The sequence below is a fragment of the Nonomuraea longicatena genome (assembly GCF_039525605.1).
GTDB classification, from domain to species: domain Bacteria; phylum Actinomycetota; class Actinomycetes; order Streptosporangiales; family Streptosporangiaceae; genus Nonomuraea; species Nonomuraea longicatena.
On the sequence record NZ_BAAAHQ010000009.1, the window covers coordinates 1 to 56,649 of the forward strand.

51 protein-coding genes (1 of these 51 only partly in view) are annotated in these 56,649 nt (G+C 71.1%); 20 read left to right on the plus strand and 31 right to left on the minus strand.

What is annotated here, in order from left to right; all coding sequences use genetic code 11:
• Window positions 1-602, plus strand: a 602-nt coding sequence (locus ABD120_RS11040) for a hypothetical protein (protein ID WP_343949684.1), incomplete at its 5' end; no start/stop codon positions are given.
• 166 nt (window positions 603-768) lie between these two features.
• Window positions 769-1,242, plus strand: coding sequence for a GtrA family protein (locus ABD120_RS11045; protein WP_343949685.1), 474 nt, complete (start codon window positions 769-771; stop codon window positions 1,240-1,242).
• Window positions 1,243-1,401: 159 nt separating this feature from the next.
• On the opposite strand, the gene ABD120_RS11050 is transcribed toward ABD120_RS11045, so the two are convergent.
• The 9 genes from ABD120_RS11050 to ABD120_RS11090 form a co-directional block, all read right to left on the minus strand.
• The gene (locus ABD120_RS11050; protein WP_343949686.1) at window positions 1,402-2,679 is read right to left on the minus strand and encodes an ATP-binding protein; all 1,278 of its coding nucleotides are present in this window, start codon (window positions 2,677-2,679) and stop codon (window positions 1,402-1,404) included.
• A 3-nt stretch (window positions 2,680-2,682) separates the two neighbouring features.
• Window positions 2,683-3,351: a response regulator transcription factor gene (locus ABD120_RS11055; protein ID WP_012888073.1), complete on the minus strand. Its 669-nt coding sequence runs from the start codon at window positions 3,349-3,351 to the stop codon at window positions 2,683-2,685.
• Between the two features lie 352 nt (window positions 3,352-3,703).
• Window positions 3,704-5,200 carry a chymotrypsin family serine protease gene (locus tag ABD120_RS11060; protein ID WP_343949687.1) on the minus strand — a complete coding sequence of 499 codons (1,497 nt, stop codon included), beginning with the start codon at window positions 5,198-5,200 and terminating at the stop codon, window positions 3,704-3,706.
• Between the two features lie 205 nt (window positions 5,201-5,405).
• Window positions 5,406-5,885 carry a bacterioferritin gene (gene bfr / locus ABD120_RS11065; RefSeq protein ID WP_343949688.1) on the minus strand — a complete coding sequence of 160 codons (480 nt, stop codon included), beginning with the start codon at window positions 5,883-5,885 and terminating at the stop codon, window positions 5,406-5,408.
• A gap of 16 nt (window positions 5,886-5,901) precedes the next feature.
• Entirely contained in the window at window positions 5,902-6,078 is a 177-nt protein-coding gene (locus tag ABD120_RS11070) for a (2Fe-2S)-binding protein (RefSeq protein WP_343949689.1), read from the minus strand.
• An 88-nt stretch (window positions 6,079-6,166) separates the two neighbouring features.
• Complete coding sequence (locus tag ABD120_RS11075) at window positions 6,167-6,775, minus strand: MBL fold metallo-hydrolase (protein ID WP_343949690.1); 609 nt, start codon at window positions 6,773-6,775, stop codon at window positions 6,167-6,169.
• Window positions 6,772-7,857 (minus strand): S-(hydroxymethyl)mycothiol dehydrogenase, encoded by a 1,086-nt coding sequence (locus ABD120_RS11080; RefSeq protein ID WP_343949691.1) that lies wholly within the window; start codon window positions 7,855-7,857, stop codon window positions 6,772-6,774. Before ABD120_RS11080 ends, ABD120_RS11075 begins: the two co-directional genes overlap by 4 nt.
• 170 nt (window positions 7,858-8,027) lie before the next feature.
• Window positions 8,028-8,540 (minus strand): PH domain-containing protein, encoded by a 513-nt coding sequence (locus tag ABD120_RS11085; protein ID WP_343949692.1) that lies wholly within the window; start codon window positions 8,538-8,540, stop codon window positions 8,028-8,030.
• A 17-nt stretch (window positions 8,541-8,557) separates the two neighbouring features.
• Window positions 8,558-9,367 (minus strand): biotin--[acetyl-CoA-carboxylase] ligase, encoded by an 810-nt coding sequence (locus ABD120_RS11090; RefSeq protein WP_343949693.1) that lies wholly within the window; start codon window positions 9,365-9,367, stop codon window positions 8,558-8,560.
• Between the two features lie 66 nt (window positions 9,368-9,433).
• Here ABD120_RS11090 and ABD120_RS11095 point away from each other — a divergent pair, with 66 nt between their 5' ends.
• From ABD120_RS11095 to ABD120_RS11105, 3 genes are all read left to right on the plus strand, one after another.
• Window positions 9,434-11,641, plus strand: coding sequence for an FdhF/YdeP family oxidoreductase (locus ABD120_RS11095; protein ID WP_343949694.1), 2,208 nt, complete (start codon window positions 9,434-9,436; stop codon window positions 11,639-11,641).
• On the plus strand, window positions 11,638-12,474 hold the full coding sequence (gene fdhD / locus ABD120_RS11100) for a formate dehydrogenase accessory sulfurtransferase FdhD (RefSeq protein ID WP_343949695.1): 837 nt from the start codon (window positions 11,638-11,640) through the stop codon (window positions 12,472-12,474). Before ABD120_RS11095 ends, fdhD begins: the two co-directional genes overlap by 4 nt.
• A 127-nt stretch (window positions 12,475-12,601) precedes the next feature.
• Complete coding sequence (locus ABD120_RS11105; RefSeq protein ID WP_343949696.1) at window positions 12,602-13,756, plus strand: DUF418 domain-containing protein; 1,155 nt, start codon at window positions 12,602-12,604, stop codon at window positions 13,754-13,756.
• On the opposite strand, the gene ABD120_RS11110 is transcribed toward ABD120_RS11105, so the two are convergent.
• The 3 genes from ABD120_RS11110 to ABD120_RS11120 all read right to left on the minus strand — a co-directional run bounded on the left by ABD120_RS11110 (window position 13,719) and on the right by ABD120_RS11120 (window position 18,774).
• A complete protein-coding gene (locus tag ABD120_RS11110; RefSeq protein WP_343949697.1) occupies window positions 13,719-16,340 on the minus strand; it encodes a phosphoenolpyruvate carboxylase in 2,622 nt (873 codons plus the stop codon). The two genes, ABD120_RS11105 and ABD120_RS11110, sit on opposite strands and share 38 nt — an antisense overlap.
• Before the next feature lie 68 nt (window positions 16,341-16,408).
• Window positions 16,409-18,007 carry a hypothetical protein gene (locus tag ABD120_RS11115; RefSeq protein ID WP_343949698.1) on the minus strand — a complete coding sequence of 533 codons (1,599 nt, stop codon included), beginning with the start codon at window positions 18,005-18,007 and terminating at the stop codon, window positions 16,409-16,411.
• Complete coding sequence (locus tag ABD120_RS11120) at window positions 18,004-18,774, minus strand: ABC transporter ATP-binding protein (protein WP_425563960.1); 771 nt, start codon at window positions 18,772-18,774, stop codon at window positions 18,004-18,006. Before ABD120_RS11120 ends, ABD120_RS11115 begins: the two co-directional genes overlap by 4 nt.
• A gap of 48 nt (window positions 18,775-18,822) precedes the next feature.
• On the opposite strand from ABD120_RS11120, the gene ABD120_RS11125 reads away from it, so the two are divergent.
• The 3 genes from ABD120_RS11125 to ABD120_RS11135 all read left to right on the plus strand — a co-directional run bounded on the left by ABD120_RS11125 (window position 18,823) and on the right by ABD120_RS11135 (window position 21,654).
• Entirely contained in the window at window positions 18,823-20,412 is a 1,590-nt protein-coding gene (locus ABD120_RS11125) for an acyl-CoA carboxylase subunit beta (protein WP_343949700.1), read from the plus strand.
• Window positions 20,409-20,600, plus strand: coding sequence for an acyl-CoA carboxylase subunit epsilon (locus tag ABD120_RS11130; RefSeq protein ID WP_343949701.1), 192 nt, complete (start codon window positions 20,409-20,411; stop codon window positions 20,598-20,600). The genes ABD120_RS11125 and ABD120_RS11130 overlap by 4 nt, the downstream gene beginning before the upstream one ends.
• 106 nt (window positions 20,601-20,706) lie before the next feature.
• A complete protein-coding gene (locus ABD120_RS11135) occupies window positions 20,707-21,654 on the plus strand; it encodes an NYN domain-containing protein (RefSeq protein ID WP_343949702.1) in 948 nt (315 codons plus the stop codon).
• On the opposite strand, the gene ABD120_RS11140 is transcribed toward ABD120_RS11135, so the two are convergent.
• Complete coding sequence (locus tag ABD120_RS11140; RefSeq protein WP_343949703.1) at window positions 21,612-22,619, minus strand: ArsR/SmtB family transcription factor; 1,008 nt, start codon at window positions 22,617-22,619, stop codon at window positions 21,612-21,614. The two genes, ABD120_RS11135 and ABD120_RS11140, sit on opposite strands and share 43 nt — an antisense overlap.
• Window positions 22,620-22,678: 59 nt before the next feature.
• Between ABD120_RS11140 and ABD120_RS11145 the strand changes: the two genes are divergently transcribed.
• Window positions 22,679-23,878: an MFS transporter gene (locus tag ABD120_RS11145; protein WP_343949704.1), complete on the plus strand. Its 1,200-nt coding sequence runs from the start codon at window positions 22,679-22,681 to the stop codon at window positions 23,876-23,878.
• 1 nt (window position 23,879) lies between these two features.
• Here ABD120_RS11145 and ABD120_RS11150 read toward each other — a convergent pair whose 3' ends face one another.
• Window positions 23,880-24,776: a cation diffusion facilitator family transporter gene (locus ABD120_RS11150; RefSeq protein WP_343949705.1), complete on the minus strand. Its 897-nt coding sequence runs from the start codon at window positions 24,774-24,776 to the stop codon at window positions 23,880-23,882.
• Window positions 24,776-25,183 (minus strand): ArsR/SmtB family transcription factor, encoded by a 408-nt coding sequence (locus ABD120_RS11155; protein WP_343949706.1) that lies wholly within the window; start codon window positions 25,181-25,183, stop codon window positions 24,776-24,778. The genes ABD120_RS11150 and ABD120_RS11155 overlap by 1 nt, the downstream gene beginning before the upstream one ends.
• 94 nt (window positions 25,184-25,277) lie before the next feature.
• On the opposite strand from ABD120_RS11155, the gene ABD120_RS11160 reads away from it, so the two are divergent.
• Both ABD120_RS11160 and ABD120_RS11165 read left to right on the plus strand, forming a co-directional pair.
• Window positions 25,278-26,654: an AlkA N-terminal domain-containing protein gene (locus ABD120_RS11160; RefSeq protein ID WP_343949707.1), complete on the plus strand. Its 1,377-nt coding sequence runs from the start codon at window positions 25,278-25,280 to the stop codon at window positions 26,652-26,654.
• A complete protein-coding gene (locus tag ABD120_RS11165) occupies window positions 26,651-27,157 on the plus strand; it encodes a methylated-DNA--[protein]-cysteine S-methyltransferase (protein ID WP_343949708.1) in 507 nt (168 codons plus the stop codon). The genes ABD120_RS11160 and ABD120_RS11165 overlap by 4 nt, the downstream gene beginning before the upstream one ends.
• A gap of 3 nt (window positions 27,158-27,160) precedes the next feature.
• On the opposite strand, the gene ABD120_RS11170 is transcribed toward ABD120_RS11165, so the two are convergent.
• The 12 genes from ABD120_RS11170 to ABD120_RS11225 all read right to left on the minus strand — a co-directional run bounded on the left by ABD120_RS11170 (window position 27,161) and on the right by ABD120_RS11225 (window position 37,536).
• Complete coding sequence (locus tag ABD120_RS11170; RefSeq protein ID WP_343949709.1) at window positions 27,161-28,075, minus strand: hypothetical protein; 915 nt, start codon at window positions 28,073-28,075, stop codon at window positions 27,161-27,163.
• Window positions 28,072-28,647 (minus strand): YajG family lipoprotein, encoded by a 576-nt coding sequence (locus tag ABD120_RS11175; protein ID WP_343949710.1) that lies wholly within the window; start codon window positions 28,645-28,647, stop codon window positions 28,072-28,074. Before ABD120_RS11175 ends, ABD120_RS11170 begins: the two co-directional genes overlap by 4 nt.
• Entirely contained in the window at window positions 28,644-31,535 is a 2,892-nt protein-coding gene (locus ABD120_RS11180) for a hypothetical protein (protein ID WP_343949711.1), read from the minus strand. The genes ABD120_RS11175 and ABD120_RS11180 overlap by 4 nt, the downstream gene beginning before the upstream one ends.
• Window positions 31,536-31,561: 26 nt before the next feature.
• Window positions 31,562-31,969, minus strand: coding sequence for an Rv3654c family TadE-like protein (locus ABD120_RS11185; protein ID WP_343949712.1), 408 nt, complete (start codon window positions 31,967-31,969; stop codon window positions 31,562-31,564).
• A complete protein-coding gene (locus tag ABD120_RS11190; RefSeq protein WP_343949713.1) occupies window positions 31,966-32,355 on the minus strand; it encodes a TadE family protein in 390 nt (129 codons plus the stop codon). The genes ABD120_RS11185 and ABD120_RS11190 overlap by 4 nt, the downstream gene beginning before the upstream one ends.
• Window positions 32,345-32,740, minus strand: a complete 396-nt coding sequence (locus ABD120_RS11195) for a TadE/TadG family type IV pilus assembly protein (protein WP_343949714.1) — start codon at window positions 32,738-32,740, stop codon at window positions 32,345-32,347. Before ABD120_RS11195 ends, ABD120_RS11190 begins: the two co-directional genes overlap by 11 nt.
• A gap of 13 nt (window positions 32,741-32,753) precedes the next feature.
• Complete coding sequence (locus ABD120_RS11200) at window positions 32,754-32,981, minus strand: hypothetical protein (RefSeq protein ID WP_343949715.1); 228 nt, start codon at window positions 32,979-32,981, stop codon at window positions 32,754-32,756.
• Window positions 32,981-33,901, minus strand: a complete 921-nt coding sequence (locus tag ABD120_RS11205) for a type II secretion system F family protein (protein ID WP_343949716.1) — start codon at window positions 33,899-33,901, stop codon at window positions 32,981-32,983. Before ABD120_RS11205 ends, ABD120_RS11200 begins: the two co-directional genes overlap by 1 nt.
• On the minus strand, window positions 33,894-34,751 hold the full coding sequence (locus tag ABD120_RS11210; protein ID WP_343949717.1) for a type II secretion system F family protein: 858 nt from the start codon (window positions 34,749-34,751) through the stop codon (window positions 33,894-33,896). The genes ABD120_RS11205 and ABD120_RS11210 overlap by 8 nt, the downstream gene beginning before the upstream one ends.
• A complete protein-coding gene (locus tag ABD120_RS11215) occupies window positions 34,748-36,016 on the minus strand; it encodes a TadA family conjugal transfer-associated ATPase (protein WP_343949718.1) in 1,269 nt (422 codons plus the stop codon). The genes ABD120_RS11210 and ABD120_RS11215 overlap by 4 nt, the downstream gene beginning before the upstream one ends.
• Before the next feature lie 160 nt (window positions 36,017-36,176).
• Complete coding sequence (locus ABD120_RS11220; protein ID WP_343949719.1) at window positions 36,177-36,884, minus strand: hypothetical protein; 708 nt, start codon at window positions 36,882-36,884, stop codon at window positions 36,177-36,179.
• A gap of 1 nt (window position 36,885) precedes the next feature.
• Window positions 36,886-37,536 carry a hypothetical protein gene (locus ABD120_RS11225; RefSeq protein ID WP_343949720.1) on the minus strand — a complete coding sequence of 217 codons (651 nt, stop codon included), beginning with the start codon at window positions 37,534-37,536 and terminating at the stop codon, window positions 36,886-36,888.
• Window positions 37,537-37,950: 414 nt separating this feature from the next.
• On the opposite strand from ABD120_RS11225, the gene ABD120_RS11230 reads away from it, so the two are divergent.
• Entirely contained in the window at window positions 37,951-38,205 is a 255-nt protein-coding gene (locus ABD120_RS11230; protein ID WP_343949721.1) for a hypothetical protein, read from the plus strand.
• Between the two features lie 358 nt (window positions 38,206-38,563).
• Window positions 38,564-44,287 (plus strand): FtsK/SpoIIIE domain-containing protein, encoded by a 5,724-nt coding sequence (locus tag ABD120_RS11235; protein WP_343949722.1) that lies wholly within the window; start codon window positions 38,564-38,566, stop codon window positions 44,285-44,287.
• A gap of 82 nt (window positions 44,288-44,369) precedes the next feature.
• Here ABD120_RS11235 and ABD120_RS11240 read toward each other — a convergent pair whose 3' ends face one another.
• Both ABD120_RS11240 and ABD120_RS11245 read right to left on the minus strand, forming a co-directional pair.
• Window positions 44,370-45,701, minus strand: a complete 1,332-nt coding sequence (locus ABD120_RS11240; protein WP_343949723.1) for a WXG100 family type VII secretion target — start codon at window positions 45,699-45,701, stop codon at window positions 44,370-44,372.
• Window positions 45,698-46,114 carry a hypothetical protein gene (locus ABD120_RS11245; protein ID WP_343949724.1) on the minus strand — a complete coding sequence of 139 codons (417 nt, stop codon included), beginning with the start codon at window positions 46,112-46,114 and terminating at the stop codon, window positions 45,698-45,700. The genes ABD120_RS11240 and ABD120_RS11245 overlap by 4 nt, the downstream gene beginning before the upstream one ends.
• A 106-nt stretch (window positions 46,115-46,220) precedes the next feature.
• Here ABD120_RS11245 and eccB point away from each other — a divergent pair, with 106 nt between their 5' ends.
• Window positions 46,221-47,609 (plus strand): type VII secretion protein EccB, encoded by a 1,389-nt coding sequence (gene eccB, locus ABD120_RS11250; RefSeq protein ID WP_343949725.1) that lies wholly within the window; start codon window positions 46,221-46,223, stop codon window positions 47,607-47,609.
• A 128-nt stretch (window positions 47,610-47,737) separates the two neighbouring features.
• Here the strand turns inward: eccB and eccCa are convergent, their stop codons facing one another.
• The gene (gene eccCa, locus ABD120_RS11255; RefSeq protein ID WP_343949726.1) at window positions 47,738-51,730 is read right to left on the minus strand and encodes a type VII secretion protein EccCa; all 3,993 of its coding nucleotides are present in this window, start codon (window positions 51,728-51,730) and stop codon (window positions 47,738-47,740) included.
• A 100-nt stretch (window positions 51,731-51,830) separates the two neighbouring features.
• Between eccCa and eccD the strand changes: the two genes are divergently transcribed.
• The 6 genes from eccD (at window position 51,831) to ABD120_RS11285 (ending at window position 56,323) form a co-directional block, all read left to right on the plus strand.
• Window positions 51,831-53,393, plus strand: coding sequence for a type VII secretion integral membrane protein EccD (eccD, locus tag ABD120_RS11260; RefSeq protein WP_343949727.1), 1,563 nt, complete (start codon window positions 51,831-51,833; stop codon window positions 53,391-53,393).
• A gap of 29 nt (window positions 53,394-53,422) precedes the next feature.
• Complete coding sequence (locus tag ABD120_RS11265; RefSeq protein ID WP_343949728.1) at window positions 53,423-53,866, plus strand: YbaB/EbfC family DNA-binding protein; 444 nt, start codon at window positions 53,423-53,425, stop codon at window positions 53,864-53,866.
• A gap of 75 nt (window positions 53,867-53,941) precedes the next feature.
• Window positions 53,942-54,256 (plus strand): WXG100 family type VII secretion target, encoded by a 315-nt coding sequence (locus ABD120_RS11270; RefSeq protein WP_343949729.1) that lies wholly within the window; start codon window positions 53,942-53,944, stop codon window positions 54,254-54,256.
• A gap of 29 nt (window positions 54,257-54,285) precedes the next feature.
• Window positions 54,286-54,612 (plus strand): WXG100 family type VII secretion target, encoded by a 327-nt coding sequence (locus tag ABD120_RS11275; RefSeq protein WP_343949730.1) that lies wholly within the window; start codon window positions 54,286-54,288, stop codon window positions 54,610-54,612.
• A 12-nt stretch (window positions 54,613-54,624) separates the two neighbouring features.
• A complete protein-coding gene (locus ABD120_RS11280) occupies window positions 54,625-54,999 on the plus strand; it encodes a hypothetical protein (protein WP_343949731.1) in 375 nt (124 codons plus the stop codon).
• Between the two features lie 10 nt (window positions 55,000-55,009).
• On the plus strand, window positions 55,010-56,323 hold the full coding sequence (locus ABD120_RS11285) for a WXG100 family type VII secretion target (protein ID WP_343949732.1): 1,314 nt from the start codon (window positions 55,010-55,012) through the stop codon (window positions 56,321-56,323).
• A gap of 41 nt (window positions 56,324-56,364) precedes the next feature.
• Here ABD120_RS11285 and ABD120_RS11290 read toward each other — a convergent pair whose 3' ends face one another.
• On the minus strand, window positions 56,365-56,649 hold the 3' end of the coding sequence (locus ABD120_RS11290; RefSeq protein WP_343949733.1) for a M23 family metallopeptidase. 642 nt of this gene lie beyond the right edge of the window; only the last 285 of its 927 coding nucleotides appear in the window; the start codon falls outside the window, past its right edge — the gene reads right to left on this strand; its stop codon occupies window positions 56,365-56,367.

Here is a 56,649-nt window from a genome sequence, read left to right on the forward strand (position 1 = left end):
CACCTACCTCATCGGGCCAGCGAGCGTCCATCAACCGAGAACGCAACGGCCTTGCCCCCCTTGACGACCTGATCGACGAGTTCGCCCAACTGTGGCAGGCGGCGAAGCAGGAGGAAGAGAACAACGGCTCCGCACTCGTGCCGGAAGGAAGACCGGAGACGGTGGGCGACATCCTCGCCCCGGAGGAGCCCCCGCCCTACGATCCGCCCACCCCCGACGCCTGGGGCGAGGCGGGCAAGGAATGCATGTGGGCCGCCGAGAACGGCAACCCGCGAGCCGCCTACGAGGTGGCCGTCCTACTCGCCTGCGAAGCGGCCGGCACGCCCGACGATGATCCGGACAGCGAGCGGTTGCGCCTGCAAGCCGCCGTCTGGCGTGGCCGCGCGATCGGCAAGGTCCCGGAAGCCGCGATCCTGCCGCTGAACGGCCAACGGCTCGTGGCCGCCGCCCGTGCCCTCGCCGACTCGTACGCGGACGACAGCGACACCATGCGACTCTTCTCCAGGGCGGCGGTGCTGGCGGGTGCGAGCCTTCCGGACGTCAGACCCTTCGGCGCCCGAAGGCGCGCCAGAGCCCTGCTCCGTCGCGGCGAGGCGGACTGACCGCCACATCCAAGCGTTTTTACCGCTTCCTTACCCGTCAGCCGCAAAGATGCCAGCCGGGAAGATCCCGGCCATTTGTTGGGACAGTCGGCACGTCGCCCGAGGACAAGCCGGTACGCTGGGAAAACTGTCATCGCGGAGCAGAGAGGGCCAAGGACGAGACGTGGTGTTCGTGAAACGCCTCTACGAGCGGTTCGCCAGCCTGGTCCAGGAACTGACCAAGTTCGGCACCGTCGGCGCGATCGCCTTCGTGATCGACACGGCCATGTACAACGTGTTCCTGTTCGCGGTGGACATGGGGGCGATGACCTCGCAGGTCCTCGCCACGATCATCTCAACCACGTTCGCCTACGCGGGCAACCGCTGGTGGACCTTCCGCCACCGTGAGCAGAGCGGCCTGGGCCGCGAATACTTCCTGTTCTTCCTGCTCAACGGCGTGGCCCTGCTGTTCAACGTCCTCACGATCGGCTTCGCCAAGTGGACGCTGGAGCTCGACGACCCGGTCAGCCTCAACATCGCCCGCCTGGTGGGCGTGGGGCTCGGCACCCTCTTCCGCTTCTGGTCGTACAAGCGGTGGGTCTTCCTGGAGGCCACCGATCCCATCCCGGCCGAGCTGCCCGAGGTCAAGCAGCCCCGCTGAGGCCACCGGCGCGGGGCCGGTCGAAGGCGCGTCCCGGCGAGGCGAAGACAGGGGTGGATCGTCCTGCCGAGCCACGACGAGCCCGGCGGACCGACAGGAGCCGATCCGCCGGGTTGCCCGGCGCGGAGGACACGACCGGCCGTACCGCTCGGTGTTCAGTCACGCGGGGCCGGTCACGACGCGGGTTCTGCCCTTCTCCTCCACGGGACGGAGGAACAGGGCGAAGACGGCGGGCCTGCGGCGTACGAGTTCGAGTCTGCCGCCGTCGGCGGCGGCCAGCGCGCGCGCCAGCGTGAGCCCGAGTCCGGTGCCTCCGCCACCGCTGACGTTGCGGTCGAAGACCCGCCCGGCGATGGCGTCGTCGATGCCGGGTCCTTCGTCTCCGATCTCGATGACCACGTAGTTGTCACCCCGGCTGGTGCTGACGCGGACGGTGCCGCCGCCGTGGCGCAGGGAGTTCTCCAGCAGGGAGGCGACCACCTGGCCGAGGCCGCCGGTGGTGGCCAGGGCCTGCAGCCCGCGTTCGCCTTCGAGCAGCAGCTCGCGCCCGGATCCTCGGAAGACCGGCTCCCACTCGGTGACCTGCTGGACGAGTACGTCGTCCACGGTGATGGGCTCGGCCTGGGCGTGTCGCTGCCGCCGGGCGGCGGCGAGCAGTTCGTCGATGACGGCGGTGAGCCGTTCTGCCTGCACGATCGCGGCCTCGCCCTCCTCCTGCACGACCTCGGGGTGGTCGGCGGCGGCGACGATCTCCTCCAGGCGCATGGTGAGGCCCGTGAGGGGGGTCCTGAGCTGGTGGGAGGCGTCGGTGGCGAACTCGCGTTCGCGGGTGAGCAGGTCGGAGATCCGGGTGGCGCTGCGGTCGAGGACCTCCGCCACCCGGTCCAGCTCGGGGATGCCGTACCTGTGCTTGCTGGGCCGGGCGTCCCCTGAGCCCAGCCGTTCGGCGATCTTGGCCAGATCCTGCAGAGGCAGTGTCAGCCGGCGGGACTGCACGATCGCCAGTCCGACGGCCACGGCCAGTGCCGCGACCGCCAAGGCCACGATGAGCAGCAGACGTGCGCGGACGTCCTGCTCGACCTGGTCCTTGTCACGGCTCACGCGGACATAGATGCCGCTGTCGGACTGAGCGTCCTCCATCATCTGGTGGCCGGACGGCGGCGGTGTGCCGACGATGGTGGCCTTGGGGGGGTTGCCCCTTTCGTAGATCTGGATGTAACGCTCGGGATATTTCTGCTTCAGCTGTTGGGGGTCGAGCGGCGCGTCCTGGATTCTGGCGTATTCCACCTCTTCCACCAGACGCGTCGCCTCCGACCTGAGCTCCTTGGCGGCTTCGTCGACGATCAGGCGCCCGACCACGAGCCCCAGTGGGACTCCGAGCAGGAGTACCGCGATGACCGCGACGACCAGTGTGGAGGAGAGCAGGCGGCGGCGCATCGCCTACTCGCGCTCGAAGCGGAAGCCGACTCCCCGGACGGTGGTGATGTAGCGGGGCTTCGCGGCGTCGTCGCCCAGCTTGCGGCGCAGCCAGGAGATGTGCATGTCGAGTGTCTTGGTGGAGCCCCACCAGTTGGTGTCCCACACCTCGCGCATGATCTGTTCGCGGGTGACGACCTTGCCGGCGTCGCGGACGAGTACTCGCAGCAGGTCGAACTCCTTGGTCGTGAGGTGGAGCTCCTTGTCGCCCATCCAGGCGCGGCGCGAGTCGGCGTCGATGCGCACCCCCTGGACAACGGGCGTCTCGGAGGTGCCCCGCCGTAGCAGGGCCCGGACGCGGGCGAGCAGTTCGGCCAGCCGGAACGGCTTGGTGACGTAGTCGTCGGCGCCGGCGTCGAGGCCGACGACGGTGTCGACCTCGTCCACACGCGCGGTCAGGATGAGGACCGGGGTGCCGTGGCCTTCGGCGCGGATGCGCCTGGCCACTTCCAGTCCGTCCATCTCGGGCAGGCCCAGGTCGAGGACAATGAGATCGATTCCGCCCGACAGGGCCCTCTCCAGGGCCTGCGGGCCGTCGGGACTCACCTCGACCTGATAGCCCTCGCGACGCAATGCGCGCGCAAGCGGCTCGGAGATCGAGGTGTCATCCTCGGCGAGAAGTACGCAGGTCATGAAGCGATCGTAGGACCTTAGGCGATCGTTTCCCCCGCGCAGCGCACGGTTTGACTTGTCGTTGACCTATCCATTGACCTGGGCAAACTCTTATAAACGCCTATTAATACCGATGAAATTGCCCGCTTTGTGGCCTCATTCTTCCTTGCCTCGCGGCACACATTCTCATCACCCGGCGTGTCGCCCCGCGAAGATCAACGGACAAAACATTCTCTGCTACGGCCCAGCCCCGCCCCACGCCCCCCTCTCACGCCCCAAGCGGGCCTCCAAGGCGCCACTCCCCGCACCCCGTCCCGCCGCCACGCCGCCCGTGCCGCCCCTCCCGGCGACTCCGAGCCGGCGGCCGGAGGGGTCACCCGACGGCCAGGGTTCCCGGCAGGCCGATGTGCGCGTCGTCGATGTCGGTGAAGTAGACGATGCAGGGATCGTTGTCGCCCCCGATCCCGTCGCTTCCGCCGCCGCTGCCGCCGTGGAGGACACCCCTGGGGACGATCTTGCCCTGGTTGTTCACCGAGTAGACGGGCGCCCCGGAGTCACCCTTCATCGAGCACTTGCCCTCCTTGGTGCCGCGCGCGGCGTACTTCATTTTTCTCTTGCCGCCGTTGTATTCGAGCGTGATGCGGAGACCGTTGACCTTCCACCCGCACAGTTCGCCACTGAAAGCGCCACCGGTGCAGAACTTGTCTCCGTGCTGCGCCCGGCGGGGCAGCTTGCCTGCGGTCTGGCGATACTTGTCGGAGTTCTTGTTGCCCACGTAGACCCTGGACCAGGACGAGCTTCCGTCGAAGATCTTGATGAGGGAGACGTCTCCCCGGAAGTGGCCGTTGACCCGGAGGCTGCCCGTGCCGTTGTCGAACACGTCGTGCTTCACCTGACCGACGGGCTGCCCCGCGCCGCTCCAGCCGAAGTAGTTCATCGAGGTGCAGTGCCCGGCCGTCAGCATGTAGTGCATCCCGGACTCCCGCCAGGCGAACCCGGTGGTGCACCTCCGGTCCGGACCCTGATGGTTCGTGCGGATCAGCGCGCCGCCGTAGAAGGGATCCCAGTCTCCCTGCCGGTCGCCGGTGCCCTGCGGGGCGACAGGCCCGGCGGGGGCGGCGTCCTCCTCGACGGTCAGCAGTGGTCCGGGGTCGGTGATGTGGACGATGGCGACGTTCTGGACCCCGAACCGCGCTCCCAGCCCCGTACGCAAGGCGTCGGTGACGGCGGTGGCCTCCACGACGACCCGTTCGTTGCGGGGATCGACGGTGGTCGTCAGGATCTTGTCGGCGCCCGGGACCTCTGCCGGAGTGAGGTCGGCGATCTGGTCGGCGATGGCCTGGAGGCTGCTCCATGTCTCGCGCACGACCCGCGTACGCGGAATGAACTCGCGAGTCCCGGTGCCGGTGACGGTCCTGGCCTGGGTGGGATCCTTGGGCAGGGCGTAGGGGTCGGCGACGGGCTCCGCGGCGGGGGATCCGCCCTTCTGGGTTCCCGTGAGGGGAGGCGGCACCAGGGACAGGTCGTCGGTGCCCTCGTCGGGAGCCGCGCTCTCGGGCGGCACTTCGATGGGAGTGGCTGCCGCGCCCATGGCGTCGGCGCTGGTGACCGGGGCGTGGAGGGTGCCCGCCACATCGACGTACGGCTGTGCGAAGACGGCCGGGTTGGCCAGCGCCCGCGCCTCGGCCTCGCGCAGCGCGAAGGACTGCTGGAAGGTCAGGCTGGGCAGGCCGGCGAACGGATCGCCCGGCAGCAGCGGAACAGGGGCGGCAGAGCTCGCTGAGGCGGCCGGGACTGCTGGGACCGCCAGAAGCGGCGAAGCCATGGCGGCGGCCAGCAGTGCGGCACGAACGGACAACAGTCCGCGCATCGTTCTCCTTTTATCGAGACGTCGACGATCTCTTGTCGAGAAGCCGACGAGAAGTGATCACGAGCAGTCGACCACGTCCCCCACCGTCTTGAAAGTGATCTCGCACGCCAACTTGGTGCCACCTCCGACAACTAGTTGCCAGCCGACAGGGACCGAAAACGCGCCCGCCGAGAATTCGGCGGGCGCGTTTTCGAGACTGCGAAAGCTAAGCGGACGGCGGTTCTGCGTAGCGGGCCAGGTAAAGCTGCTCGCCCAGACTCTGGATCAGCGAAAGCTCGGTTTCCAGATAGTCGATGTGCACTTCCTCGTCGGCGAGGATGTCCTCGAAGAGCCGGGCCGAGGTGGCGTCGCCTTTTTCGCGCATCAGCTGTATCGCCGGCTTCAGCCGTTTGACCACCGCCAGTTCGACATCGAGGTCGGCCCGGAGCTGCTCCTCGACCGTCTGCCCGATGTGCAGCGTGCCCAGCCGCTGGTAGTTGGGCAGACCTTCGAGGAACAGGATGCGGTCGGTGAGGCGCTCGGCGTGGCGCATCTCGTCGATGGACTCGGCGCGGGTGTGCTCGGCGAGTTTGGTGTATCCCCAGTGTTCCTGCATTTTGGCGTGCAGGAAGTACTGGTTGATGGCGGTCAGCTCGGCGGTGAGCTGTTCGTTGAGCAACTCGATGATCTGTTTGTCGCCCTGCATGAACGGGCCCCTCGTGCTATGCGGTCGTCAGTTCTTCAGACCGCTTCAGCATCGCACAGATCTTGCGCACGCAAGAGGCACAGTCGCCACCGGCGCCGGTGGTGTCGCGGATCTGTCGCGCGCTCCTCGCACCGGCGGCGATGCAGTCGTGGACCTCGTTCTCGGTCACCGCACGACAAACGCAGACGTACATCCAGGAGTAGCCTCTCGCAAAGCATTAGGTTAGGCACACCTAAAGTACCTGCTTTGGTAAGGCTTGCCTATGTGCGATGCGCCACAGATCAATTACCCCTGGCCAGCCACTCCTCCAGATGGGGCGCCTCGGCGCCGATGGTGGTGGACTCGCCGTGCCCCGTGTGCACCCGGGTCTCCGGCGGCAGGGTCAGCAGTCTGTCGCGGATGGAGGCGATGATCGTGTCGAACGACGAGTAGGACCTGCCGGTGGCGCCCGGCCCGCCCTTGAACAGGGTGTCGCCGCTGAACAGCGCGCCCAGGTCGCGGGCGTACAGGCAGACCGCGCCGGGTGAGTGGCCCGGCGTGTGCACGACCTCCAGCGTGATGCCGCCGACCTCGATCTTCTCGCCGTCGCTCAACGGTTCATACGCCACCGCGTCGCCGTAGAACTGCTCCCACAGCATGTGGTCGGCCGGATGCAGCCGGATCGGCGCGTTGAGCGCGGCGGCCGCGTTGATGTGGTCGTTGTGCGCGTGGGTGCACAGAACGGCCTTGATCCGGCGCCCGCCGACCCGTTCGGCCACGGCGTGGGCGTCATGGGCGGCATCGACGACCACGACCTCGCGGGCGTCGCCGATCAGCCAGACGTTGTTGTCGACCTCCCAGGTGCCGCCGTCGAGGGAGAACGTGCCCGAGGTGATGACGCGGTCGATCACAGGACCACCACCGAACGCAGCACCTCGCCGCGGTGCATCTTGGCGAAAGCCTCCTCGACCTGGTCGAGGGCGATCTCCTCCGAGACGAACCGGTCGAGCGGCAGCCGGTTCTGCAGGAACAGGTCGATGAGCATCGGGAAGTCACGGCTCGGCAGGCAGTCGCCGTACCAGGAGGATTTGAGGGCGCCGCCGCGCCCGAACACGTCGAGCAGGGGCAGTTCCAGCCGCATGTCGGGGGTGGGGACGCCGACGAGCACGACCGTGCCCGCGAGGTCGCGCGCGTAGAACGCCTGCTTGTACGTCTCAGGCCGCCCCACCGCCTCGACCACGACGTCGGCACCGAAGCCGCCGGTGAGCGAGCGGACGGCCTCGACCGGGTCGGTGGCGGTGGAGTTGACCGTGTGGGTGGCGCCGAAGTCGCGCGCCCACTCCAGCTTGCGGTCGTCGACGTCCACGGCGATGATCTTTGCGGCGCCGGCCAGCGACGAGCCGAGGATCGCCGCGTCGCCGACGCCGCCGCAGCCGATCACGGCCACGGTGTCGCCCCTGGTGACGCCGCCGGTGTTGATCGCGGCGCCGATGCCGGCCATCACGCCGCAGCCGAGCAGCCCGGCGACGGCGGCGGGCGCCTCGGCCGAGACCTTGGTGCACTGACCGGCCGCGACCAGCGTCTTCTCGATGAAGGCGCCGATGCCGAGCGCGGGTGCCAACTCGGTGCCGTCGGCGAGGGTCATCTTCTGCTCGGCGTTGTGGGTGGCGAAGCAGTACTGGGGGCGTCCGCGCAGGCAGGCGCGGCACTGGCCGCAGACCGCCCGCCAGTTGAGGATCACGAAGTCGCCGGGCTCCAGCCCGCTGACGCCCTCGCCGACCGCCTCCACGACCCCGGCGGCCTCGTGGCCGAGCAGGAACGGGAAGTCGTCGCCGATGCCGCCCTCCCGGTAGTGCAGGTCGGTGTGGCAGACGCCGCACGCCCGCACCCCGACGACCGCCTCGCCCGGACCGGGGTCCGGCACGTGCACGGTCTCGACGGTTACCTTCTGGCCTTTACCTCGGGCGATGACGCCCTGAACTTCGTACGGCATTACTGCATCTTCCTGTCACGGTGAAGACCTCCGCAAGACATACGCCTCCACCACGCCGATGCCGCGTGCGGACGTGGCTCCGAGCGGGTGCGACCGTACCCCTGATGACCGGCGAGTCTCCCGGCGAGGGCAGCGTCGGCCGGCCGTGGGCCTGGGCAGGGTGTCCGCGCTCATGTGCCGTCGGCGTCGCCGTCCGAGGCGTCCTCGACCGCGCGGAACAGGTCGGCCCTGACGTCCTGGATCCTCGGGATGTCGCGCAGCGCGAGCTGCCCCTGCTCGCTGGCCGACTCGACGGTGAGGGTGCCGCAGCCCAGCAGGCGCTCGGCGAAGGACTGGTCGGAGCTGACCGAGTTGACCTTGGCCAGCGGGATCTCGTCGGTCGACTTGTTGAGCACGCCGCTGCTGATCGTGAAGCGGTGGGTGGTCAGCACGTAGCCGGTGTTCTTCCACTGGAGGTAGGGCACGAACGACCAGATGGTGAGCAGCAGCACGGCGATCACGGCCACGGCGATCCGGGCGTGGACGGCGTACTCCCACTCGCCGGGCACGACGAAGATCGCCACTCCGGAGCCCGCGGCGATGAGAACCAGCGCGATGCACGGCACCACCAGCTGCTTCCAGTGCGGCTGGAAGTAACGGAGGCGGCGCTCACCCTGTGTCAGGTGGTGGTCAGGGAGGCTCATGTGGGCATCGTGCCACTCTAGGACGGGCGCCGCACGTGAACCACGTCTCCGGCGCTCAGCGCGTGTTCGCCGACCACCAGCCTGCCCTCGGCGTCGATGCCCGCGGCCCGGCCCGCCAGCGTGTCGCCGCCGGGCAGCTCCACGCGTACGTCCTGCCCGATCGTGTCGCAGGAGGCCTGGTAGGCGGCGCGCAGGCCGCTGGCGTCCGCGTCGCCCCTGGCGGCGACCCAGTCGCGGTAGTGGGCCTCCACCTCGCGCAGCACGGCGCGCAGCAGCGGGTCGCGGTCGGTGCAGGCGGCCTTCTCGATGGCCAGCGAGGTCGCGCTCGCGACGGGAAGCTCCTCCGGCCGGACCGAGACGTTGAGCCCCATGCCGACGACGACGGCGTCGCCGACGCGCTCGGCGAGGATCCCGGCCAGCTTACGGTCGCCGACGAGCAGGTCGTTGGGCCACTTGAGGCGGACGTCCACCTCGCCGAGGCGGCGTACGGCCGAGGCGGCGGCGACGCCGTACAGGAGGGGGAGCCAGCCGAGGCGGGTGGCGGGCACGTCGGGGCGCAGCAGCACCGAGACCATGAGGCCGGAGCGCGGGGGCGCGCTCCACGAGCGGCCGAGGCGGCCTCTGCCCTCGGTCTGCTCCTCCGCCACCAGCACGGCGCCCTCCTCGGCGCCCGCACCGGCCGCCTGCGCGAGGTCGGCGTTGGTGGAACCGGTGCTGTCTGCGACGACCACGCCGCTCCACAGGCTGCCCGGACGGATCAGGGCGCGGCGGAGCGCGTCCTCCGACAGCGGAGGGCGTTCCAGGTCTGAGTATCTGGAGTTGGACACTCCTCCATTTTCCCCGATGGTTTCCCCGATGGCGTGGACGTCCGCTCGGGGAGCAAGATGGGGGCCATGAGCAGGATTCTCGATCCGCGCAACTGGGCGTCGTGGCGGCCCTTCGGCCTGGGGCTGCGCAAGCCGAACAACTACCTGGAGCTGTGGAAGGCGTTCCGGTCGGTCAAGGGCAGCAGGCGCTACGCCTGGCGCATCCTCAACCAGGGCACGTGCGACGGGTGCGCGCTCGGCACGCAGGGGATGCGCGACTGGACGATGGACGAGATCCACCTGTGCAACATCCGGTTGCGGCTGCTGCCGTTGAACACGATGCCTGCGCTGGATCACCACGCCCTGACCAACGTTTCCGGATTTGTCGGTAAAAAGTCGGCTGAGTTGCGGGAGCTGGGGCGGTTGCCGTACCCCATGATCCGGCGGGCCGGAGAGCCCGGCTTCACCCGCCTGTCGTGGCCGGAGGCGCTGGAGGTGGCCGCCGCCGGGCTGCGCGGCTCCCGGTTCGGGGTCTACCTGACCAGCCGGGGGATGCCCAACGAGAACTACTTCGCCGCCCAGAAGGCCGTCCGCGCGATGGGCACCAACAACATCGACAACGCCGCGCGCATCTGTCACTCCCCCTCGACGGTGGCGCTCAAGGAGACGATCGGCGCGGCGGCCACCACCTGCTCGTACACCGACTGGATCGGCTCCGATCTGATCGTCTTCATCGGCTCGAACCCGGCCAACAACCAGCCGGTGGCGATGAAGTACCTCTACCACGCCAAGAAGGCGGGCACCCGGATCGCGATGGTCAACACCTACCGCGAGCCCGGCATGGACAAGTACTGGGTGCCGTCGAACGCCGAGTCCGCGCTGTTCGGCACGAAGATCACCGATGAGTTCTTCGGCGTCAACGTCGGCGGCGACATCGGCTTCCTCAACGGCGTGCTCAAGCACCTCGTCGAGAACGACTGGATCGACCGGACCTTCGTCGCCGGGCACACGGCGGACTTCGAGGCCGCGAAGCAGGCCGTCGCCGCCCAGTCGTGGGAGTCGCTGGAGGCGCTGTCCGGCTCGACGCGCGAGGACATGCTGCGGCTGGCGCGGCTGCTGGGCGAGGCGCGCTCGGCGGTGCTCGTCTGGTCGATGGGCATCACCCAGCACAGCTACGGCGAGGACAACGTGCGGGCCATCGTGAACCTGGCGCTGGCGCGCGGGTTCGTGGGCCGCGAGAACTGCGGGCTGATGCCGATCCGGGGGCACAGCGGGGTGCAGGGCGGCGCGGAGATGGGCGCGTACGCGACGGGGCTGCCGGGCGGCCTGCCCATCACCCCGGAAACCGCCGCGAAATTCACCGACATATGGGGATTCGAGGTGCCCAGCGCGCCGGGCCTGACCGCGACCGACATGATCGACGCCGCCCACACCGGCGACCTCGACGCCCTCGTGTCCTCCGGCGGCAACTTCCTCGAAGTCCTGCCCGACCCCGCCTACTGCCGCGAGGCCCTGTCCCGGCTGCGGCTGCGGGTGCACATCGACATCGTGCTGTCGTCGCAGATGCTGGTGCCGAGCGAGGGCGACGTGCTGCTGCTGCCCGCCCAGACCCGCTACGAGATGGTCGGCGGCGTCACCGAGACCTCCACCGAGCGGCGGATCATCTTCTCCCCCGAGGTCGAGGGCCCGCGCGTCGGCGAGGCGTGGCCCGAGTGGAAGATCTTCACCGAACTGGCCGCCCGCGTGCGCCCCGACCTGGACGTGCGCTACACCGGCACCCCGGAGATCCGCGAGGACATCGAGCGCGCCGTCCCCTTCTACGCGGGCATCGCCGGGCTGCGGGCCTTCGGCGACAACGTGCAGTACGGCGGCGCCCACCTGTGCCCCGGCGGCCACTTCCCGACCGCCGACGGCCTCGGCCGCTTCTCGGCGGTCACGCTGCCGTCGCTCGACCGCCCGGACGGCTCCTTCACGGTGGCCACGCGGCGCGGCAAGCAGTTCAACAGCATGGTCCACGAGCGGCGGGACGGCTTCAACGGGGCCATGCGCGAGGCGGTGCTGATGAGCGCCTACGACGCCGACCGCCTCGGCCTGCCCGACGGCACCCCGGTCGAGCTGACCGCACTGGGCGAGCGCGCCCGCACCTACCGGGGCCGGGTGCTGCGGGCCCCGCTGATGCCGGGCAACCTGCAGATCCACTGGCCGGAGGGCAACGTGCTGCTCGACGAGTCCAGGCGCTCACCCGACGCGCGCATCCCCGACTACAACGCCCAGGTGACGGTGAAACCCCTGTGAGCAGACCGGGACCGACGACGCGGGCGCGGGTCCGCGAGCTGTCCGGCGGCACCGCACGCGACCGCCGCGACACCCTGGCCACCGAAGAGCCCCTGGAGGTCCGCGTCCAGTCGCCGGAAGGAGTGCGTACGGTGGCCATCACCATGCGCACCCCCGGCCACGACTTCGACCTGGCCGCCGGTTTCCTGCACGGCGAGGGGCTGGTCGAGCCGGGCCGGATCACCGCGATCGGCTACTGCACCGACGACGACGTCGAGCCGGAGGCCCGCTACAACGTGGTCACCGTCCGGATCGACGGGCCGCTGCCCGACCTTCCCGGGCTGGATCGGCATTTCCTCACCTCCAGCGCGTGCGGGGTGTGCGGGTCGGCGAGCCTGGCGGCGCTGCGGCACCGGTGCGCCCCCGTGGTGGCCGACGAACTGAGGATCACCCCCGAGGTCCTGTACGGCCTGCCCGGCAAGCTGCGCGCAGCCCAGGGCGTGTTCGGCAAGACGGGCGGGCTGCAGGCGGCGGGCCTGTTCACTGCGGGCGGCGAGCCGGTGGCGGCCCGCGAGGACGTCGGCCGCCACAACGCGGTCGACAAGCTCGTCGGCTGGTCGGCGCTGACCGGGCGGCTGCCGCTGGAGAGCCACCTGCTGATGGTCAGCGGCCGGGCCAGCTACGAGATCATGCAGAAGGCGCTGGCGGCGCGGGTCCCCGTGGTGTGCGCGGTGGGCGCGCCGTCCTCGCTGGCCGTGGACCTGGCCCGCGACTTCGGCATGACCCTCGTGGGCTTCCTGCGCGGCGAGCGCTGCAACGTCTACGCGGGCATGGACCGCGTCGTCACCGGCTGACGGTCCCACCCGCCGCATGGGTGGTACCGGCGCGACTTCCCGACCGGGGGAAGACGACTTTGGTCGTAGCCGCCGTGGCCTCCCGGCAGATGCCCGCGAGACCATCGGGTCCGTAGCGTCCCTGACCATGACGGTGCTGGCGCGCGTGGGAGCGCGGATTCACGAACTGGACGCCATCAGGGGCTTCGCACTCGGCGGCATTCTCGTCGCCAACATCGGCTTCTTCGCCGACCCCGGCTTCTCGGCGGGCAGCAGCGAGTTGCCGATGTCGGGCAGCGTGGTGTCCGCGCTGCTGAACACCCTGGTGCTGACCAAGTTCTATGTGATCTTCTCGTTCATGTTCGGCTACTCCTTCACCCTGCAGATGCGCTCGTGGGGGGACAAGGTCAAAGCGCGCATGCTGCGCCGCTGCCTGGGCCTGTTCACGCTGGGCGTCCTGCAGGGCTTCCTGATGTGGATCGGCGACATCCTCACCCTGTACGCCCTGCTCGGCCTGATCCTGCTCGCGGCCCGTAACATCCAGCCGCGCACGGCCGTGAAGGCGGGCTGCTGGATCATCGGCGTCTCCGCCCTGATCTGGCTCGCGCTCGGCGGCCTGCTGATGCTGACCGGATCGGCCGCCCCCGCCGAGGACGCGGCGAACGCCGAGCGGGCGCTCGCGGCGATGACCGGCACACCGCTGACGTTCCTGCAGTACCAGGTGGAGACGTACCCGACGATGGCGCCGCTGGTGTGGCTGGGCCAGGGGCCGATGGCGATGGCGCTGTTCCTGTTCGGCCTGGCGGCCGGCAAGTCGCGACTGTTCGAGGAGCGCGAGCGGTGGGCGCACCTGCTGCCCAGGATCCAGTGGCTGGGCTTCGGCATCGGCCTGCCCGCCGCGGCGCTCTACACCTGGTCCGCGACCGGCGGCGAGGGCTGGGCGCTGGTCGGCATGGCCATGAACAACCTGACGTCGCTGCCGCTGGCGGCCGCCTACGTGGTGACACTGCTGCGGGTGATCGACCGGGTGCCGAAGGTCGGCGCCGCACTCGCCCCCGCCGGGCGAGCCGCCGCCTCCAACTACATCGGCCAGTCGGTGCTGGCCTGCCTGATCTTCACCGCGTACGGCCTGGGCCTCGCGGGCGAGTTGTCGCCGGTCGCGGTGATGGGGGTGGCCGCGCTGGAGTACGCCGTACTGCTGGCGCTGAGCGCCTGGTGGATGCGCGGCCACCGGCAGGGCCCCATCGAGTGGGGCCTGCGCGCGGTCACCCTGTGTTCTGCAGCCCCGCGGCGACCCCGTTGACCGACAGCAGCAGCAGCGTCGACAGGCGCTCGGCCTCGTGCTCGGAGACCTCGCCCCTGCGCAGCGCGGTCAGCGCCCGCAGTTGCAGGTGCGACAGGGCGTCCACGTACGGGTCGCGCAACTGCACGGCCCGCGAGAGCACCCTACGGTTCTCCAGCAGCCTGCTGTGCCCGGTGACCTGGAGCACGAGCCTGCGGGTCAGGTCGTACTCGGCGAGCACCTGCTTGTAGAAGTCGTTCCTCCCGCCGAGCGCGAGGTAGCGTTCGGCGATCGAGCGGTCGGTCTTGGCCAGCGACATCTCGGCGTTGTCGAGCATGGAGTTGAACAACGGCCACTCCGCGTAGGCCGCCCGCAGTTCCTCCAGCGAGGCGACCGAGGCCAGGCCGCTGCCCAGGCCGTACCAGCCGGGGAGGTTCACCCGGGTCTGCGCCCAGGCGAACACCCACGGGATGGCCCGCAGGTCGTCCAGCGAGCGGGGGGCGCCGAGGCCGCGCCGCGCGGGCCGCGAGCCGAGCCGCAGGGAGCCGATCTCCTCCAGCGGGCTCACCAGGGCGAACCACTCGGGGAAGCCGGGCGCCTCCGTGAGCGCCCGGTAGGCCCGCTCGGAGGCGGTGGCGACCTGCTCGGCCAGCGTGCCGAACCGCGCGGCGGCGGCCGAGGTGCGCTCGGCGACCCCGTCGGAGGAGGCCAGCAGCACGGCGTTGGCCACCTGCTCCATGTGCCTGCGGGCGATGGCGAGGTGGCCGTACCTGGCGAAGATGACCTCGCCCTGCTCGGTCACCTTGAAGCGGCCGGCGACCGAGCCGGGCGCCTGGGCGAGCACGGCCCGGTTGGCGGGGCCGCCGCCTCTGCCGAGCGCGCCGCCCCTGCCGTGGAACAGGCGCAGCTTCACGTTGTTGGCGCGGGCCCACTCGGTCAGCCGCTCCTGCGTCTGGTACAGCTTCAGCGTCGCGGCGGCCGGGCCGAGTTCCTTGGCCGAGTCCGAGTAGCCGAGCATGATCTCCATGCGCCGCCCGGTGGCCGTCAGCCTGGCCCGGACCGGGTCCAGCGCGAGCATGCCGGTGAGCACGTCGGGGGCGTTGTCGAGGTCGGCGCCGGACTCGAACAGCGGCACCACGTCGAGCACGGGGGCGCGGGCGCCGAGCGCGGCGTCGGCCAGCTCGTAGACGGCGGCCACGTCCTCGGCCGAGCGGGTGAAGGAGACCACGTAGCGGCCGCAGGCGCGCACGCCGAACCGCTCCTGGATCCAGGCGATCACCCGGATCGTGGCCAGCACCTCCTCGGTGCGCGGCGACAGCTCGCCGCCCGCCCTGACCTCGGCGAGCGCGGCCGCGTGCACCTGCGAGTGCTGGCGGACCTCCAGCTCGGCCAGGTGGAAGCCGAACGTCTGCACCTGCCACACCAGGTGCTGCAGCTCGCCGTACGCCTGCCGGGGCGCGTGGCCGGACAGGGAGTCCTGCGCCAGCCTGAGGTCGGCCAGCAGTTCGTCCGGCGAGCGATAGGCGAGGTCCAGGTCGCGCTCGTTGGTGGCGGCGATGCGGGCCGCGACGTACAGCAGCCACTGCCGGTGCGGCTCCTGCGGCGAGCGGGTGGCCAGCTCGGAGACCAGGTCGGGGTGGGCGTCCTCGGCGGTGGCCAGCGCGTAGCGCAGCTCGCGCGACGGCGAGGCGAACTGGGCGCTCGCCGTGAGCGTGCGGGCGATGCGGGTGGTGGCGGTCTCCAGGGCGGTCAGCACGTGCTCGGCCTGGATGAGCACGGCCTCGCGGGTGACCTTGGCGGTCACGTTGGGGTTGCCGTCGCGGTCGCCGCCGATCCAGCTTCCGTAGCGGATGAACGGCCGGGCCAGCGGCGGGCGCAGGCCGGTGCCCTCGCCGAGGGCGGCGTCGAGCGAGCGGTAGACCTGGGGGACGACGCGGAACAGCGTCTCGTCGAAGGCGGCCATCGCGGTGCGCACCTCGTCGAGCGGGTCGAGCTTGGTGTTGCGGAGCTGGGCCGTACGCCACAGGAGGTCGATCTCCTCCGTGAGGCGCCGCAGCGACTCCTCGCGCTCCGAGGCGCCGAAGCCCGGCGTGTTGTACTCGGTGAGCCGGCGGCTGACGCGCTGGATCGCGGTGACGACCGCGCGCCTGCGCGCCTCGGTGGGGTGGGCGGTCAGCACCGGGTGGAGTTCGAGGCCCTCGACGAGTTCCTCGACCCGTGCGGCGCCGAGTTCCTCGACGGCGTGCGCCAGCGACTCCTTCAGGACCTCGCCCTCGGCGTCGCGGTCGCGCAGGGTGCGGATGCGGTAGTGCTCCTCGGCCAGGTTCGCGAGGTGGAAGTAGCACGTGAAGGCGCGGGCGATCTGCACCGCCCGCTCGATCTCCCACTCGGCCACCATCGCGGTGATCTCGTCGGCGGAGGTCTCGCCCCTGCGCGCGGCGATGACCGCCTTGCGCAGACGTTCGACATCGTCGAGCAGGTCCTTGCCGCCCTGCTCGGCGAGTACGTCGCCGAGGAGCCTGCCGAGCAGTTTCACGTTTCTGCGGAGCTCATCGGGCATCTCGATGACGGCGGCGCTGCGGCGTTCAACTGCCTGGTCAGTCATGCTCCGAAGCGTACATAGTGCCTTTCGGACGGGGCAGACCGGTCCCACCTATTGGACTAGACCACTGGTCAGGTGGGGTGGGAAACGGCGGTGAGGATTTCGGGCATGCGGTTGTGCCCGATCGCGGCCGCGACCCGCCGTCCGAGGTACTCGGCCCCCAGCCCGTACGGCACCGCCAGCACCGCCACCCACGTCAGCCCGAAGGCCACCGGCAGCACCACGGGCAGGCTGAGCCCGGCCACGGCGACGAGGGCGCCGAACGACCCGGCGAACGCCTGCCCGCCCTGCCCCGGGGCCGCGCCGGAGAAGGCGTTGAGCCGGTCGGGCACCGTGTAGGGGATGAGGACGCTGGTGACGGATCCGACGCCGAGCCCGAGCAGGAACACCCCCCACGCGCACAGCACGGAGTACCAGATCGTCTCGGGCAACCCCGTGAACAGGGCGGCGGCGACGGTGACCAGGGCCAGCAGCGGCAGTCCGAGGAGCCCGGCGGCCAGGTGCCGCCCGGCCAGGTCGGTGCGCAGCCCACGCTCGTCGCCGACGGCCATGGCGTTCATCCACAGCGAGCGGCCGTCGATGCCGAAGACGTTGCAGGACTGGACGGCGAGCATGAGCGCGCAGAACGCGGCCGGTCCCAGGACCATGACCGGCCAGACGGGGCCGTCGGACTGCCCGACGACGGAGAAGGCGATGGCGGCGGTGACGACCACGGAGGAGAACCAGCCGACCCGGAAGCGCGGGTCGCGCCGGATGTACTTGAGCTCCTTGGCGACGACGGCGGCCAGGTGCCCGTCGGGCAGGAACCGGTCGGACAACCCGCCGGAGCCGCGCACGGCGGCGCCCTGGGTGGAGGCGTCGGTGGACACCAGCGCCCGTTCGAGGGCCTTGATCCAGAGCAGGCCGAGGCCGAGCACGACGAGGGCGAGGACGGCGAGTTCGGCCAGGCCGGCCAGCCCGCCGTCGGCGATGGAGTGGGCGGCCAGGCCGGGCGGGGTCCAGCGGAGCGCCTCCGCCATGCCGCCGACGAGCGCGCCCGGGTCGCCGAGCCCGCCGTTGCCGATGAGGTTGGGGAGCTGGAAGAGCAGAACGAGCAGGATGCCGGCGACGGCCAGCAGGTCGCGGCCGCGGCGCGAGCGCAGCGCCCCGGACAGCGCGGTCGTGACCAGCCGCGAGGTGACCAGGCACAGCGCGAACTGCAGGAACACCGCGACGACGCCGATCAGCAGGCCGCCGAGGCCGCGTGCGACGCCGGCCAGGGCGCCCGCCGTGACGATCAGCGTGGCGGCCGGCCACACGCCGGTGGCGGAGGCGGTGAACATGCCGACGGCGAGGTCGCGGGTGCGCAGCGGGAACAGTGCCAGCCGGGCCGGGTCGAGGGTGTCGTCCAGGCCGAAGGCGAGCAGCGGGACGACGGCCCAGCCGACGAAGAGGCCCGCGTAGGCGAGGGTCAGCACGTCGGCGGCGGTCTCAGGGGAGGCGGCCCGCAGCAGCGCCATGGCCAGGAAGCCGAGCGCCGCCACGACGGCGGCGGCGAGCACGGTGAAGACGAACCCGGCCTTGCGCGGGAGGTCGCCGCGCAGGTTCCCCACCAGCAGCCGCAGTTTGAGCCCGGCGAACAGCCGGACGGTGCTCAGGTGCCCGCTGTGTCCGGGTCGGGCGGTGCTCACTTGTCCGCCGCCTTGGCGCCGAGCCAGTCGAGCCCGGCGCCGCCGCTGTCGCGGGGGCCGCCGACGAGGTCGAGGAAGGCCTGGTTGAGGCTGCGTCCGCCGCGCACGTCGGCCAGCGGGCCCTGGGCGACGATGTGACCTCCGCTCATCACCGACACCCAGTCGCACAGCCGCTCGACCAGGTCCATGACGTGGCTGGAGAACACCACGGTCGAGCCGGACTCCGTGTAGCGGCGCAGCACCTCGGTGAGCGTGTTGGCGCTGACCGGGTCCACGCCTTCGAACGGCTCGTCGAGAAAGAGCACGGCCGGATTGTGCAGCAGCGCGGCCGCCAGGCCGATCTTCTTGCGCATGCCGGTCGAGTAGTCGACGACGAGTTTGTCCGCCGCGTCGCCGAGGTCCATGACCCGGAGGAGTTCGTCGGCCCGCTGTTCGACGTCGGCCTTGGGCAGGCCGCGCATGCGGCCGTTGTAGACGAGCAGTTCGCGGCCGGACAGCCGCTCGAACAGGCGCAGCCCCTCGGGCAGCACGCCGATGCGGGCCTTGACCGCGACCGGGTCCCGCCAGACGTCGAGGCCGTCGATCGCCGCCGTGCCGTGGTCGGGGCGGAGCAGTCCGGTGATCATGCTGAGCGTGGTGGTCTTGCCCGCGCCGTTGGGCCCCACCAGTCCGGCGAAGCTGCCACGGGGGACGATGAGATCGACTCCCGCGACGGCCGTCTGCTGGCCGAACCGCTTGAGAAGCCCTTGTGTGCGAACCGCCTCCATCATGGATCCAGCGTAGAAGGAGGGATTAACCTCGTGCGCATGCATCCCATGAGCGCACGTGCCGCGGAATGGCCGGAAGATCCGGATATTCACACCACCGCCGGGAAGATCGCCGACCTGGAACGACGCCGTGAGGAAGCCGTTCACGCGGGGTCGGCGGCGGCGGTGGAGAAGCAGCACGCGAAGGGCAAGATGACCGCGCGGGAAAGGGTTCTCGCGCTGTTGGACGAGGGGTCGTTCGTCGAGTTCGACACCTTCGCGCGGCACCGCTCGACGATGTTCGGACTGGAGGGCAGGCGCCCGTACTCCGACGGGGTGATCACCGGGTACGGCACCGTCGACGGACGCCAAGTGTGCGTCTTCTCACAGGATGTGACGGTCTTCGGCGGCTCGCTGGGCGAGGTCTACGGCGAGAAGATCGTCAAGATCCTCGACCTCGCGGTGAAGACCGGCTGCCCGATCATCGGGATCAACGAGGGCGGCGGCGCGCGCATCCAGGAGGGTGTGGTGGCGCTGGGCCTGTACGCCGAGATCTTCCGGCGCAACGTGCACGCCTCCGGGGTGGTGCCGCAGATCTCGCTGATCATGGGGGCGGCGGCGGGCGGGCACGTCTACTCCCCCGCGCTGACCGACTTCGTGGTGATGGTGGATCAGACGTCGCAGATGTTCATCACCGGCCCCGACGTCATCAGGACGGTGACGGGCGAGGAGGTGAGCTTCGAGGAACTCGGCGGCGCGCACACGCACAACACCAAGTCGGGAGTGGCGCACCACCAGGCGGCCGACGAGGCGGACGCGCTGGAGTACGTGCGGGCGCTGCTGTCGTACCTGCCCTCCAACAACCTGGACGAGGCGCCGGGGTTCGAGCCCGCCGAGGATCTCGGGCCGGACCCGGAACTCGACGCGGTCATCCCGGATTCGGCCAACCAGCCGTACGACATGCACCGGGTGGTGGAACGGGTGCTGGACGACGGCGAGTTCCTTGAGGTGCACGCGCGGTTCGCACCGAACATCGTGGTGGGATATGGGCGAATCGACGGACGTCCGGTGGGTGTGGTGGCCAACCAGCCGATGCATTTCGCGGGATGCCTGGATATTGACGCGTCCGAAAAGGCCGCACGATTTATCCGGACATGTGATGCTTTCAATATCCCAATCTTGACTTTCGTGGATGTGCCGGGATTCCTGCCGGGGACGGATCAGGAATGGAACGGCATCATCAGGCGCGGCGCCAAGCTCCTGTACGCCTACGCGGAGGCGACCGTCCCCCTGGTCACGGTGATCACCCGCAAGGCGTACGGCGGCGCCTACGACGTCATGGGATCCAAGCACCTCGGCGCCGACATCAACCTGGCCTGGCCCACCGCGCAGATCGCGGTGATGGGGGCGCAGGGCGCGGTCAACATCCTCTACCGCCGCGAACTGGCCGCCGCAGGCGATCCCGACGCCGAGCGGGCCCGCCTGGTGACCGAGTACGAGGACACTCTGGCCAATCCGTACATCGCCGCGGAACGCGGATATGTGGACGCGGTGATCCGTCCATCGGACACTCGGGCTCAGGTGGTGAAGGCATTGCGGGCGCTCCGAAACAAGCGTGCTTCACTCCCGCCCAAGAAGCATGGGAACATCCCCTTGTGAATGTCATCCGGGGCGATGCCACCCCAGAAGAGATCGCGGCGTTGGTCGCCGTACTCAGTGTCCGTCGTGCCGCGCCCGAGCGGCACGACGCGCCGAGTGAGCGCGAAACATGGCGAAACCCCGCCAGATCCCTGCGGAGTCCTCTCTCGCCTGGGAAGTCGGCCTGGAGACTGAGCGCACTACCCTAGATGGATCCCCGGATTCGGGTGTCAACTTCGCCGGGAGTTGGGACTATCTAGAAAAGTAGGCGTATATAGTCAGCCGATCGACTAAGGCCGCGGCCTGGAGGACGACATGCCGATCCCAGACCTCAAGCCGCATCCTGTGGCAGCGAAGTACGCCGTCCTGGTGGATGTCGGTTATCTGTATGCCGCGGCAGGTGAGGTGCTGCTAGGGGCAAAGGAGCGCAAGGAATACCGGGTTGCCGCCGATGAGCTCATCCAGGGTCTCCAGAAACACGCCGAGGAACGGATTTCCGGCGAACTCTTGCGAATCTATTGGTATGACGCCGCCCGTGACCGTGTGCCCACCGTCGACCAGCGGGTCATCGCCCAGCTGCCCTGGGTGAAGGTGAGGCTCGGCAACCTCAACGCCCGTGGCCAGCAGAAGGGCGTGGACGCCCAGATCCGCAGCGATCTGGAGGCCCTGGCCAGACATCACGCGGTGACCGACACGATACTGCTGGCGGGCGATGAGGACATGGTGCCCGCAGTGGAGGCCGCCCAGGCATACGGCGTGCGGATCCACCTGTGGGGCGTCGAGCCGCCCTACGGCACCAACCAGGCCGAGCGGCTGGTGTGGGAGTCCGACACCGTCGAGGTGATCTCCGCCGACTTCCTGCGCCCCTACTTCAGCCGGGCGCCGCAACCGGTACCGGTCGCCGCGCCGCCGAGCGCGGCGCCGTCGCCCGCGCAGGTCTTCGCCGGGCGCACGGCCACGCCGAAGCCGCCGGTCAAGGCGGGCCAGGTGGCCAAGCTCGGGCCGAGCCGTCCGCGCGTCGAGGACGTCGGCGAGCACGTGGCGCAGAAGTGGATACTCACCCGGGGCCGCGACAACATCCGCGATCTGCTGCCGGGTCCGATACTGCCGACGGTCATCGACACCGAACTCCTCATCGAGGCCGAGAAGGAGCTGGGCCACTCCCTGCGGCCCTACCCCGAGGCCAGGGTGTGGCTGCGCGACGGGTTCTGGGCGCGGGTCTACCGGGAGTTCGACCTGGGGGTGGGGGTCTCCTCCAAGTAGGGACGGCCCGCCAGCAGCGTGTCGGCCACCGCCGTACGCGCGTAGAGCACGTAGCGGCCGGTGCGGTGGGCCGTGCACAGCCCGGCCCGGCGCAGCGCGGTCAGGTGCTGGCTGGCGCCCGGCTCCGACAGGCCGGTCCGCACGGCCAGTTCGCGGGTCGAGGCGGGCTGGTCGAGTTCGGCCAGCAGCCGGGCGCGGGTGGTGCCGAGCACGGCGGCCAGCGCGCCCGGCGGGTCGGCGGGCCGCCGTTCCCACAGCGTCGCGATGCCGCGCGGCGGGTAGCGCAGCGTCGGCTGGCAGGGCGCCGCGGTGATCGAGAAGATCCTCGGCCAGGTGAACACCGACGGCACCAGCAGCAGACCGCGCCCGTCGAGGGAGCGCACGCCCCGGCAGTGGCGGTGGGCCAGGCGCAGCCGCTCGTCCGCCCAGGTGATGCCGTCGTCGAGGTCGGCGAGCACGGCGCGCACCCCGCCCTGCGACAGCAGCCGCGCGCGGTAGAGCAGGTCGCCTTCGAGCAGCGTGCGCACCTGCGGCCAGACCGGCTCGACGGCCGCCTGCCAGTAGGCCCTGATCTCGTCGGCGAGGCGGGCCAGCCCGGCGGCCGGGTCGGCGTACAGTGCGGCGACGCGGCGGGTGCGGGGACCGTCCGTCCAGGCGTCGAGTTCCTCACGGACGGTGTCCTCGCCGGCGAGCAGCCCGTCGAGTTCGCGGTCGAGGCCGGGCAGCGTGGTCGCGGGCGGCGGGCTGACGAAGCCGACGAGGGTGCGGGTCGGCACCGGCACGAGGTCCGACAGCAGCCGCCAGTCCACGCCGGACAGGCGCCGCCTGGCCTGCTCGGCCCACGGACGGTTGAGCCCGGACGGCTCCTTGAGCACGCGCACGCTGGCCACGACCTCCCACAGCGGGGAGAGGGCGAAGCGGGTCCTGGCCACATCCTCGGCGGTGAAGGTCAGCTCCAGGCTCATCCGATTCGCTGCTCACTTAATCGATCGCGACATCAGGGTCATTTGACCACAGTGGCCGCATGTTGCGTGAACGAGCTTTCCGGAACCTCTACCTGAGCGCTGCGGTCGGCGGCTTCGGCACGCAGGTCGGCCATGTGGCCTTGCCACTGCTGGCGGTGACCGGGCTGGCCGCGGGGCCCGCCGAGGTGGGGCTGCTCAGCGCGCTGGGCACGATCTCGGTGCTGCTCGTGGGCCTTCCGGCGGGTGCGTGGATCGACCGGCGGCGCAAACGCCCGCTGATGATCGCCGCCGACCTGGCCCGTGCGGCGCTGCTGGCCTGGGTGCCGGTGGCGGCCTGGCTCGGCGTGCTGACGATGGGGCAGTTGTACGCGGTGGCCGTGCTCGCCGGAGTGTGCGCGCTCGTCTTCGACGTCTCGGCGCAGAGCTTCCTGCCCGCGCTGGTCGGCAGGGACCGGCTGGTACGGGCCAACTCGCTGCTGCTGGGGACCGGCGCCGTGATGGACATCTCGGGCAGGAGCTTCGCCGGGGTGCTCGTCGGGCTCGCGGGAGCGCCGGCGGGGGTCCTGCTCCACGCGCTCACCTCCCTGTGGTCGGCGGCCTTCCTCCGGTCCGTACGCTCCCACGAACCCCCGCCCGCCTCGGCGGAGCGCCCCGCGCTGGCCGTCCAGGCCGCCGAAGGCGTCCGGTTCGTCCTCTCCCACCCGACGCTGCGCCCCATCGTCGTCCAGGGTGCGATGACGAACCTGGCCTTTCCCCTGTTCACGGCGCTGCTGCCGCTGCTGGTCGTCTCCCAGCTCGGCTATCCGGCCTGGGTGCTGGGGGTCTATCTCGCGGTCGGCGGGGCGGGCGCGCTGGCGGGCTCGGCCGGCGCGCACGCGGTGGGCCGTCGCTTCGGCAGGGGCCGGGCGGTGTGGGTGGTCAGCCTGATCACCATGCCGGCCTCCGTGCTGGTGCCGCTGATCGGGCCCGGCCCGTGGATCTGGGTGTCCGCGCTGGCCTGGTTCGTGTTCACCTACCGGAGCGGGCTGAACAACGTGTTGCTCATCAGCTTCCGCCAGCAGGTCACACCGGACGAGATGCTCGGGCGGATGAACGCCACCATGCGCCTGATCCTCATGGGCGCCGTGGGCGTCGGCGGGCTGCTGGCCGCCTTCGTGGGCGAGGTGTGGGGCATGCGGGCCGCGCTGTGGACGGGCGCGGTGTTCGGTGCGCTGAGCTGGATGCCGATCTACTTCTCCCCGCTTCGCGCCGAGAGGTAGCTCACCAGCCGATCTCGTCGCAGCCCTTGTGGTCGGCGGGCTCGACCTGGAGGGTGGCGTGGGCGACGCCGTGGCGCGAGCGCAGCACCTCGCGGGCCTGGTCGAGCACGGAGTGGCTGTCGCGCTGGTCGGCGACCAGGTGGGCGGTGGCCACGTGCATGCCGGAGGTGAGCGTCCACAGGTGCAGGTCGTGCACGTCCCTGACGCCCTTGATGGCGGCCAGGTCGCCCGCGACCTCCTCGGCGCTGAGCCCTTCCGGCACGTGCTGGCCGAGCACGGCGAAGACCTGCTTGCCGAGGCCGACCGCGCGGAAGGCCACGAAGGCGCCGATGGCGAGGGCCACGGCGGTGTCCCAGACGGGCTGCCCGGTGCTCGCGACCAGCCAGCCGGCCACGATGACGCCGACGGAGCCCGCCGTGTCGGCCATGACCTCCAGGTAGGCGCCCTTGACGTTGAGGCTCTCCGAGGCGCCGGCGCGCAGCAGCATGAGCGCGATGAGGTTGACGACCAGGCCGAGCGCACCGACGACGATCATGGGGCCGGTGGAGATCTCCGCCTTCTCGCCGATGCGGCCGATGGCCTCGACCACGACGTACACGGCGACGCCGAGCATCAGGACGACGGCGAGCAGGGAGGCGAAGACCTCCGCCCGGTAGGAGCCGTAGCTGCGCCTGCCGGTCGTGTCCGGTCGCGCGGCGATGCGCGTGGCCACCAGGGCGGCGCCGAGAGTCACGACGTCGGCGGCCATGTGCCCGGCGTCCGACAGCAGCGACAACGAGCCGCTGGTGAGGCCGAAGATCAGTTCGACCACGAAGAAGACGCCGATCAGGCCGAACGACACCATCAGCCGCCAGCGGTGCTTGGCCCCGGCGTGGCCGTGCCCGTGTCCGGCGCCCATCAGCGCTCCACCTCGCCGCGTTCGGGGTGGATGGCCTGGGTGTGGCCGGTGTGGGCGACGGCCAGGTCGAGCAGCATGCGCACGTGGGCGTCCTCCAGCCGGTAGTAGGCCATGCGGCCCGCGCGGCGGACCGCGACCACGCGGTGGGCGCGCAGGAGCCGGAGGGCGTGCGAGACGGCAGACTCGCTCTGGCCCGTCACGGCGGCCAGGTCGCACACGCACAGTTCGCCGTCCAGAAGCGCGAGCAGCAGCCGCAGCCGGTTGGGGTCGCCCAGCAGGCCGAAGACGTCGGCCGTGTCGGCGAGGTCCTCCTGACCTGGCATTCTGGAGCGAACGGACTCCACCCGGTCGGCGTCGACCACCCTGACGGTACAGCCGTCGATCTGCACTTCTGAATAACTGTTCATATGACAAGGCTAGCTGAAGGCGCCGCAGGGCTGTCAACGAGCAGGTCCGATTTCCGCCAGTGACCCCCTCCGGCCACGGCATATCGTCGAAGACATGGCACCTGTCACGCTTGATTTCGACTCCTGCTACCGAGCGGTCTCCTCCAGAGACGCCCGGTTCGACGGACGGTTCTACACCGCCGTCAAGACCACGCGTGTCTACTGCCGTCCCATCTGCCCCGCCCGCACCCCCGCCGCCCGCAACGTGCGCTTCTACCAGCACGCCGCCTCGGCGGAGGCCGCCGGGTTCCGGCCGTGCAAGCGCTGCCGCCCCGAGCTGTCGCCCGGCGACCCCGGCTGGGACGTGCGCGGCGACCTCATCGGCCGGGCCCTGCGGCTCATCGACGACGGCTCCGCCGACGACAGCGGCGTCTCCGGCCTGGCCAGGCGGCTGCACATCACCGAACGGCACCTGCACCGGCTGTTCGCCACCGAACTCGGCGTCGGCCCGCTCGCCGTCGCCAAGACCCGGCGGCTGCTGCTCGCCAAGCAGCTCCTCACCGAGACCTCGCTGAGCGTCACCGACGTCGCGTTCGCGGCCGGGTTCGGCAGCGTGCGCCAGTTCAACGCCACCATGCGCGAGGCGTACGGCTTCACCCCCAGCGAGCTGCGGGCCACCGCCAGAGGCACCGCACCGGTCGAAGGGCTGCGGCTGCGGCTGCACCGGCGCGAGCCCTACGACGTGGCGGGCATGTTCGCCTTCCTCGCCGCGCGTGCCGTCCCAGGGCTGGAGAACGTCGACGGCCACTCCTACACCCGCCTGGTCCCCGGCGGCACGGTCACGCTCACGCCGCAAGACGGGCATTTCTCCCTCGACGTCAGCCTGGAGGACACCCGGCACCTGGCCCGCGTCGTCGCCCGCTGCCGCCGCCTGCTCGACCTCGACGCCGACCCGGAGGCCATCTCGTCGGTGCTCGGGGCGACCTCGCTCGCGCCGCTCGTCGCCGCCCGCCCGGGACTGCGCGTACCCGGCGCCTTCGACGGGTTCGAGCTGGCCGTGCGCGCGGTCGTCGGGCAGCAGATCTCGGTGGCGGGGGCCCGTACGCTGCTCGGGCGCATCGTCGAACGCCACGGGCCGCTCTTCCCCACCGCCGCCGCGCTCGCCGAGGCCGACCTCACCGGCCTCGGGCTCACCAACCGGCGCGTCACGACCCTCAAGGAACTGGCCGCCCGCGTGGCCGACGGCCGCCTCGACCTCGACGGCGGGTTCGAACCCGGCCAGGCGACCGCCGAACTCGTCACGATCCCGGGCATCGGCCCGTGGACCGCCGCCTACATCGGGTTGCGCGCCCTGCGCGACCCGGACGCCTGGCCCGTCGGCGACCTCGTGCTCGACAAGCGCATGGCCGCCCTCGGCATACCTCACGACCACATCGAGCGGTGGCGGCCCTGGCGGGCCTACGCCGCCCTACACCTCTGGAGTTCGTCATGATCCACGCCCAGGTGATGCAGACGCCGACCGGGCCGCTGTCCCTGCTCGTCCGCGACGGAGTGCTGGTCGCGGCCGGGTTCACCGCCGACCCCCAGGAGATGTTCGTACGGTTGCCGCACGAGGCCCGGGCCGAGGGCCTGACCGTCGTCGACGACCTCGGCGAGGTCACCCGCGCCACCCGCGCCTACTTCGACGGCGACCTCACCGCCATCGACGCGCTGCCCGTCGAGCAGCCGGGCACCGACAAGCGCAGGCACCTGCACAAGACGCTGCGCGAGGTGCGGGCGGGCACCACCGTGTCGTACGCGGAGCTGGCCGAGCGGGCCGGACTGCCGAGGACCGCGGCGCGGGCGGCGGGCTCGGCCTGCGCGCAGAACCTCATCGCCCCGTTCGTCCCCTGCCACCGGGTGCTGCCCCAGGGCGGCGGGTTCGGCGGCTACTACTACGGGCCCGAGGTGAAGGAGTGGCTGCTCGGGCACGAGACCAAGCACGGCAGGGCGTAGCCCTCACGGCCTGACGGTGCTCTGCACCTCCCCCACCGGCACGTCGCGGCCGGCGCCGACCCGGATCGGCGCGTAGGCGAAGGACACCGCGTCGGAGGCGACCGTCCACACCGTGGTCACCGTCATGACGTACACCTTGCGCGCCTGGTCGGCGGCGGCCCGCCGGTAGCGCACACCGCAGGTGAACTCGGCGCCGCGCGCGTACGGCCGCCCGGCGGCGCCGCACTCCTCGCGCACCTCGGCCCGCGCGGCGGTCGTGCCCGGGTCGATCTCCAGGTTCTGCCTGGTGGCCGTGACCGTGGCCGACATGACGCCGGGGATCGCCGCGGTCACCGAGCGCGTGGCCCGGCCGGGATCCTCCAGCCACACCCACGTGGGCAGGTTGACGTAGCTCTTGGCGTCGGGGTTCAGGCGGATCCTCGGCTCGGGGACGGTCAGCGCGGCACGGGCGATCTCGGCGAGTTCGGCGCGGGTGATCCCCGACGGCGGGGTGGTGCCCGGCGGCACCCAGACGAAGGTGTCCAGCCCGCCCCAGCAGGCCCGGCCCCTCGCGTCGGCCTCGTTGTAGGCGGGGGTCCACCAGCGGCCGGGCTTGCCGATCTTGTCCTTGAACTGCTTGAGGAAGCGCTCGAAGTCCTCCGCGCTGCCCCGGGGATTCATCTGGAACCACCTGGCGCGCACGTCCTCCTGCGTCTTCAGCATCTCGTCCGCGCCGAGGCCCGGCTCGTACCAGCAGGGGCGTTTGAGCTGGTAGCCGTCGTTCTTGCCGCCCTTGACGCCGTCACCGGAGATGACGATCTTGGAGTGGGCGAGCCGGACGCCGACCGTGTCGCCGTGCTGGAAGCCTTCGCGGTTCACCGGCCCACCCGGATCGAGGAGGAGCGCACCGACGGTCACCAGGGACAGCACTCGATTCACCGGTCACACCCTTCCTTGGAGTAGCGGAAGTCCTTGATCCGCCACACCCCGTCGTCTCCCTTGTGCATGATCGCCGCCTGGAGGTAGGCCCGGCGCGTCCAGTCGGGCTGCCGGGCGGCCGGTTCGCGCGTCCGCCGGGAGACCAGGCGCAGCCCGGTCTCGTCCACACATGCGTTGACCTGCGCGCCGTCGCCCATGACGGCGCTGACGGCCAGTGAGTGGAGCAGTGCGGTGCCGGTGACCGCGTGGTCGTCGAAGCCGCGCACCCACGCCTGCGCGTCGGCGGCGGCCGGGCCCTCCACGCGGCCGAGGTAGTCGTCCCCGCCGCCGAGCACCGCTTTCCACGCCTCCGCGTAGTAGCCGGTGTACGTCCGCAGCATCGGGTCCGGCGCCGCCGGCCACTCCACCCGCACGGACACCCCCGACCCGACCGGCGTGCTCTCCACGGTCGGCGCCGCGACGGGCGAGACGCCCTGCGCGGACACCCGTCCCGGCGTGTACACGCGCTGCGGCTCGGCCGCGCAGCCCGCCAGCAACACCAGCGAGGCGGCGAGCACGCGAGCGCCCGTCATGCGCTCGCCTTCCGGACCAGGTGGATACGCCAGGTCGGCAGCAGTTCGTCGACCAGTGCCTCGGTCTCCGGAGCCATGCCGCCGCCGTACGGGTGCGAGGTCGAGCGGCGGGCCAGCCCGTCCACCACGGCCCGCAGCCTCGGCTGATCGCCGGTGGCGTGCATGGCACGCAGCAGGTCGCGCCACAGCCCCTCATCGTCGGCGGCCAGCAGCAGCGCCGCCCGCACCGCCGCCACGGCGCCGTCCGGGTCGCCCTCGGCGAGCCTCAGCTCGCACAGCCGGTGGGCGGCGTCGGCGACCTCCGCCGCCACGTCGTACTCCGTGTCGTCCGAGGCCAGCCACGCGTACCTGCCGCGCGGCCGGCCGCTCAGCAGCGGGCCCCTGACCAGCGAGAGCGCCCGTTCCAGCAGGTCCGTCTCGGCGTCGCCGCCCTGGTGGGAGCGGCGGACGAGCTCGCGGAACAGCGCCCAGTCGCTGCGCACGCCGGGCCCGAGCCGCAGCCGCCCGGACGCGTCGGCGAACAGGTGCTCCTCGCCGAGCCAGTCGGCCACCCTGGAGATGGTCACGTCCCTCACCACCGTCTGTACGCCACGCGGCCACAGCACCCCGCCGAGCACCGCCGGATGCACCCCGCCCGGGTGGGCGGCCAGGTAGACCAGCAACTCGGTGGCGATCTCCATCCGCCCCTCCTCCAGCGGGGGCGGGCCGGCGATCTCGATCGGGCCGAGCATCCTGACCTCGACCGACGGGGGCCGCAGGTTCACCAGCGGCTCCGGGTCCGGTACGGCCTCGCCCTCGTTCTCGCGAAGCCGGGCCGTATGGAACAGCTCGACCAGCGCCTCGTAGTGGCGGCGCGGCAGCAGTTGCGCGGTGACGTCGAAGCCCAGCTCGGGCAGCAGCGCCCGGCCACTGCCCGTCACCTCGACCGTCCAGGTCGCGTGCGGGACCTCGCCCGCCACCACGAACCCGACCCCGCCCATGCGGGCCATCACCGTCATCCGCTGCGACTCCTCCAGCGTGGGCGCGACGGCCGACAGCAGGTACGCGGCCTGGTTGTCAGCCCGGCCGGTGATCACCTCGTCCGGTGTGGCGGCCGCCCGTTCCAGCTCGGGCAGCGCCTCCGCGATGCTCCCGACGACCTGGACCCGTTCGGGGGCGATGGCGGTCAGGTCCTCGCCGAAGCCGACGAGCAGCACCCGCATCCGGTCCGACCAGCGGTTGGTGGCCAGCTCCACGGCCAGCGCGCCGAGCGCCGCCGTGGTGTTCGGGCCGCTGATGTTGATCACGCCCTGGGCGGCCTCCAGGTCGATCAGCACCCGGCCCACCTCGTCGGTGCCGAGGGAGACCAGGCCCGGGTACGGCGCGGCCCCCTTCGGGTCCTCCAGCAGCCGCCCCTCGTGGGCGTGCAGCCGCCACACCCGGCCGCCGTCCTGGGCCGACCACGGGGCGGGCGGGTTGTCGTCCGGCGGGTGCACCCACAGGTCCAGCAGCAGCGTGGACAGGTGGGCGGCGAGCACCACGGGCGGTTTGCGGTGCTCCTTGGCGAGTTCGGCGCTGAGCAGGCGCAGGCCGGAGTCCAGGATGCGGGCACCCGGCGCGTCGGCGCCGAACCGCAGCGCCACCTCGGCGTGGGCGGCGTCGCCCTGGGGGCGCGGCAGGCGGCGGCCGAACGGGCGGCGCCACAGTTGCTCTCGCCTGCGGCGGCCGAGGACGACGAGCAGTCCTGCGGCGGCCAGCGAGGAGGCGGCCAGGTAGTCGACCAGGTCGAGGCCGCCGGACTGCTCGGGCTCGGCCGGGAGCGCGGCGACCCCCTCCGCCCTCGGTTCCGGGGTCTCTGCGGGGATGAGCTGGGGTTTGACGGTCTCCGGATTGACCCGGCCGGGGGTGACCGCTTCTGGGCTGGTCGGTTCGGGGTTGCGGTGCTTGGCGACGGGCCCCGAGCCACGCTCCCCCTGCGGTGCCCCAGGGGTCGCGGGAGTCACAGGGGTCGAGGGGCGGACCTTCGCCGTGGCTTTCGCCGGATCCGCAGGCGAGGTCGGCGGTTTCGCTTCCGCAGGACCTGTTGGGGTTTTCGCTGACTTCGACGGGCTTTCCGACTGTTTCGCCGGGCGGTCGGGCTCCGGGGTGACGCGGCGCAGCGGGTCGGCCCTGCCGGGGTGCTCGCGCAACGTCTGGGTGCGGGCCTGGTCGCCGGGAACCACGTGGACGTTCTTCGCGTCGTCCGGCATGTCCAGCACCCAGCCCGGCCTGATCAGGTCGGCCATCCGCAACCGGGAACCGTCCGGCTGCTCCTTGTGCTTGTTGAGCCGGTAGATCTCCGGGTAGCGGCGGCCGTCGCCGAGGCACTTCTCCGCGATCTCCCACAGGCTCTCGTGGTGGCGGCCGTGCGGCGGCTGCACGACGTAGACCTTCTTCGCGCGCTGCGCCTCCTGCTCCACGACCGGCGCCGCGAACGCCACCGCCGTCATCGGCGGGGAGGCCACCGGCGGAGCGCCCAGCCTGGCCACGGGCACCACCACCGCCGAGGTGGCGAACAGCAGCAGCACCGCCGAGACCAGCCGGTTGGCCAGCGCCTGGGTGCCGCCGGACAACGGCACCCGGGCGGGCATGCCGACTCTCCGTACCCCCGCGTAGACCTCCACCACCACGCACGTGAGCAGTTGCAGCCACGCCAGCCAGACCAGCAGGACCAGCAGCGCGACCACGGTGCTCGGCCCGACCTGGCCGGTGAGCAGGTCGAGGTCGAGCAGCTCCGGCCCGATCGGCGGCCCGGCCAGGGTCAGCAGGAGGTACGGCACCCCGCCGACGAGCGCCACCAGCACCACGAGCGCGCCCAGCCCCGCCAGCATCTCGCCGGGGGTGCGCCTGCCGGAGATCCGTGTCGGCATCCCCGCTCCCTTCCGCCTGTTCCCGCTCATCTGGCCTCAGGGGCGGCGGTGGCCACCCCCTCCATCTGCGAGCCGGAGAAGCCGAGCGCGCCGAGGAAGAAGGCCGTCCACCGCACCCGCACGCTCACGCTCACCTCGGTGCCGCGCACCGAGCACTCGCCCCTGCTGATCTCGTCGCCGTCGTGGGCCGCCACGACCTCCTCCGCGCGGGCGCACACCTCGCGCTCGCCGAGCAGCCGGGCCCGCCCGGTGGCGCGCAGGTGCTCGACGTCGATCCGGTCGGCGCCCGCCCTCGCGGCCTGTTCCGCCACGTCGGCGGCGCGCAACCGGGCGTTGATGGCCGCGCCGCCGTCCACCAGCAGTCCCGCCAGCAGGAACACGACGACGGAGAACAGCACGGTGAACACCGACATCGAGCCGCGCTCCCCGCTCACTCGACCCTCCTGAACTGCTCCAGCGGGACGACGGCCGTCCCCGTCAGCCGTCTGGTCGCGTCGAACCCGAGGAAGCCCAGGTCCAGTTCGCAGGCGACCTCGGCGCGGACCTGCCCGCCCTCCGTCCACCGGGATCCGGACAGCGACACCCGGTGTGAGCGGCACTCGGCGCCGAGCGCGCCGTCCGAGGTGGCCTTCGCCGCCTTCTCCGCCTGGCCGAGCGTGCGCTGGACGGAGGCCGCGCGGGCGGCGTCGCGGGCGGCGCCGTTCACCTCGCCCTGCCCCTCGACCAGGCGCCCGGCCCCGACCAGGAACATCACGAACAGCAGGAAGACCGGCGCGAGCATGACGGTCTCCACCGCCATCGAGCCGCCGTCACCCCTCATCGCAGTCCTCCCCGCCGTCGTCGGGGCGGAAGCACTCGACCGGGCCGCCCGACGTCGCGCTCACGCTGAAGGCCAGGTCGGGCAACAGCGGAATCACCTGTACGGCACGGCCGCTCACGGTGACCCACCGCTCGTCCGGCTCCTTGGCCGACGTGGTGGCCGTGGCGCCGCTCAGCAGCCGGGGGCCGATCGCCCTGACCACGTCCGCCGCCTTGGAGCGGGCCTGCTCCTCCCAGCCGTCCCCGACCGGCGCCGAACGGGCCACCCTGGCGCCCTCGCGGGCCGCCGCCTCGGCCACCTGCCGGCCGTGGAACCACAGCGCGACCTGCACCACGAGCAGCGCGACCGCGAGCACCACCGGCATGAGCAGCGCCAACTCCACCACGGTGACGCCACGGTCATTTCTTGCCGCCACCACCACCGCCGAAGGTGCTCTCGATCTCACCCTGTTTCTGCTCGACCAGGTTCTTGATCAGAGCAGCCAGGCCGAACGCGACCCCGGCGATGATCGCGGTGATGATCACCCACTCGACGGCGGAGGCGCCGCGCGAGGGTGCGGTGCGGGCGCGATGGACGCGCACGCCGAGATATGCCGTCAGGTAGACGATCCACGGATGGTTCAGCATCAGGCCCCCAACATCTTCATGGCCGCTGGAAAACTGAGGAAGATCACAAAGCCCGCGCAGAGCAGCAACTGGGCGACCAGCATCGACTGCGAGCGTTCACCGGCCCGGCCCTCGATCTCGGCCAGCTCGCGGCGGCGCAGCGTGGCGGCGCGGGCCGTCAGCGACGCGCGCACCTTGGCGCCGTCGTCGGCGACCAGGCCGAGCGCGGCCGACAGGTCGCGCAGTTCGTCGACGTTGATCTCCTCGCCGAGCTGGCCGAGCGCCTGCCACGGGGTGATGCCGACGATGCGCGCGCCGGACAGCGCCTCGCGGATGCGCGCCATGGCCCAGTTGGGCTGCTCGCCGCTGACCGACACCGCCATGAGCAGCGCCTCCGGAACGCCCCTGCCGCCCGCCAGGTTCATCGAGACCAGGTCGAGGAAGGCGCCGACCACGTGGCGGAAGTCGCGCCGCCTGGCCGCCGCGTCCCGCTTGACCTGCAGATCGGGCAGGAAGAAGAACACCGCGGCCGTCGCCGCCGCCGCCCAGAACGGGATCGTCGGCGAGGTGCCCCACTCCATCAGCGCGAGCCAGCCGTACATCAGCGGGAAGGCCAGCAGCCCCGAGGCCGCCAGCAGCACCTTCGTCGCCAGGAACCCCTCGAACGAGCGGCCGACCAGCGCCAGGTCGGCCCGGGTCGAGCGGACCTCCCAGCCGCGCGCCTCGAACACGCGGGCCAGCCGGTGGCCGAGCGCCCGCCGGACGGCGCTGACCTCCTCGTCCGGCAGCACCAGTCGCAGCTTCGGGGTGTCGGTGCCCTCGCGGACCGCGTCCAGCGCGAGCAGCCGCGCCACCAGACCGGGACGGGCCGGGAACAGCGCCCGCAGCAGCAGGAACAGCCCCAGTCCCACGACCGCGCCCGCCAGGATCGGTTCAAGCATGCTCGCCCACCCCCGTCCGCTTGACTAGCAGCCGGGTGGGCTTGTCGAACCTGGCCAGCCGCCGCATCCAGGCGAACCCGGCGCCGAACAGCCCCGCCACCACGACGAGGACGGCCTGGCCGAGCCACGAGCCGTACTCTTCGACGTACGAGGGGTTGAACACCACGAGCAGCCCGGCGAAGACGAGCGCGGTGATCACGACGATCTGCACGCTGCGCCGTGTCGAGCGGCGCTCCGCCTCCACCCGCCTGCGCATGTCCAGTTCCTCGCGCGCCGACACCGCGAGTGCGCCCAGCACGTCGCGGAGGCCAGGACCTCTCAGACGGGCGTTGAGTATGAGGGCGGCGATCACCAGGTCGGCCGACGGGTCGTCGAGTTCGTCGGCGAACAGGCGCAGCGCGTCGGGCAGCGCCATGCGCGTGTGCAGCCGGTCGACCATGGCGCGCAGGTGGGGTCTGAGCATGGGGGCCGCGGCCCTGATGGAGATCGGGATGGCCTGCTCCAGCCCGGCCGCGCCGGCGATCGTGTCGCGCAGCGACTCGGTCCAGGCGGCCAGGCCCTCCAGGCGGCGCATCGCCGCCCGTTCCTCGGCCGCGCCGCCCGACAGGCCGCGCCAGGCGAAGACCAGCAACACGGTGCCGACCGCCACGACCGGCCAGCCGGTCACGACCAGGACCAGCGTCGCGCTCACCGCCGCGACGGCGGTGCGGGTGGTCAGCATCCTGACCAGTTCGCGTTTCGGACGGCTCGGGCGGGGGCGCAGGCCGTACACGGCGAGGAAGAGCAGGAACAGGCCGCCGCCGACTGCGGCGCCCGCGAGCAGCGCGAACGGGTCGAGGTAGGTCGTCACCACACCCCCAGGTCCGCCTGGACGGGAGCGTGCGGTACGGCGAGGCCGCCGGGGCCCGGCGCGAAGATCTCGCTCGACAGCACCCGGCCGTCGCAGCCGTTGACCTCGCGCACGCTGGAGACGTATCTGCGCAGGCTGCCGCCCTGCTCGTAGTCGTTGTGCTTCTCGACGAAGACGACGAAGTCGATGGCTCCGGCGATCAGCATGTGCGTGGCGTCGATGGGCAGGCGTTCGCTCGCCTGGAGGGCGTAGGTGGCGATGCGGTTGAAGACCTCCATGCTGGAGTTGGCGTGGATGGTCGACAGGGAGCCGTCGTTGCCCTGGGTCATCGCGTTGAGCATGGTGACGATCTCGTCTCCCAGGACCTCGCCGACGATGACCCGGCTGGGGTTCATGCGCAGGCTGCGGCGGACCAGTTCGGCCATGGTGATCTCGCCCTGGCCCTCGGAGTTGGGCAGGCGCTGCTCGAAGGCGACGACGTTCGGATGGAGGTCGGGGAACTGGTCGAGGCCGAGTTCGAGGGCGCGCTCGACCGTGATGAGGCGTTCGGTCGTCGGGATCTCGTTGGCGAGGGCGCGTAGCAGGGTGGTCTTCCCGGCGTTGGTGGAACCGGCGATCATGATGTTCTTGCGTGCGGTGACGGCGGCCTGCAAAAACCTCGCGATGTCCGGACTTAATGTGCCGTTGCCTACCAAGTCCGACAAGAAGACCTTGCCGAGGCGGGCGCGGCGGATCGACACCGCCGGGCGGACCGTCACGTCCATGACCGCGCTCAGCCGTGAGCCGTCCGGGAGGCGCAGGTCGAGCTGCGGGTTCGCGGTGTCGAACGGACGGCTCGACAGGCCCGAGTAGGCGGCCAGGATCTGGATCAGCTCGACGAGTTCGTCGTCGGACTCGGCCACGGGCTCGTGCATGATCTCGCGGCCGTCGGCGTACGAGACGAAGACGCGGTCGTGGCCGTTGATGTCGATGTTCTCGACCTCGGTGTCGTCGAGCAGCGGCTGCAGGCGGCCGACGCCGAACAGGGCCGCGTGGATGCCCGCCGCCAGGGCCTCCTCTTCCTCCACCGTCGGCGGGGTACGGCCGGAGCCGATCTCATTGCGGGCGTGCTCCTCCAGGACCTGCGAGATCAGCGCTCTGGCGAACTGGCGCTCGTCCTCGCCGGTCATGGCGGGCAGGCCGTTGGCCTGATCGAGGCGGCGCTGGTGGGCCAGGCGGTCGCCGACGTCCTGGCGGAAGCGCTTGACCAGCGTGTGATCGATCACCGGCGACTCCTTCGCCGGACTCGACCGGGATTCGCCACGTGGGCCTCCCTGCCGGATCGCGGACCGTCGTGGTACGTCATGTGCGCCTCCCTGCCAGGTCGCGGGCCGCCGAGGCACCTCACGTCAGCCTCCGCACCAGGTCGCGGGCTGTCGAGGTTCGTCACGTGATCCTCCGCACCAGGTCGCGGGCCGTACGGATGAGGAGGGTGCGGTCGAGGCGGCCGCCCCAGCTGCCGCGCAGGAGCTCGGCGCCCTTGGGGTCGTGGGCCAGGCCGTGGACGAAGCGCACGCTCGGGCCGACGATGCGCCGCACCTCGTCGATCTGCCCTCGGTAGCTGCGCGGGTCGGCGATCACGACGACGCCGTCCGCCTTACTGACGGACAGGCGCTCGCGCAGGTGGGCGACGTGCTCCAGGCTCGGGCGGGTGAGCAGGACCGTCGTCGTGGCCTGGGCGATCAGGTCGGCGATCTGCGGGTACGTGCCCAGGCGGCCGCAGTCGGCGATGACGTCCGCGTTGGGAATGGCGGCCAGCGAGCGGCCGAGCGGTTCCCAGAGCCAGGTCAGCCCGGCGGCCTGCTCACCGTGGGTGACACCGGCCAGGACGTCGAGGCCGCCGATGATCTTCTGTGTGTGCTCGTGGATCTGGGCGGGCTCCAGCCCCCTGCGCGCCACCGCGCCGAGGCTCAGCAGTCCCCTGGCCGGGTTGAGCACACCGCCGTCGGCGGCGGGCAGCCGGTAGGCGAGGTCGCCGCCCGCCGGATCGCACTCGGCCAGCAGGACCGGCCTCGGCCACACGGCGGCGAGGGCGGTCGCGGCCGTGGTCACTCCGGGTGCGCCCTTGTCGGCGGCCAGGACGATCAGCGCCACGTCAGCGCCCGCCCGGCAGCTCGGCCACGGCTATCTCGCCGCTGGAGGCGTAGCCGACGACGTCGGGCGAGACCGTGACGTCCACGATCACCGTGACGGCGCCGTCGTCGCCCACCGAGTGGACCAGGGCGCTCTGGGCGAGGACCTGGCCGCGTTCCTGGCTGCGGGCGGGGACCCGGATCACCTGCACCCGGTCGCCCGCCTCCAGGTGCTGCGGGAGCTGGCCCGGTTTGAGTGAGAGCCCCACCATGGCCTTGCCCGGTCCGAGCTCACGGCTGGCGGTGACGCCCATGGAGTTCGTGAGCAGGGTGCCGGGCAGCAGCGTGACGGCCGCGAAGCTGCTGACGACGCTCTGGCGCTGCGACCACAGGACGTAGTCGATGCCGGTGTCGGCGATCTGGACCTCTTCCAGCGCGGTCTCCGTGAACTGTTGTCCGGCGCCTATCTGCTGCTTGACCCTGATCACCGAGATGCGGTCGCCGCTGCGCATCACGAGGAGGGTGGCGGCGAGGGCGCCGCCGAGGATGAGGAGGACGGCGAGGGCGGCCAGTGCGGGTTTGCGCTCGCGCGGAGGGACCGGGAGCCTGCGTGAGGCGGTGCTGGAGAGCGTGGCGTTCGATCCGGCCGCGTTCGGCTTTTCGCTGGTCCTCATGGGTGGGGGGCTCCCATTGCGATATGTGGAATTCACGCCATTATCTGCAGCAACAGGGGTGGGCAGGGGTCGAATATGCCTTCCCATGCTGGTTTCGCAGGCGGGAGGCTGTCAACTCGCCTTTCAGTCAGACCGATTGGGCACACCCCATTGATTTATCCCAATTTTTCGTGATACAGACCCCTGGAACCTCAGGAGTCACAGGATTATCAGGGGTGGGGGGATATTTCGCGAACAAGCCACCAGGACAATCACCTCATGCTCTCCCGAGGCCAACATTTCGGACGGGCCGCAACCGCGAAAATTTCTTCACCCTTTCACCAAGGAAATCCCCTCACCACATCCCCTCACGTTCGCAAGCACCCACTCACCTACGCCCACCACCATCGTGAGACCACGCGGCACCTCGCACCCATGACCGACGGCGCCCCGACCGCCCGGACCCACACATCCGCCGCCTCCCGCCGCGCGCCCCCGAGCACCACCTCGACCGGAGCGGGCGCCCCGCCAGTCCCCGCATCCGAAACTGTCCGCCCGCCCGCCCTCGCCCTCGCCCTCGCCCTCGCCCTCGCCCTCGCCCTCGCCCTCGCCCTCGCCCTCGCCCTCGCCCTCGCCCTCGCCCTCGCCCTCGCCCTCGCCCTCGCCCTCGCATCGAGGATGGTCCCCTGACCTGCCACCGCAATGTCCCGAAGTACCGCTCCCGGGCGTACACCTTGCTCTTCGGGCAGGCCGACCGCCGCCATACGGCCGCACATAGGACGACCATTCGCCCTTAAGACCTCAAGCGTGCGAGATTTAATCGCATAACCACATATTCCATGCTCAAATCGCCAAACGAGCGGCCGACGTCGTCCACAGCGTCGTCCACAGACCAATCGCCAACTCTCCGCAAAAGCTTCGCGAAGTTTTCCACAGGCCGAATCCGTCATCCACAGCCGTCCCGGTTCACGCACATCCCGCCGATCGACAGGCTTAATCTCACTTCTGGCGTTACCGTGCGCCGAGGATCCGACCGAGGAGACCGACAATGCGGATCATGCTCACCGTGCTCGGCGAGCAGGGCAACCGTGACGTAGTGATCGAGGTCGACGACACCACCACGGTGGCCACCGTGATAGAGGCCCTAGGTGGCCAGAACCCGGTGGCCCAGGTCGTCAAACTCCCCCGCACCCGCGCCCCATACGGCCTGTCCGACCCTCCCGGCAGCCCACCGGCGCAGAACAACACCGAAGACCCCTCCAGTACGACACTGTGGCGCGACGGCCGTCCCGTAGACCCCCATGCCCTGGCCGGCGAGGTGCTACGAGACGGCGACCGGGTGACGATGGACGCCTCGCTCGCGAGGTCCACGATCGCCGAGGAGCCCAACGGCATGACCGAACTCCGCATCGTGGGCGGCCCCAGTGCGGGCACGGTCCACAGGCTGAGCATCGGCGCCCACCTCATCGGCTCCTCCGAGATCAGCTCGGTCGTCGTCCGCGACCCGATCCTCGCCCCCGAAGCCTTCATCATCCGCGTCACCCGCGACACCACCACCGTCGAACCCGTACGCCGCCGACCCCCGGCAGGCCCACCTCGCCGCAAGATCAAGGGCCGCTACGCCGAAGAACTCACCGAACTCGCCGAACGAGACCAGCGCCGCGCCACCGACCGCTGGGTGGCCGCCGAAATGGCCCGCTACTACACCCCCGACCCGGCCGACACCACCCCCAGCACCCCGGCCTGGACCTCCACCCACTCCAAACGCCCCCAGGCCAACACCGACCCCCCACCCCACCTGCACGGCGGCCCCAACCCCACCCACCCGCCGTACGACGACACCCATGGCAACCCTGGCAACCGCCCCGCGTACGGCGGCGCGCAGGGCACCCGCTCATCGGACGGCGGCGCGCCCGGCAACCGTCCCCCATATGGCGGCCGGCCATCGCACGGTGACAGCCATGGCACCCGCTCCACTCACGGCGGTACTCATGGCACCCGCTCACCACACGATGACAACCCCGGCAGCCGTCCCCCGTACGGCGGCCGACCATCGCACGGTGACGGCCATGGCAGCAGCTCCGCGCACGGCGACGCCCATCCGTCGTACGGCGACGCCTCCAACGCCCGCCTCCGGTACGGCGACGCCCACCCCACCCATGACGTCGGCCCGCAGAGAAGCGTCAGCCCGCAAGGAGGCGTCAGACCTCAGGCAGGTGCGCGTCCGACGCCCCGTCAGCCCTATGGGAGCACTCGGCCGCCCCAAGAACCGCCGAGTCGCAGCGCCGCGTACCCGGGCTCGGCATCGCGGGCGAGGCCGTCCGACAGCCCGGATGACGGGTCCGGTCCTTCGGCCAAGGGAGCTCGGCCCAGGTGGCCCCAAGCCGTACCGGCTGATCGGCCTGAGACCGACGTGGTGTGGCCCAGCGGCCCGCCCGAGTTGGAGGGCACCCCGCTCGACGGCGCCGTCGAGTGGCCCGAGAACATGCTGCTCACCTGCGGCTCGTCGGTGTTCACCCGCACCTCGATCGAACCCCGGGACGCCCATCTCGCCCCCGCCGCCGACGGCGGGCTCGCCTACAACCGGCCGCCCAGGCTACGGCGGCCGGAGCCTGAGCGCAGGTTCGAGCGGCCGATGGAGCCGCGCAAGGGCGAGGGGATACGGCTGCAACTGCTGGCGGCGTTCCTCCCCGCCGTGGTCGGGGTGGTGCTGGCGCTGGTGCTCGGCCAGTGGTATTTCCTGCTGATCGCGCTCATGACCCCGCTCATCATGATCGGCCAGTGGTGGAGCGACCGCCGCCACGGCAAGAAGCAACACAGGAAAGCAGTCAAAGGCTACAAACAGCGCCTGGCGGCGTACGAGAACGCCGTCGAGGAGGCCCGGCTGGCCGACGAGCGTACCCGCAGAGCCGACGCGCCCGACCCCGCGGAAGTGCTCCTGACGGCGGTCGGCCCGCGCAGACGCCTGTGGGAGCGCCGCGTCCACGACCCCGACGCGCTGAGACTGCGCGTCGGCCTCGCCGATCTGCCCGCCAACCTGGAGTTGGTCGAGGAACAGGGTGGCCGGCTGGAGCCGCCGACGTGCCGCTCCGTGCCGGTCGCGCTGCCCATGCGCAGACTCGGCGTGGCCGGGGTGACCGGCCCGCGTTCGGCCTCGACGAGGCTCGCCGGGTGGCTGGTCAGCCAGGCCGCGACCCTGCACAGCCCGCGTGACCTGGCCATCGTCGTGCTGTCGGCGCACGCGGACGGCGAGCGCCGCTGGAGCTGGGTCCGCTGGCTGCCCCACTGCGCCCCGCGCGGCGGCGAGGACTGCGTGGCGCTGGTCGGCACCGATCCGGAATCGGCCGCACAACGGGTCGCCGAACTCGCCGCCCTCATCGACGAACGCCAGAACACCGCCATCCCCGAACTCAGCAAGATCCCCACAGGCTGGGACGATCTGGGCGGCCCCGAGTCGCCCGCCTTCTCCGCATACGACGAACGGCCCTACGACGTCCTGGTCCTGCTGGACGGCGCCCACGTCCTGCGCGGGCTGCCCGGCATGCCGCAGGTGCTGCGCCAGGGGCCGCGTGCCGGTGTCTACACCCTCGCGCTGGACGACGACCAGCGGCTACTGCCCGAGGAGTGCGCGACCGTCGCGGCCTGCGGCGCCGACAGCCTCGTACGGCTGTGCGGCGGCGGCCTCGACGCCATCGGCCCGGTGCTGGCCGACCAGGTGTCCACGGCCTGGTGCGAGCGCCTGGCCAGAGGGCTCGCCCCGATCCGCGACGTGAGCAGGGACGACGAGTCCGGCTCACTGCCCGATTCGGCCCGGTTGCTCGACCTGCTCGGCCTCCCCGCACCCACCGGCCGGCAGCTCGCGGCCCGCTGGCGTCCCTCCGGCACCACCCGCGCCGTGATCGGGATCGGCCCGGACGGCCCCTACACCGTCGACCTGCGTCTCGACGGCCCCCACGCCTTGATCGCGGGCACCACGGGTGCGGGCAAGTCCGAGTTCCTGCAGACGCTCATCTGCGCGCTCGCGGTGGCCAACCGCCCGGAACAGTTGTCGTTCGTGCTGATCGACTACAAGGGCGGGGCCGCGTTCAAGGAGTGTGTACGGTTGCCGCACACGGTCGGCATGGTCAGCGACCTCGACGGCCACCTGACCCAGCGCGCCCTCGACTCGTTGGGCGCCGAGATCAGACGCCGGGAGCGACTGCTTCTCGACACGGGCACCAAGGACATCGACGACTACACCTCACTGCTCGCCCGGCCCGGCGCGCCCGACCGGCCGGGGTTGCCGGTGCTCCCCAGGCTCGTGCTGATCATCGACGAGTTCGCGGCGCTGGTGGCGGAGTTGCCCGACTTCGTCACCGGCTTGGTTGACATCGCGCGCCGGGGCCGTTCACTCGGTATCCACCTCATCCTGGCCACCCAGCGCCCCGCAGGGGTCGTCACGGCCGACATCCAGGCCAACACCTCGCTGCGCATCGCCCTGCGGGTCACCGAACCGGTGGAATCCACGGACGTCATCGATCAACCGGACGCGGCTCACATCTCCAAGGCGACGCCCGGCCGGTGCTATGTGAAGTCGGGGGCCGGGACTGCGACTGCCGTCCAGACTGCTCGGGTGGGCGGCCGCAGCCTCATCCAGCCAGACCATGCGTCCGTGACCCTGTCGGCCCACCCGCCCGCCGCACCGCCCCCGCACACCCACCCCACCGCCCCCCACCACCCAGGCGTCACCCACCCGTCCGACCCGCACGGCCCTGGGGCGACTCACCCGTCCGACCTCCCGCACCACGCCGTCGTACACCCGTCCGACCTGCCCTATCCCGACGCACACGCCACCGGCCCACACCGCCCAAGCGTCCCCCACCCGTCCGACCTGCGCCGTTCTGGTGTGGTTCACCCGGCTGATCTGCTCAATGCCGGAGTGGTGCATCCGGCGGACGCCGTGGTTTTCGAGCCTCGGCAGAAGGTTCGGGTGGTTGATGTCGAGTGGCGTTCTTTGGGGAGGCGACTGCCACAGCCGCCCGAGCCTGCGGAGAGTTCGACCGTCACCGACCTGACGCTCCTCGCCGACGCCCTCGTCGAGGCCGCGTCCCTGACCGGTGCCGTCACCCAACCGAGCCCGTGGCTGGACCCACTGCCCCAGATCGTGATCCTGCCGGCCGCGCCCGTGAGGGGGTCCGCTGGGGGCGGCTCACAGGACGGGTGGCGGGAGGTCGCTCCGCTGGAGCAGGACGGGTGGCGGGAGGTCGCTCCGCTGGAGTTCGGGGTGACCGATCGGCCATGGGCGCAGGATCGGCAGCCGCTCTCGCTCGACCTCGCGCACGGCGGTCATCTGCTCATCGCGGGTACGGCGCGCAGCGGGCGTACCACCGTGCTCCGTACCATCGCGGGGTCTGTCGCCGCCTCCGCCTCTCCGTCCGACGTGCATCTGCACGCGATCGACTGCGGGTCAGGCGGGTTGCTGCCGCTGGTCGCCTTGCCGCACTGCGGGGCCGTCGTCAACCGTGACCAGATCGACCGGGTCGAACGCCTCCTGGCCCGGCTGCGCGCCGAGGTCGGCAGACGGCAGCAACTGCTGGCGGAGGCCGGGCACGCGTCACTGGCCGAGTACCGGCAGGCCGGGCACGCGTCACTGGCCGAGGCCGGGCAACGGCTGCCCTGGCTGGTGCTCATGATCGACCGCTGGGAGGGATTCGTGGCGGCGTTCGAGGGTTACGACTACGGCCGCCTCATCGAGGCGCTGCTGCAGTTGCTGCGCGAGGGCCCGGCCGTGGGATTGCGAGCCGTGGTGACAGGTGATCGTTCCTGTCTGCTGGGCCAGGTGTCGACCGTGTTCGACGAACGGCTCGTCCTGCGGCTGGCCGACGCCGCCGACTACGGTCTGGCCGGACTGCCCATGAAGGATCTGCCTGCCAGGATGCCACCCGGGCGGGCGCTGTCGCTGAGCGAGCACGGCCTTGCGGAGAGCCAGATCGCCTTGCTGGCCGCCGACCCCTCGGGGCAGGCGCAGGTGGCCGCTCTGCAGGCGATCGCCAGGACGATCCCCCACTCCGGCGAGTCGCAGCCGGGATCCGCATGGGCCTGGGACGGTGAGGCACCGTTCCGGGTGGACGCCCTTCCGGCGCGGATCACCGTCGAGCAGGCGATGGAGCTGAATCCGGCCTTCGTGGCGCCGTCGCCGCTGTGGGCGTTAATGGGGGTCGGCGGTGACGCGCTCACGCCCATGGGGATCGACCTGCTGGCTCAGGGACCTGGGGCGGTCGTCGCGGGGCCACCGCGCTCCGGCAGGTCATCGGCGCTGGTGACGGCGGCACGGTCGCTGATGGCAGCCGGTACGCCGGTGATCGCCGTGGCGCCTCGGCGGAGCCCGTTGCGGGACCTTCAGGGAGCGTTGGCCGTCCTCGACGGAAACGCGACAGGGCTCCAGGAGCTTCTGACCGGGCTCAGCAGGTATGTGGTGTTGGTCGATGACGCCGAGTTGGTCGGTCCGGACTCGCCGCTGGGGACGGCGCTGGAGGAAACCCTGAGGTCGGGGCGGGACGGCGAGCACGGGATGATCATCGCCGGTGCCACCGCGGACCTGGCGACCGCCTATCGAGGCTTCGTGGCTGAGGCCCGTAAGGCACGCACCGGGTTGCTGCTGGCGGTGCAGAGCCCGGCTGACGGGGATCTGTTCACCATCCGGTTGCCGCGTGGAGCTGTGGGCGGCCCGCAAGGACGCGGATTGCTCATCACCTTGGGCACGGCAACACCGGTCCAGGCCGCGCTCTCATGATCAGGTGACCGTGCGAGGCGCTGGACCAACCTTGCCAACGGCCAGGAGCGTGCCGTCCCCGACGCAATCTCCATCGTCGCTGTCAGCCGATGGTGTCGGTTACGGTGCCGTCCGATTGCAGGCCCCAGACGTCGTCGTCCTCCTTGAGCCAGGTCGACGCCTCGCGGTCCTGCTCGTCACCGCCGCCACCGCCACCGCCCATCCCGCCCATCGGCATGAACGGCGCCCCGCCGACTGCGGCGCCGCCGGTCGCGCCCCGGAGGGCGGCGTTGTTGGCGGCACCGGAGCCACCGTAACCACCGCCCGTGCCGACGCCGGTTGAGACGCCGCTCGGCATCCCGGGGTGACCGTACGGGTTGCCGTTCTCGTAAGGACCGATCCGCAGCGGGTACTGCGCCGACGGGACGGACGGCGGCGTGGCCGGGCCGGGCGTGGTCGGGGCGGTGGGCGCGGCGGGGACGTCGAACCTCGGCGCCGCGTCGGCCAGCGACGTGGATCGGCTGGGGTCCGGGACGGTGCCGACGGCCGGGGTGGCAGGGGCAGCAGGAGCGGGCGGTACGGACGACGGGTCCGGGATGCCGGGCTGTCCGGGCGCGGGTGTGCCGGGGACCACGGCCCCACGGTCGGGGACGCCGGAGGGGAGGTTGCCCGGCGGGGTGGCACCGGGCGGGACGTCGACAGGAGGGAGACCGGAGTCGAAGTCCCCCGGGCTGGCACCGCGTGGGGAGACCCCGGCACTCGGAATCCCGCCGGGGACACCACCGGGGAGGCCGCCGGACGGGCCGCCGACGCCACCGGGTCCGCCGACGCCGTCGAACTTCGGGATCTCCGGGTCCTTCAGCTCGGGCAGTTCCTTGTGGATCGTGGTCGGCAGCAGGTGGTAGGTCTCGGCGAAGTCCTTGTTGAGGATGGCCAGGTGCTTACCGGCGAGTTCGTCCTGCGAGCCCCACTCGGCGCCGCCGTCCATGACGTCGTACGTGCCGGCGATGCTGTCGTCCCAGGTGGCGCTGTTGTTGCTCCAGGAGAAGTATCCGTCGTTGTCGATGAACTGCTTGTGCCTGGGCAGCACGTTCTGGCCGAGGTTCTCCAGCGGCCGTCCCATGTGGAACAGCCGCCGCTGCAGTTCGCGGACGCTGGCGTGGATGACCTGGAGCGCCTTCTGCGCCTCGACGGAGGCTTTGCCCTCCCAGCAGGCGGCCATCGCGTTGGCCATCTCCAGGAGGTCGTCTTCGAGCTGGGCCATGGCGGCACCGGCGTCGACGTAGGCGTTGCCCGCCTTCTCGATCCGTTTGGGGTCGAGCATCTGGATGAGTTGCTTGACCTGGGCCACGTTCCTGCCGTCCGGGTCGACGGACAGGTCCATGCACTGGTTGGGGCGCAGCTCGTGATCCTTTTTTACCGCTTTCTCGCTCATGCGGGCTTGTTCCCCCCGGGGGTGGTGCTGGAGGTGTCGGCACCGCCGTAGATGCCGGCGCCGGCGTTCACGAGGGCGATCGCCACCCTGAGGCGGGTGACGATCTGCGAGTAGACGTCGGGGAACTCCACGTTGGCGGTCTTGAGCGTCTCGAAGAACGCGTGCCCCCCGGGCCAGCGGTCGATGCTCTTGACGATGGCGCGCTGGTCGGAAAGGTCGGTGTTGGCCATCAGATGGGCGAGCGACCCGGGATTCGACCCGTCGAAGATCTTCAGCTTCTTCTCCAGGTCCTGCGCGACCTTCTTGAGCTTGTCGGCGTCGAAGGTGACGCCCTCGCGCTCGGCCTCAAGCCCCGGCCATCTCGGTTCCAGATACCAGCCTTCGTACCCCGTCGAATCGTCCGGCCTTCCCACGGCTTCCCCCTCGTCGCTTACAGATCAACGAGATTAGCGAAATGCCGTCAAACCGTACAGAAAACGGGCAGGCTGTTAGCCTGTCAGCTCGGAAGAACGGAGTTGCATGCAGACCCGGAAGGACCTCTACCAGGCGCATCGCCTGATGGTGCAGCGCATGGGCATGGCACTCCTTCAGGCCGAGCCTGACGTCCCCGAGTCGCCGATGCGCAGGCACACGGTGGCGATGTTCTGCGGGGTGCTGGTCGCGGTGCTCATCACGGCGGCTTTCGGGATCTGGGGTCTGCTGCGGCCCGGTAACGCCACCAAACTGGAGAATCCCGGCCAGTTGCTGGTCGAGGAGGAGAGCGGCGCGCTGTTCATCTTCAGCCAGCAGAACAGGCAGTTGCTGCCGGTGGCCAACTACGTGTCGGCGCGGCTGCTGCTGGACACCGACAAGGTCAAGGTGCGTAACGTCACGGCCGCGTCGCTGGCGGCCTACCGCAGGGGCCCGACGGTGGGCATCGCGGGCGCCCCGGACTCACTGCCCGCGAAGAACAAGCTGGTCAAGGGGCCGTGGTCGGCCTGCCTGACCGAGGGCTCCGACGCGGTGAACGGGCGCAGGACGTACGTCTCCCTGGTGGGCGGGATGGAGGTCGGCGGGCAGCCGATCGGCGGCGGGGCGATCGCCGTGCGCGACGACCAGAACCAGGGCTGGGTGCTCTGGAAGGACCAGCGGATGCGGGTGAGTTCGGACGGGCTGCGCTCGCTCGGTGTGAGCACGCTCAGGAACGTGCCCGCGACGTGGATCAACGCGATCCCCGAGGGGGTCGAGTTCCGGGCGCGGCGGATCGCCGAACGGGGCGAGAAGGTGGCGGGCGCGGGCCGGGTCGGCCAGGTGTTCACGGCGCCCGCCGTGGCGGGCGCCCCGGAGCGCTGGTACGTGCTGCTCGCGGACGGTTTCGCGGAGATCCCGATCGTGGAGGCGCGACTGCTGCTGGACGACCGGGGGACGAAGCAGGCTTACGGCCGCGACCGCGTGAAGCCGCTGGAGATCGACGCGGCGACGGCGAACGCCAGGCCGTCGAAGCAGCAGGCGACGGCGGGGCTGCCGGTGACGATGCCCAAGGTCATCACACCGCCTCCGGCCGCGCCGCTGTGCGCGGTGTACGCGGACGCCCAGAAGGGCTCACTCATGGCGAAGCTGACGGTGGGCGGCAACCTGTCCATCCCCGCGCCGCGCAGCGCCGGGGGGACGGGGCAACTGGACCAGGTGCTGCTCCCTCCCGGGGGCGCGGCGGTGGCGGGCAGACTGCCGGGCGAGGGGCTGACGTCGGCCGTCAACACCTACTTCCTGATCACCGACCAGGGCCGGCAGTACCCCCTGAAAACCCCCGAAGTCTTGGGAAAACTGGGATATGACGCCGCGTCCATCTCGCCGATGCCCAGCAACCTGCTCGATCTGATCCCCAAGGGCCCCGTGCTCGACCCCGCCGCCGCCCGCACCCCCCAGTGACATCACGGACCTCACGGCGAAGCCCACCCCACCGGCGGGCGACCTCCAGGGTCACGCTCCTCCCCGTGTCCGGGCACCGCGCCGTGACGCCGCCCCGTGAACCGTCCAGCCGCGCCCGCCGATGACCATCAGCCCTCGTCCGGCGGGTCGAGGAAGGCGGTCTGGGACAGGCGGGCGCCGAACCTGCGGTCCACGTGGTAGCCGCGTCCCGGCGGTAGCGGGTGCGGCCGTACGTTGCCGAACAGCAGGCCCTCGTCTTTGTTGCCCGACATGATGAGCGCCGGGCTGGCCATGTCCTTCAGCTTGGTGATGACCGGGTCGAACATGGCCCGTCCCATGCCGCCCATCTGCCTGGCCAGGACCAGGTGCAGGCCGATGTCGCGGGCCTGGGGCAGCAGTTCGGCGAGCGGCGCCAGCGGGTTGGTCGAGGTGGCCACCAGGTCGTAGTCGTCCACGACGATGTACAGGTCGGAGCCCTGCCACCAGTTGCGCGCCCGCAGTTGCTCCGGCGTGAGATCGGCCGGAGGCAGCCGCTTGAGCAGGGCCGAGCGCGCGTCGCCGATGAGGTCGGCGGCGGCGGTGCTGGAGGCGGCGTAGCCGATGCGGTGCTCGGTGGCGGCGGAGTCCAGCAGCGAGCGGCGGTAGTCGATGACGATCATCATGGCGTCGTGCGGCGTCTGCTGGGCCACGATGCCCTCGCAGATGAGCCGCAGCAGGTTGGACTTCCCGCTCTCGGTGTCGCCGACCACGACGAAGTGCGGGTCGGTGTCGAAGTCGAGCGCGAGCGGCGACAGGGTGGCCTCGTCGATGCCGATGGGGATGCGGCGCGGCGCGCTCTGCTCGACGGGCGGGAGCTGGGCGGCGGGCAGGATCGCGGGCAGCAGCCGGACGGCGGGCGCGGGCGCCCCCTTCCAGGCATCCCGTACGGCCTGCACGAGCGCGCGGACGCCGACCGACAGGTCGTCGGCGCTCTGGACGCCGTCGAGCCTCGGCAGCGCCGACAGGAAGTGCAGCCCCTCCTTGGTGAGTCCGCGTCCCGGCACGCCTTCCGGTACGGCCAGCGCGGCCTTGCGGTTGACCTCGGACTCGTAGGAGTCGCCGAGCCGCAGCTCGATCCGGCTGCCGAACAGGTCGCGGATGGAGGGCCGGAACTCCGACCACTTGTTGGTCGAGGCGATCACGTGGACGCCGAAGCCGAGCCCCCGGTTGGCCAGGTCGGTGATCGTGGTCTCCAGCGCCTCGAACTCCTGCTTGATCGTCAGCCAGCCGTCGACGACGAGGAAGATGTCGCCCCAGCCGTCCCCCTGGATCTGCCCTTCGGCGACCATGCGGCGGTAGGAGCCGATGTTGTCGATGCCGGACTCGGTGAACAGGCGCTCGCGCTCGGCCATGACGCCGGCGATCTCGGCGACCGTACGGCGGACGCGGTCGGCGTCGAGGCGGGAGGCGATGCCGCCGACGTGCGGCAGGCCGTCGAGGGAGGCGAGGGAGCCGCCGCCGAAGTCGAGGCAGTAGAACTGCACCTCGCGGGGGGTGTGGGTGAGCGCCATGCCGGTGACGAGGGTCCGCAGGACGGTGCTCTTGCCGCTCTGGGTACCGCCGACGACGGCGATGTGGCCGCCGGCGCCGGACAGGTCCAGCCAGAAAGGGTCGCGGCGCTGCTCGAAGGGCTTGTCGATGACGCCGACGACGGCGTGCAGCCGTCCTCGGCCGCCCCAGCTCGGGGTGGACAGGCCGAGTTCCGGCGTGATCGTCAGCGGCGGCATCAGGTGGATGAGCGTGGGTGGCTCGGCCAGCGGCGGCAGCCAGATGCGGTGGGCCTCCGGCCCGCGTTCTTTGAGGCGGCCCACGACGATGTCGAGCAGGCTGGCCTGTCCGGCGGGGGCGTTCTCCTCGGCGGGCGGGAGTTCCTGGACGGGTTGCTCGACGACGGGGACGGGCGCGAACCCGGTGCCGTACACGACGACCTCGCGCACGCTCGCGGGGCCGCCGGAGGAGGCCGCGGCCCGGCCGTCCGGCTGGTGGGGGCCGGAGACGTAGGCGGCCTTGAAGCGGGTCATCCCGGTGGTGTCGAACTTCAGGTAGCCGTTTCCCGGCGCGGAGGGCAGCTCGTAGGCGTCGGCGACGCCGAGGACGACGCGGCTCTCCATGGCGGAGAAGGTCCGCAGGCCGATCCGGTAGGACAGGTGGGTGTCGAGGCCGCGCAGCCGTCCCTCTTCGAGGCGCTGGGAGGCCAGCAGCAGGTGGACGCCGAGGGAGCGGCCGAGCCGTCCGATCATCACGAACAGTTCGATGAACTCGGGCTTGGCGCTCAGCAGTTCGCTGAACTCGTCCAGGATCACGAACAGGGTGGGCATGGGCGCGAGTTCGACGCCCTGCTCGCGGGCCCGCTCGTAGTCGCGCAGGGAGGCGTAGTTGCCTGCCGCGCGCAGGAGTTCCTGACGGCGCACCATCTCGCCGTGCAGGGCGTCGTGCATGCGGTCGACCAGCGGCAGTTCGTCTTCGAGGTTGGTGATGACGGCGGAGACGTGCGACAGCGACTCCAGGCCGAGGAAGGTGGCGCCGCCCTTGAAGTCGACGAGGACGAAGTTGAGGATCTCGGAGGAGTGGGTGACGGCCAGGCCGAGCACGAGGGTGCGCAGCAGTTCGCTCTTCCCGGAGCCGGTGGCGCCGATCACCAGCCCGTGGGGGCCCATGCCGCCCTGCGCGGACTCCTTGATGTCGAGTTCGACGACGCGGCCGTCCGAGCCGAGCCCGATCGGCACCCTGAGCCGGTTGCGGCCGGCGCGCGGACGCCAGACGACGTCGGTGTCGATCAGGGTGGGCTCGCCGACACCGAGCAGTTCGGTGAGGGTGGTGTTGAGCGAGAGGACGTCCTGCGTCTCGCCGCCGCCCGCGCCGCTGGACAGCCGCAGCGGGGCGAGCTGCCTGGCCAGCCCTTCGGCGCGCAGGAAGTCGAGCCGGTCGGGGTCGCCGAGGCGGGTGCGGGTCTCCTTGCCGGCGTGGTCGAGTTTGACCATGTGGAAACCGTCGGGCAGCACCTCCAGCCGGAGGGTGGCCTTCTCCTCGACGACGCCGGTGCCGCCGGACAGGTCGATGACGGTGACGCCCTGGATGGCGTCCATGCCGAGCTGGGAGTCGTGCGGCACGTGCCCGCCGTCGACGATCAGCACGTGGTACGGCAACGCGTCGGAGGGCGCGCCCGGCCGGAACCTGGCCCGCTCCTTGAGGTCGCCGCCGAGCAGCCGGTCGAGGTCGCCCAGATTCTCGGTCATCAGCCTGACCTGGCCCGCGGCGTCGTTCTCCTCGGGGTGCAGGGCGTGCGGCAGCCATTTGACCCACTCCCAGTGGGCCATCCACTCCTGGCTGGCGCACACCATGACGCGCATGTCGTCGGGGGCGTGGAAGGCGGTCATCTGGGCGACCATCGCGCGGACGAGGTCTCGCACGGCGGCGGGGTCGCCGCTCATCCTGATGCGGGCGAAGGAGCCGAGGGCGACGGCGACCGGCAGGCCGGTGACCGTGGAGTGGGCGCGCACGAAGCGGCGCAGGGCTCCGGAGGTGAGCGCGTCGAGGTCCTCGACGGGCTTGGAGTCCGGGGGGACGAGCTGGACGGCGAGCTTCTGGACGCCGGTGCCGAGCCGTACGGTGCCGAAGTCGGGGTCGCGGGGGCGGCGTTCCCACAGGCGGGGACCCATGGCGATCCACCAGAGCGTGTCGGGCGCGGGATTGCCCCATTCGAGGGATTCGCGCTGCTGCTTGGCGGCTTTGCGGGCCTTGCCGCGGATCTGGGACAGGTAGCGGAAGAAGTCGCGGCGGGCGCCGTTCAGGCGTTGTTTGCGCTCGCCGGCCTGCCTGCCGATCTGGGCGATGGTCATGCCGACCATGGAGAAGGCGAACAGGCCGCTGGCCACGTACATGATCGGGTTGGCGCTGCCGCCTGCCGTGAACATCAGGCCCATCGCCGCCGCGCCTGCGATCATGGGCAGGTAGGTGAGGACCGCCATGAATCCCTGGCTCTGGACTTCGGGGATGTCCGGTGGGGATTCGAGCAGGATCTCGCCGCGTGGCGGTGTCGGAGAGGGGCGGCGCTCGGGGCGCCGCACGATCACGATGCTCACCTGGTGACAGCCTCCTGGTCGCTTGCACGACTTTCTTACCAGATGTACGCCCGATATGTTCGGGCCTGTCCTGGTGCTCATGGGGAAAGGGAGAACATCCGTGATACCGCCCGCGCAAGGGCAGCAGGGCCCGATGCAGCCGGGTCCGTACCCGCAGGTCCCGATGCGGCAGGGCCCCGCACACCACGGCTCGGGCCCGCAGGGACCGTACGGCCAGTTGCCGCCCGGCCCGCACGGGCCCCAGGGACCGCCCAGGCAGGGCGCGCTGGCGCAGCTGGCGCCGCCGGTTCTGGCGCCGATCGTGCACGTCACGATCGTGGCGCCGCGCAAGCGGGCCGACCTGGCGCTGCCCGCCGACATCCCGCTCCCCCACGTGCTGCCCGGCCTGCTGCGGGCGCTGGACGAGCTCGACGGCGACGCCTCCGCCGCCCCCGGCTGGGCGCTCCAGCGGCTCGGCGGCCCGCCGCTCGACCTGGGGCAGAGCCTGGGCGCGCTGGGCGTGCTGGACGGCGAGATCCTCTATCTGCGGCCGGGTGAGGCCGTGCTGCCGCAGGCGCTCTTCGACGACGTCGCCGACGTCGTGGCCACGGGGGTGAAGGACGGGCCCGGCCAGTGGAGCGCCGCGCACACGCGCAGGCTGGGCGCGGGCGGCGCCTGCGGGCTGCTGGTGTTCGGGGCGTTCGGGCTGATGTTGTCGGGGCCGCCGTGGGGGCTGACGGCGATCGTCGCAGGGGTGTTCGCGCTGTTGCTGCTCGCGACCGGGACGATCGTCTCGCGGGCGCTCGGGGCGGGCGCCGCCGCCGCGCTGATCGGGTTCGCGGCGCTGCCGTACGGTTTCCTGGCGGGCCTGCTCGCCCCGGCGGGCGATGCGGGGCTGGCGGGACTCGGGGCGCCCAGCCTGCTGGCGGCGTTCGCGTGCACCGCCCTGGTCGCGGCGTTCGCCGCGACGCTGATCGCCGACGCCATGCCGGGATTCCTCGGTACGGCCGTCGCCGCGATCGTGGGCGCGATCGGCAGCGCGGTCGTGATGGTGTCCGGCTCCCCTGCCGCCGGGGTGGCGGCGGTGGCGGCGACCGTGCTGCTGGCCTTCGGCCCGCTCATCCCGACGCTGTCGTTCCGGATGGCGCGGCTGCCGATGCCCGCGATGCCGACGAACGCCGAGGAGTTGCGCGGCGACAACCAGCGGCTCGACAGCGCTGCCGTACTCGCCCGCACCCGCCACGCGCAGGGCTATGTGACGGGCCTGGTCACCGGGACCTGTCTCGTGGTCATGGGCACCCAGGTACTGCTGGTGGCCGAGGGCGGGTGGATCGCCAGGCTGATGACGCTGACGTTGTCGCTAACCCTGTTCCTGCGCGCCCGGGTCTTCCACGGCACCGGCCAGCGGCTGTGGCTGATCTGCAGCGGGTTCGCGGGGCTGGCGCTGCTCGCGCTGTCCTTGGCGACGACGGGGGACGGGCTGGTCGCGGTCGGCGTCGGCGTCGGCCTGCTGTGGGTCGCGCTGCTGGCGCTCGGGCTGGGCATCTGGCTGCCGTCCGGCAAACTCTCGCCGTTCTGGGGGCGGGCGGGCGACATCGTCGACTGGCTGCTGATCGTGCAGTTGTTCCCGCTGGCGCTGGGCGTACTCGAGGTCTACACCTGGGTACGCGGCCTGAGCGGCTGACCCTTCTACCACTTTCGGGGAGTGACCTGATGGACGGCTTCGGAGACTTCGGGAAGATCGACGTCGACAAGCTGATGGAGACGGCGACCGCGCAGTTCGCCCGCGCGGAGCAGACGCAGGCGGTGCTGGCCTCGGTCGTCGGCCGGGCCGGTGACGAGGACGGCCTGGTGAGCGTGGAGTACGGCGTCGCGGGACTGCGCGAGCTCGAACTCCATCCCAAGGCGATGCGGCTCAGCTCAGGAGAGCTGGCCGAGCGGATCAAGCAGGCGCTGGCCGATGCCGCCGCCGATCTGAACGAGCAGGTCAACGCGGCCATGGTCGAGGCGTTCGGCGAGGAGGGCAATCCGCTGAAGTTCCTGAACGACCCGGACGCGGCCCTGCAGGACCTGAAGAGCGCCGAATCCGCCTACCACCGGACGTACGACGACGTCATGGGGGAACTCGATCAAATCCGCAGACGTCTCAACCTCTGAGGCTGATGCTAGCTAGAGTGACCTTTGACAGGTATTGGTAACAAATCCCGTTTAAGCGGCTGATGAGAGGTATCAATGTCCGCATTCGGAGCCAGCCCGACCCAGCTCGCCAGCGCGAAGACCATCGTCGAGAACAAGGGCCAGTACATCGAGCAGCTCATCAAGAACGTCGAGCAGACCGCGACGGAACTGACCACCGCCGACTGGGCCGGCCCGGCCTCGCGCGCGTTCGGCCAGGTCATGGTCGGCTGGCGGGACGAGATGAACCAGATGCGCGGCATGCTCGCCGACATCGCGGAGAAGCTCGGCATGAACGCCAACGTCTACCAGCAGGCCGACGAGGACGCCTTCGCGGCCACCAACAAGATCCAGAGCCTCATCAACCGCTGACCCTCACCGCACACCCAGGGGAGACCGACGTGTCCGACGACTACACACGCGTCAATTTCGGCAACATGGAGCTCAAGCAGGCCGAGCTCACCAAACTCGTCGAGCAGTTCGAGAACACCTTCGAAGACATGGTCAGGGAACTGCGGACCGCGCTCGGCGGCGACGGCGGCGGCGGGAACAACGCCTGGACCGGTGAGGCTCAGGGGTTCTTCGAGACCATCCGCGCCAAGTGGAACCAGCAGGCCGGCGAGATGCGGGAGGAGCTCAACAACGCCCAGCTGGCGGTCGGCATCGCCCGTGACAACTACCAGCACGCGGAGAAGCTCAACTCCGGCATGTGGTCCCGGGACGCCTGAGCGGCCTGACCCATGGCACCCAACCGGCCGCAGGACGAGTGGCCAGGGCTCGACGTCAAGAAGGACGAGCTCTACTACGACGCGGCGAAGATGCGGGAGGTCGCCGACGAGCTCGAACGCCTGCTGGCTCCACTGACCGGCAAGGGCGACGGCACGGTCGCCGGGCTCAAGGCGGCCGCGTCACTCAACCGGGCGGCCCTGGGCCAGTGGGACGAGGTCGACACCCTGGCCAACAGCGTCGCGACGACCGGCGCCACCGGCGGCGGCGCCACGCTCCCGCACGTCTACGAGATCCTGGTCGAGCGATACCAGGAAGTCATAGAAGCGATCCGCACCCAGGCGGCGATCTACGAGCGGTACGCCCCGAACGGGCGGTCCGGCTCCTAGGAAGGTCATCGTGGCGGAAAAGAAGACGCTGCCCATCAGGGACCAGTCGGTCTGCCCCTACGCGGGACAGGTCACGGCGGATCCGGACCTGATCCAGCGGTGGATCATGGCCACCGCGCCCGCCGACATCAAGAAGGCCGGCGCCGCGCACACCAAGGCGGCCGAACTGCTCTCGACGCACGCCGAGGACCTGCGGGGCGCGGCGCGGAAACTGTCCGAGCACTGGCGCTCGGACGCCTCGGCCAAGACGCAGCAGGCGCTGCAGATGCTCGTCGCCACGAGCACGGAACTTGTCACGAAGCTGAACATGATGGGCGCGGCGCTCAACGACTACGGCGGAACCCACCTGCCCGACGCCCAGAAGAAGATCCAGTCACTGCCCTCGGAGTCCAAGGACCCGGGGACCGAGGAGAACACGGGCGGCGGCACGACGGGCGCGCCCAGCGACGACGGGGTGATCGGCGGCGGCGCCGGGACCGACCGGACCAAGCAGGCCAGGGAGATCCTCCAGCAGCTCAACCAGCAGATCGTCCAGGTCTATTACAACGTGCCGGTCGAGGTCACCTACACGCTGCCCGAGATCACGATGCCCGACGACCGGGGCGGGCCCCGGCCGTACCGGCTGCCGAGCGTCCCCTCCACCCAGAACCCGCTCGACGGCACCTCCGGCGGCGGGTCCTACTCGGGTGGAAGCGGCGGGCGGTCCGGGTCGGCGTCCTCGGGGGACGGCGGCTCCCGGCCGGACACCGTCCCGCCGGGCGGCGACCCCGGCCCCGGAAACCCTGGCGGTCCCGGAAACCCTGGCGGTCCTGACGGCACGGGGCCGAACGGTGACCGGCCCGATGGGCAGCAGCCGGGGGGCAGATCCGACGGCACCGCGCCGCCGGTGATCGGCGACGACCGGGGCACCACGATGCCGGGCATGCCGGACCAGCGCGGAACCGAGGCCGCGAGCGTGCCGCCCACGATCACCGGTGCGCCGCCGACGACAGTGCCCACGACTGCGCCCATGACGGGGCCGACGACGCCCGGTGGGTGGCCGACGCCGCAGGGGTGGACGCCCGCTCCGGTCAACCCGGTCGGTACGCCGCCCGGCGTACCGACCGTGCTCGGCAACCCGGGGACCGGCTACGGTGGCGTGCCCGGCGGCGGCGGGCCGGGGGCGCGCGCCGCAGGGGTGCCGGGCAACGGCGGTTTCCCCTTCATGCCGATGGGCGGCGCGGGCGCCGGCGCCGAGGACGCCTACGAGCACTCGACGACGCTGCACGAGGACCCGAACACCTGGGTCACCGACCACGACGTCACCGATCCGCTGATCGGCTAGCGCCGGCGGCCCGCACGCGCTGCGGGCCGCCGGTCGAAGGCTCACGCCTTGCAGTGCTCGAACTGGCTGTTGTACGCGGCCGAGCCGATCGAGCCGCCCCACTTCACGCAGATGCCTCTGGCCTGGGTCTTCACCGGGCCCGCGTAGTACTGGAAGCTGCCCTTGTCCTGGCCGCGCGCCTTGCCCTTGGCCTCCAGGTAGGCCGTCATCGCGACCTTGCCGCTGCCGCTCGACCGTACGGTGGTGACGCAGTTCTCGCCCGTGGCCGAGTTGTACAGCAGGTGGACCGTACCGGCCGAACCCAGGGGGGCCGCGTCGATCCGGCG

Excerpts from the sequence above, each read along its gene's own strand:
- ABD120_RS11095 (WP_343949694.1), top strand. The coding sequence starts at position 9,434 with ATGAGCAGGATTCTCGATCCGCGCAACTGGGCGTCGTGGCGGCCCTTC.
- ABD120_RS11225 (WP_343949720.1), bottom strand. The coding sequence starts at position 37,536 with ATGAGGACCAGCGAAAAGCCGAACGCGGCCGGATCGAACGCCACGCTC.
- ABD120_RS11235 (WP_343949722.1), top strand. The coding sequence starts at position 38,564 with ATGCGGATCATGCTCACCGTGCTCGGCGAGCAGGGCAACCGTGACGTA.
- eccB (WP_343949725.1), top strand. The coding sequence starts at position 46,221 with ATGCAGACCCGGAAGGACCTCTACCAGGCGCATCGCCTGATGGTGCAG.
- ABD120_RS11050 (WP_343949686.1), bottom strand. The coding sequence starts at position 2,679 with ATGCGCCGCCGCCTGCTCTCCTCCACACTGGTCGTCGCGGTCATCGCG.
- ABD120_RS11060 (WP_343949687.1), bottom strand. The coding sequence starts at position 5,200 with ATGCGCGGACTGTTGTCCGTTCGTGCCGCACTGCTGGCCGCCGCCATG.
- ABD120_RS11200 (WP_343949715.1), bottom strand. The coding sequence starts at position 32,981 with ATGCTGAACCATCCGTGGATCGTCTACCTGACGGCATATCTCGGCGTG.
- ABD120_RS11265 (WP_343949728.1), top strand. The coding sequence starts at position 53,423 with ATGGACGGCTTCGGAGACTTCGGGAAGATCGACGTCGACAAGCTGATG.
- bfr (WP_343949688.1), bottom strand. The coding sequence starts at position 5,885 with ATGCAGGGCGACAAACAGATCATCGAGTTGCTCAACGAACAGCTCACC.
- ABD120_RS11155 (WP_343949706.1), bottom strand. The coding sequence starts at position 25,183 with ATGAACAGTTATTCAGAAGTGCAGATCGACGGCTGTACCGTCAGGGTG.
- ABD120_RS11180 (WP_343949711.1), bottom strand. The coding sequence starts at position 31,535 with ATGCCGACACGGATCTCCGGCAGGCGCACCCCCGGCGAGATGCTGGCG.
- ABD120_RS11175 (WP_343949710.1), bottom strand. The coding sequence starts at position 28,647 with ATGACGGGCGCTCGCGTGCTCGCCGCCTCGCTGGTGTTGCTGGCGGGC.
- ABD120_RS11270 (WP_343949729.1), top strand. The coding sequence starts at position 53,942 with ATGTCCGCATTCGGAGCCAGCCCGACCCAGCTCGCCAGCGCGAAGACC.
- ABD120_RS11080 (WP_343949691.1), bottom strand. The coding sequence starts at position 7,857 with ATGCCGTACGAAGTTCAGGGCGTCATCGCCCGAGGTAAAGGCCAGAAG.
- ABD120_RS11135 (WP_343949702.1), top strand. The coding sequence starts at position 20,707 with ATGCCGATCCCAGACCTCAAGCCGCATCCTGTGGCAGCGAAGTACGCC.
- ABD120_RS11230 (WP_343949721.1), top strand. The coding sequence starts at position 37,951 with ATGACCGACGGCGCCCCGACCGCCCGGACCCACACATCCGCCGCCTCC.
- ABD120_RS11110 (WP_343949697.1), bottom strand. The coding sequence starts at position 16,340 with ATGACTGACCAGGCAGTTGAACGCCGCAGCGCCGCCGTCATCGAGATG.
- ABD120_RS11120 (WP_425563960.1), bottom strand. The coding sequence starts at position 18,774 with ATGGAGGCGGTTCGCACACAAGGGCTTCTCAAGCGGTTCGGCCAGCAG.
- ABD120_RS11190 (WP_343949713.1), bottom strand. The coding sequence starts at position 32,355 with ATGAGGGGTGACGGCGGCTCGATGGCGGTGGAGACCGTCATGCTCGCG.
- ABD120_RS11070 (WP_343949689.1), bottom strand. The coding sequence starts at position 6,078 with ATGTACGTCTGCGTTTGTCGTGCGGTGACCGAGAACGAGGTCCACGAC.
- ABD120_RS11165 (WP_343949708.1), top strand. The coding sequence starts at position 26,651 with ATGATCCACGCCCAGGTGATGCAGACGCCGACCGGGCCGCTGTCCCTG.
- ABD120_RS11085 (WP_343949692.1), bottom strand. The coding sequence starts at position 8,540 with ATGAGCCTCCCTGACCACCACCTGACACAGGGTGAGCGCCGCCTCCGT.
- ABD120_RS11125 (WP_343949700.1), top strand. The coding sequence starts at position 18,823 with ATGAGCGCACGTGCCGCGGAATGGCCGGAAGATCCGGATATTCACACC.
- ABD120_RS11150 (WP_343949705.1), bottom strand. The coding sequence starts at position 24,776 with ATGGGCGCCGGACACGGGCACGGCCACGCCGGGGCCAAGCACCGCTGG.
- ABD120_RS11055 (WP_012888073.1), bottom strand. The coding sequence starts at position 3,351 with ATGACCTGCGTACTTCTCGCCGAGGATGACACCTCGATCTCCGAGCCG.
- ABD120_RS11140 (WP_343949703.1), bottom strand. The coding sequence starts at position 22,619 with ATGAGCCTGGAGCTGACCTTCACCGCCGAGGATGTGGCCAGGACCCGC.
- ABD120_RS11160 (WP_343949707.1), top strand. The coding sequence starts at position 25,278 with ATGGCACCTGTCACGCTTGATTTCGACTCCTGCTACCGAGCGGTCTCC.
- ABD120_RS11280 (WP_343949731.1), top strand. The coding sequence starts at position 54,625 with ATGGCACCCAACCGGCCGCAGGACGAGTGGCCAGGGCTCGACGTCAAG.
- ABD120_RS11105 (WP_343949696.1), top strand. The coding sequence starts at position 12,602 with ATGACGGTGCTGGCGCGCGTGGGAGCGCGGATTCACGAACTGGACGCC.
- ABD120_RS11240 (WP_343949723.1), bottom strand. The coding sequence starts at position 45,701 with ATGAGCGAGAAAGCGGTAAAAAAGGATCACGAGCTGCGCCCCAACCAG.
- ABD120_RS11145 (WP_343949704.1), top strand. The coding sequence starts at position 22,679 with ATGTTGCGTGAACGAGCTTTCCGGAACCTCTACCTGAGCGCTGCGGTC.
- ABD120_RS11205 (WP_343949716.1), bottom strand. The coding sequence starts at position 33,901 with ATGCTTGAACCGATCCTGGCGGGCGCGGTCGTGGGACTGGGGCTGTTC.